At 40.3% G+C, this 57,671-nt stretch carries 45 protein-coding genes and 1 tRNA gene (1 of these 46 running past the window's edge); 20 read left to right on the top strand and 26 right to left on the bottom strand.

The features are described from left to right. Positions 1-921 carry the 3' portion of an NADH:flavin oxidoreductase/NADH oxidase gene (locus RT138_RS18140; RefSeq protein WP_313191785.1) on the top strand. 156 nt of this gene lie to the left of the window's left edge, so the window shows 921 of its 1,077 coding nt (coding positions 157-1,077); its start codon lies beyond the left edge, outside the window; its stop codon occupies positions 919-921. Positions 922-924: 3 nt separating this feature from the next. Here the strand turns inward: RT138_RS18140 and RT138_RS18135 are convergent, their stop codons facing one another. The 3 genes from RT138_RS18135 to RT138_RS18125 form a co-directional block, all read right to left on the bottom strand. Further along, positions 925-1,326 (bottom strand): acyl-CoA thioesterase, encoded by a 402-nt coding sequence (locus tag RT138_RS18135; protein ID WP_185213468.1) that lies wholly within the window; start codon positions 1,324-1,326, stop codon positions 925-927. Between the two features lie 21 nt (positions 1,327-1,347). Then, positions 1,348-3,168, bottom strand: coding sequence for a MutS-related protein (locus RT138_RS18130; protein ID WP_313191784.1), 1,821 nt, complete (start codon positions 3,166-3,168; stop codon positions 1,348-1,350). Between the two features lie 129 nt (positions 3,169-3,297). Beyond that, on the bottom strand, positions 3,298-3,954 hold the full coding sequence (locus RT138_RS18125) for a protein-L-isoaspartate(D-aspartate) O-methyltransferase (RefSeq protein ID WP_093101430.1): 657 nt from the start codon (positions 3,952-3,954) through the stop codon (positions 3,298-3,300). A 178-nt stretch (positions 3,955-4,132) separates the two neighbouring features. Here RT138_RS18125 and RT138_RS18120 point away from each other — a divergent pair, with 178 nt between their 5' ends. The 4 genes from RT138_RS18120 to RT138_RS18105 all read left to right on the top strand — a co-directional run bounded on the left by RT138_RS18120 (position 4,133) and on the right by RT138_RS18105 (position 9,382). Further along, complete coding sequence (locus RT138_RS18120; RefSeq protein WP_313191783.1) at positions 4,133-4,990, top strand: DUF4886 domain-containing protein; 858 nt, start codon at positions 4,133-4,135, stop codon at positions 4,988-4,990. A gap of 95 nt (positions 4,991-5,085) precedes the next feature. Then, the gene (locus RT138_RS18115) at positions 5,086-5,736 is read left to right on the top strand and encodes a DUF6266 family protein (protein WP_313191782.1); all 651 of its coding nucleotides are present in this window, start codon (positions 5,086-5,088) and stop codon (positions 5,734-5,736) included. A 130-nt stretch (positions 5,737-5,866) separates the two neighbouring features. Then, complete coding sequence (locus RT138_RS18110; RefSeq protein WP_313191781.1) at positions 5,867-8,200, top strand: TonB-dependent receptor; 2,334 nt, start codon at positions 5,867-5,869, stop codon at positions 8,198-8,200. Then, positions 8,201-9,382, top strand: coding sequence for a PepSY-associated TM helix domain-containing protein (locus RT138_RS18105; RefSeq protein WP_313191780.1), 1,182 nt, complete (start codon positions 8,201-8,203; stop codon positions 9,380-9,382). Between the two features lie 10 nt (positions 9,383-9,392). Here RT138_RS18105 and priA read toward each other — a convergent pair whose 3' ends face one another. Beyond that, positions 9,393-11,873: a primosomal protein N' gene (gene priA / locus RT138_RS18100; RefSeq protein WP_313191779.1), complete on the bottom strand. Its 2,481-nt coding sequence runs from the start codon at positions 11,871-11,873 to the stop codon at positions 9,393-9,395. Between the two features lie 156 nt (positions 11,874-12,029). Further along, positions 12,030-12,419, bottom strand: coding sequence for a DUF423 domain-containing protein (locus tag RT138_RS18095; protein WP_313191778.1), 390 nt, complete (start codon positions 12,417-12,419; stop codon positions 12,030-12,032). A gap of 132 nt (positions 12,420-12,551) precedes the next feature. On the opposite strand from RT138_RS18095, the gene RT138_RS18090 reads away from it, so the two are divergent. From RT138_RS18090 to RT138_RS18070, 5 genes are all read left to right on the top strand, one after another. Next, positions 12,552-15,200: a hypothetical protein gene (locus tag RT138_RS18090; RefSeq protein ID WP_313191777.1), complete on the top strand. Its 2,649-nt coding sequence runs from the start codon at positions 12,552-12,554 to the stop codon at positions 15,198-15,200. Between the two features lie 116 nt (positions 15,201-15,316). Further along, positions 15,317-16,324: a bifunctional oligoribonuclease/PAP phosphatase NrnA gene (locus RT138_RS18085; protein WP_313191776.1), complete on the top strand. Its 1,008-nt coding sequence runs from the start codon at positions 15,317-15,319 to the stop codon at positions 16,322-16,324. A gap of 24 nt (positions 16,325-16,348) precedes the next feature. Further along, positions 16,349-17,341 (top strand): FKBP-type peptidyl-prolyl cis-trans isomerase, encoded by a 993-nt coding sequence (locus RT138_RS18080; RefSeq protein WP_185213458.1) that lies wholly within the window; start codon positions 16,349-16,351, stop codon positions 17,339-17,341. Positions 17,342-17,450: 109 nt separating this feature from the next. After that, a complete protein-coding gene (locus RT138_RS18075; RefSeq protein ID WP_313191775.1) occupies positions 17,451-18,245 on the top strand; it encodes a TatD family hydrolase in 795 nt (264 codons plus the stop codon). A gap of 3 nt (positions 18,246-18,248) precedes the next feature. Next, positions 18,249-19,271 (top strand): asparaginase, encoded by a 1,023-nt coding sequence (locus RT138_RS18070; protein WP_185217747.1) that lies wholly within the window; start codon positions 18,249-18,251, stop codon positions 19,269-19,271. Here RT138_RS18070 and RT138_RS18065 read toward each other — a convergent pair. From RT138_RS18065 to RT138_RS18015, 11 genes are all read right to left on the bottom strand, one after another. Further along, a complete protein-coding gene (locus tag RT138_RS18065; RefSeq protein WP_313191774.1) occupies positions 19,258-20,559 on the bottom strand; it encodes a folylpolyglutamate synthase/dihydrofolate synthase family protein in 1,302 nt (433 codons plus the stop codon). The two genes, RT138_RS18070 and RT138_RS18065, sit on opposite strands and share 14 nt — an antisense overlap. A 10-nt stretch (positions 20,560-20,569) precedes the next feature. Further along, positions 20,570-21,391 carry an energy transducer TonB gene (locus RT138_RS18060; protein ID WP_185217745.1) on the bottom strand — a complete coding sequence of 274 codons (822 nt, stop codon included), beginning with the start codon at positions 21,389-21,391 and terminating at the stop codon, positions 20,570-20,572. Between the two features lie 58 nt (positions 21,392-21,449). Next, a complete protein-coding gene (locus RT138_RS18055) occupies positions 21,450-21,857 on the bottom strand; it encodes an ExbD/TolR family protein (RefSeq protein WP_185213453.1) in 408 nt (135 codons plus the stop codon). Positions 21,858-21,889: 32 nt separating this feature from the next. Continuing rightward, entirely contained in the window at positions 21,890-22,588 is a 699-nt protein-coding gene (locus tag RT138_RS18050; RefSeq protein ID WP_185213452.1) for a MotA/TolQ/ExbB proton channel family protein, read from the bottom strand. 34 nt (positions 22,589-22,622) lie between these two features. Beyond that, complete coding sequence (locus RT138_RS18045; protein WP_313191773.1) at positions 22,623-23,669, bottom strand: hypothetical protein; 1,047 nt, start codon at positions 23,667-23,669, stop codon at positions 22,623-22,625. A 37-nt stretch (positions 23,670-23,706) separates the two neighbouring features. Beyond that, complete coding sequence (locus RT138_RS18040) at positions 23,707-25,422, bottom strand: TonB-dependent receptor (RefSeq protein ID WP_185213450.1); 1,716 nt, start codon at positions 25,420-25,422, stop codon at positions 23,707-23,709. A gap of 12 nt (positions 25,423-25,434) precedes the next feature. Continuing rightward, positions 25,435-28,464 (bottom strand): tetratricopeptide repeat protein, encoded by a 3,030-nt coding sequence (locus RT138_RS18035; protein ID WP_313191772.1) that lies wholly within the window; start codon positions 28,462-28,464, stop codon positions 25,435-25,437. Between the two features lie 498 nt (positions 28,465-28,962). Next, entirely contained in the window at positions 28,963-29,898 is a 936-nt protein-coding gene (locus RT138_RS18030) for an aspartate carbamoyltransferase catalytic subunit (protein WP_313191771.1), read from the bottom strand. A 21-nt stretch (positions 29,899-29,919) separates the two neighbouring features. Continuing rightward, positions 29,920-30,465 carry a bifunctional pyr operon transcriptional regulator/uracil phosphoribosyltransferase PyrR gene (gene pyrR, locus RT138_RS18025; RefSeq protein ID WP_313191770.1) on the bottom strand — a complete coding sequence of 182 codons (546 nt, stop codon included), beginning with the start codon at positions 30,463-30,465 and terminating at the stop codon, positions 29,920-29,922. A gap of 792 nt (positions 30,466-31,257) precedes the next feature. Beyond that, entirely contained in the window at positions 31,258-32,301 is a 1,044-nt protein-coding gene (locus RT138_RS18020; RefSeq protein WP_313191769.1) for a hypothetical protein, read from the bottom strand. A 431-nt stretch (positions 32,302-32,732) separates the two neighbouring features. Continuing rightward, positions 32,733-35,756, bottom strand: coding sequence for a DUF2723 domain-containing protein (locus tag RT138_RS18015; RefSeq protein ID WP_254529483.1), 3,024 nt, complete (start codon positions 35,754-35,756; stop codon positions 32,733-32,735). Between the two features lie 264 nt (positions 35,757-36,020). Between RT138_RS18015 and RT138_RS18010 the strand changes: the two genes are divergently transcribed. From RT138_RS18010 to RT138_RS17990, 5 genes are all read left to right on the top strand, one after another. Next, positions 36,021-36,091 (top strand) — tRNA-Gln (locus RT138_RS18010). A 468-nt stretch (positions 36,092-36,559) separates the two neighbouring features. Beyond that, a complete protein-coding gene (locus RT138_RS18005; RefSeq protein ID WP_313191768.1) occupies positions 36,560-38,521 on the top strand; it encodes a sensor histidine kinase in 1,962 nt (653 codons plus the stop codon). Continuing rightward, entirely contained in the window at positions 38,514-39,146 is a 633-nt protein-coding gene (locus RT138_RS18000; protein WP_185213443.1) for a response regulator, read from the top strand. Before RT138_RS18005 ends, RT138_RS18000 begins: the two co-directional genes overlap by 8 nt. Positions 39,147-39,346: 200 nt before the next feature. After that, complete coding sequence (locus RT138_RS17995) at positions 39,347-40,303, top strand: ribose-phosphate pyrophosphokinase (protein WP_185213442.1); 957 nt, start codon at positions 39,347-39,349, stop codon at positions 40,301-40,303. Between the two features lie 173 nt (positions 40,304-40,476). Then, a complete protein-coding gene (locus RT138_RS17990; protein WP_185213441.1) occupies positions 40,477-41,073 on the top strand; it encodes a 50S ribosomal protein L25/general stress protein Ctc in 597 nt (198 codons plus the stop codon). An 87-nt stretch (positions 41,074-41,160) separates the two neighbouring features. On the opposite strand, the gene RT138_RS17985 is transcribed toward RT138_RS17990, so the two are convergent. From RT138_RS17985 to RT138_RS17955, 7 genes are all read right to left on the bottom strand, one after another. Continuing rightward, the gene (locus RT138_RS17985) at positions 41,161-41,775 is read right to left on the bottom strand and encodes an SCO family protein (RefSeq protein ID WP_313191767.1); all 615 of its coding nucleotides are present in this window, start codon (positions 41,773-41,775) and stop codon (positions 41,161-41,163) included. Between the two features lie 8 nt (positions 41,776-41,783). Further along, positions 41,784-42,548, bottom strand: a complete 765-nt coding sequence (locus RT138_RS17980; RefSeq protein ID WP_313191766.1) for a formylglycine-generating enzyme family protein — start codon at positions 42,546-42,548, stop codon at positions 41,784-41,786. Between the two features lie 48 nt (positions 42,549-42,596). After that, positions 42,597-44,036 carry a copper-containing nitrite reductase gene (gene nirK, locus RT138_RS17975; protein WP_313191765.1) on the bottom strand — a complete coding sequence of 480 codons (1,440 nt, stop codon included), beginning with the start codon at positions 44,034-44,036 and terminating at the stop codon, positions 42,597-42,599. 272 nt (positions 44,037-44,308) lie between these two features. Next, complete coding sequence (gene ric / locus RT138_RS17970) at positions 44,309-45,031, bottom strand: iron-sulfur cluster repair di-iron protein (RefSeq protein ID WP_313191764.1); 723 nt, start codon at positions 45,029-45,031, stop codon at positions 44,309-44,311. Between the two features lie 4 nt (positions 45,032-45,035). Next, positions 45,036-47,273 carry a nitric-oxide reductase large subunit gene (locus RT138_RS17965; RefSeq protein ID WP_313191763.1) on the bottom strand — a complete coding sequence of 746 codons (2,238 nt, stop codon included), beginning with the start codon at positions 47,271-47,273 and terminating at the stop codon, positions 45,036-45,038. A 66-nt stretch (positions 47,274-47,339) separates the two neighbouring features. Continuing rightward, positions 47,340-47,888, bottom strand: coding sequence for an azurin (locus RT138_RS17960; protein WP_313191762.1), 549 nt, complete (start codon positions 47,886-47,888; stop codon positions 47,340-47,342). Positions 47,889-48,126: 238 nt separating this feature from the next. Then, entirely contained in the window at positions 48,127-49,104 is a 978-nt protein-coding gene (locus RT138_RS17955; protein ID WP_313191761.1) for a hypothetical protein, read from the bottom strand. A gap of 158 nt (positions 49,105-49,262) precedes the next feature. On the opposite strand from RT138_RS17955, the gene pth reads away from it, so the two are divergent. From pth to RT138_RS17940, 3 genes are all read left to right on the top strand, one after another. Next, positions 49,263-49,826, top strand: a complete 564-nt coding sequence (pth, locus tag RT138_RS17950) for an aminoacyl-tRNA hydrolase (RefSeq protein ID WP_094257774.1) — start codon at positions 49,263-49,265, stop codon at positions 49,824-49,826. Between the two features lie 78 nt (positions 49,827-49,904). Next, complete coding sequence (locus tag RT138_RS17945) at positions 49,905-50,087, top strand: hypothetical protein (protein WP_093101669.1); 183 nt, start codon at positions 49,905-49,907, stop codon at positions 50,085-50,087. A 16-nt stretch (positions 50,088-50,103) separates the two neighbouring features. Next, positions 50,104-50,889 (top strand): prohibitin family protein, encoded by a 786-nt coding sequence (locus RT138_RS17940; RefSeq protein ID WP_313191760.1) that lies wholly within the window; start codon positions 50,104-50,106, stop codon positions 50,887-50,889. 72 nt (positions 50,890-50,961) lie between these two features. Here RT138_RS17940 and RT138_RS17935 read toward each other — a convergent pair whose 3' ends face one another. After that, the gene (locus tag RT138_RS17935; protein WP_313191759.1) at positions 50,962-52,899 is read right to left on the bottom strand and encodes a M56 family metallopeptidase; all 1,938 of its coding nucleotides are present in this window, start codon (positions 52,897-52,899) and stop codon (positions 50,962-50,964) included. Between the two features lie 4 nt (positions 52,900-52,903). Next, positions 52,904-53,266, bottom strand: coding sequence for a BlaI/MecI/CopY family transcriptional regulator (locus RT138_RS17930; protein ID WP_313191758.1), 363 nt, complete (start codon positions 53,264-53,266; stop codon positions 52,904-52,906). Between the two features lie 313 nt (positions 53,267-53,579). Between RT138_RS17930 and RT138_RS17925 the strand changes: the two genes are divergently transcribed. Continuing rightward, a complete protein-coding gene (locus RT138_RS17925; RefSeq protein ID WP_093100208.1) occupies positions 53,580-54,869 on the top strand; it encodes a citrate synthase in 1,290 nt (429 codons plus the stop codon). Between the two features lie 135 nt (positions 54,870-55,004). On the opposite strand, the gene RT138_RS17920 is transcribed toward RT138_RS17925, so the two are convergent. Next, entirely contained in the window at positions 55,005-55,451 is a 447-nt protein-coding gene (locus RT138_RS17920; protein WP_185213432.1) for a T9SS type A sorting domain-containing protein, read from the bottom strand. A 208-nt stretch (positions 55,452-55,659) separates the two neighbouring features. Between RT138_RS17920 and RT138_RS17915 the strand changes: the two genes are divergently transcribed. Then, positions 55,660-57,600, top strand: a complete 1,941-nt coding sequence (locus RT138_RS17915) for a KUP/HAK/KT family potassium transporter (RefSeq protein ID WP_313191757.1) — start codon at positions 55,660-55,662, stop codon at positions 57,598-57,600. The last annotated feature ends 71 nt before the right edge of the window (positions 57,601-57,671 follow it).

The raw sequence follows: 57,671 nt of genomic DNA, 5'->3' as shown, positions 1-57,671 counted from the left end.
GGAGCGGTGATCCAAGAGGCTACTGCGGTAAGTCCAGAAGGCAGGATTTCTTACGGCGATCTCGGGATTTGGAAGGAAGAGCATATCAAAAAATACAAACAGATAAGCAATTTTATTAAAAGTCAGGGAAGCCTGGCGGGAATCCAATTGGCACATGCTGGAAGAAAGGCAAGTACTGATCTGCCTTGGGTAAGTAGGAAGCAATTTTCCCCAAATGAGGAACATGGCTGGCAGACTGTTGCTCCCTCTCCAATTGCTTACCATGAAAAAGAACATGCCCCCTTTGGATTAAGCCAGAGCGAAATCCAAGAAATTATTGTCCAATTTAAGGAGGCAGCAGAAAGAGCAGTTGAAGCTGGTTACCAGATCATAGAAATCCATGCCGCACATGGCTATTTGATCCACCAGTTCCTTTCACCACTGGTCAACTGCAGGGAAGATGCCTATGGAGGTAGCTTCGAAAACAGGGTCAGGTTTCTGTTGGAAATCGTAGATGCCATCAAATCAGTTTTGAAAACTGAGCATTCGCTTTGGGTCCGTTTATCGGCAACCGATTGGGCTGATGGCGGTTGGGACATAGAGCAGACCATTAGATTGACCCACCTCTTGAAAAAGAAGGCTGTTGAAGTGGTAGATATTTCTTCAGGAGGAGCTGTATCCTTCCAGAAAATCCCTGTTGAACCAGGCTATCAGGTTCCCTTTTCCGACCAGGTCAAACAAGCCTGTGGGATTAGTACAGGAGCTGTCGGCTTGATCACTAGTGCCAAACAGGCACAGGACATCCTAGATCGAGGTGCTGCAGATCTGATTTTATTGGGCAGGGAATTCTTGAGACATCCCCACCTTGTCTACACTTGGGCCCAAGAATTGGGCGTAGACCTGACCTGGGCACCTCAATATGAAAGGGCAAAAATTGAATAGGAATTATTCTACATCCAAACCTTCCAAGACTGGAATAGGCTTTTTGTCATCACCCAAAGCCACGAAGGTAAAACGACCTTGGATCGCCAGTTCGCGACCATCTTCATACATACCTTCTCTAAAGATTTCTACATACACCTTTAGGCTTGTTCTTCCGACGGTCTCCACACGGGCAACAGCTTCTACAATGCTTGCAGAAGGAATAGCTTTATGGAAATCGATTTTGTCTGTAGATACGGTAACTAGGGATTTTCTACAAAAACGTGTAGCACACATAAAGGAAACCTCATCCATGATCGCCATGGCTTTACCACCGAACAAGGTGTCATGATGATTGGTAAGGGAAGGAAACACAGTCATGGTAATTCGTGTTTCACTTTGATCGATACGTTCTTGAATAGTCATTTTATGAATTGAGCCGCAAAGTTAATCAACTTTTTCGCTTTCTACGACTATTCCGATGCCTTTCAGTAGCATCGAAGCGTTAAAGATGGTACAAGCACCATCCTTTAATTTGTAATCGAACAACATTTCAGAACCATGCACCTGTATATCAAAATGATAATTTTTAAGGTATCCCGGATAATCATTAACGAGTTCAGAAAGCTGAAGGTCATGGGTCGCCAACATTCCACGTCCATGTAGTTCAATCAACTTCTTGATGATTGCTTTTGATCCCAAATATTTATCTACGGAATTGGTTCCCCTTAACATTTCATCGATCAAGAAATAGCTTGACTTAATATCCTTTACACGCTCCAGGATAAATTTCATGCGATCTAATTCGGCCTTAAAGGTAGAGGTGCTCTCGTTCAAGGAGTCCTTGATACGCATGTATGTCACTAGTTGATAGATTGGAAGGGCAAACTTCTTGGCACAGACTACAGCACCGGTATAGGCTAATACCGCATTTATCCCTATTGTCCTTAGGAAAGTACTCTTACCGGCCATATTGGAACCTGTAATGAGCGCTATTTTATGGTCATGGGCATTATAATCATTCGCGATGGATTTATTGGCTGGGATCAAGGGATGATTGATATCTTCAACGAAGAGTTGGTCTTTTTCAAAATCCTCCAAAATATTTGGCTGGGTCCAATCCGCATGGTTGTACGCAAGAATGGATAAAGAGACCAGACTTTCATATTTGGCCACGGCGTCAAAACCGGACAGAATGGAATCTTCATATTGATCTTTCCATTTGCTGATGGCCATGACCTGCTTAAAGTCCCACAGGGCAAGCATATTTAAGATGGCACCAATCAGCATATTATTGCGTACGTCCAATTTATCGATCAACTTACCTAGTTCATTGATGATACTGGAAAGTTTCTTTTGCTGAGATTCTACTTCGATCTTTTTTTGAAGCTCCTGATTTAAGCTAGCTGTATACTTTTTATCTTCCATCAATTTGATGGCATCGGCAAATCCAATCAATGAGACGCCGATTTTATCGATCTTATTGGAGAAATGGCTAACCTTTCCCGCTTGGGCCATCGTCCATAAAAGATGTATGATGCCTAAGCCTAGGAGATAGCCTCCGATATTATGGACAAATACAGAAAATAAGATACCAGCAAAAAAGATCCATGGAACTATGGGAACATACAATCTATAGAAGGCATTGCCAAATTGGAAAGATTTATCGTGGAAATAACTATAGATATAGGATCTTAAGTTGATCTTGGACCCTAGATTGAACAACATTTTGGTTTGGAAAGCCTGCAAATGTTCAGGGTCTGTTTTCAGTTCCTGAACCGCTTCCTGCCTTGCAGCTATCTCCTCTTTGTTGGATGGAGCGTCCATCCACGAATGCAAAACCGCAACTCCATCTTTTGTCGCACAACGGTTGACCAGCTCGAACAAGGAATTAGGGCCGAAGATATCCAGGTCTGAACTATAGGGGTGTTTAGGATCTTCGAATGCTTCCCCATCATCGTACATGTTCTTCTTACGGTCTTGAATATGCAGTTCATTTTCATTGACACTCAAAAAAACCTTCGCTTCCTGCAGTTTTCGATCAACCTTTGCCTGTCTATACACCAAGAATGCAAAGAGAAAGATAACCAATAGAAAAGCACCCAGTACCAGAAAGATATTGTTCAGGGAAAACAGTTGCCAAATACCTATAGCCCCAAGGACCATTAACCCCAAACGGAGAAAGGCATTTTTGTTGATTTGTTTCTCTAATGATTTTATTTCCTCTTTGGTCCTATTGACATTGCTTTGGTAGAAATCTGCACTCATAGGAGCTAAGGTAGGTATTAGATATGAGAATTGAGATGTGAGTATGGAGATAAATCTCAGCTTTTAAAACAAAAAAGACGCCATTACAGGCGTCTCAAATCTCTTATCTCCTATTTCAAATCTTCGGTACTACCACGCCTGATCCCCTACAAGAGGAACGAACCTGAAGGTATCGAGTTCGATTCTTTCAAAGTCGTTTTCACCTACTCTAAGGATGGTGACCATTTTTTGGAATTTCTCGTCACCTACCGGGATAACCAAAAGACCTCCTAAACGAAGTTGTTTCAGCATCTTTTCAGGTACAAAGGGAGCACCGGCAGTGACGATGATTTTGTCATAGGGTGCTTTTTCGGGGATACCTTTGGAACCATCGCCCAAGAAGAAGTTTGGCTTGTAGCCCATATAGGGCAATACCTGAATGGTACGATGGTAAAGGTTTTCCTGACGTTCGATGGTATACACATCAGCTCCCAATTCCATCAGGATACAGGTCTGATAACCAGAGCCCGTACCGATCTCCAAGACTTTATCGCCTTTTTTGATGTGCAGCAATTGGCTTTGATAAGCTACGGTGTAGGGTTGGGAAATGGTCTGGCCATCACCGATTGGAAATGCAATATCCCGGTAAGCTTGGTTCCAGAAGGTTTCATCAAAAAAGAAATGACGAGGGACTTTTGCAATTGCCTGCAACACCTTCTTATCCTCTATCCCACGTTTTTCGAGATGCTTCACCAACTGCTTCCTTGCGCCCTGTTCCCGGTAATTGTCTATAAACTTATAAGCCATATGCCTCAAAATTACCCTTATTTTACCATATTATTAAGGTTAAAATGCAAAACATTCAAGCTCAGAACTGTTCTGAAAAATGAGAAAGAAAATATCCTTAAGCTTTATTTTTTGTACTTTTATACGTCTAGGAAATTAAAAAATAATATTCCTAGCCCTCACCCAAAAAATTGATAAAATGAAAAAACTGACTATTTATCTGTTTATCATATTACTGCAGTTTCAAGTAGTACTTGCTCAGGAGACTTCTCCGAACGATGACGATGTCATGAAGATCCTTGCGATAGGGAATAGCTTCTCCGAGGATGCCCTAGAAAATTACCTTCATGAGTTATCTACTACTGCAGGCAAAAAGATTGTTATTGGGAATTTATATATCGGAGGTGCACCACTGGACCTGCACCTTAAGAATGCCCACAATAACCTGAAAGCATATAGCTATCGTAAAATAAGCTTAGACGGTTCCAAAAAGACTACGGAACAGACCAGTATTGAAGATGCACTGGCAGATGAAAACTGGGATTATGTGAGTTTACAACAGGCTTCACCGCTTTCTGGAAAGTACAATGTCGTTATGCAAACCTTAACCGACCTTTGGACGTATGTATTTGCTCATGTACATCCCGATACCAAACTCGTTTATCATCAAACATGGGCCTATCAACAGGACTCGAAACATGAAGGCTTTACAAACTATGACAATAGTCAGAAAAATATGTACGACAGCATCATGAGCGTCACATCGAGATTGGAAAAAACCGGTGATTATGCCTTTATCGTTCCTGATGGCACTACCATCCAGAATGGAAGGACCAGTTCCATTGGTGACCATTTCACCCGCGATGGTTATCACTTGAACCTAGACTATGGTAGATTTGCTGCTGCACTGACTTGGTATGCTAAACTGTTCAACCTCGATCCCACGAAAACAGACTATAAACCCGAAAAGGTGACTGATCTACAAGCGAAGATTGTAAAGGAAGCTGCTAAAAAGGCTGTGAAGAAGCCCTTTAAAGTATCAAGGATAAAAAAATAGATTAATAACATTGATTTAAAAGAAATTTAATTTCAGATCACCTTGCTTTAAAACCTGCTGTTTCGTAAGTTTAATTTAGAACAAACAGGTGTGATATGGCAACTTTAAAAAATGGAAATCAAATCCCACTTAACGGAAAAGTGGGATTTTTTGTTTACAGCAGTAACAAAAGCCCCATTGCGCCAAATCCATCTCAATTAAGATTGACCAAAGACAGGATCTTTCCTAGGAAAAAATCAGACTCCAAGTTTAATTACCTCAAAGAATATATTGCTGAACTCCTTCCCTACATCCGATTAGGATTTAAAAACTATCATGCAGGATGGACGAGCTATCATGCTGCCATGTCGTATAATTTTAAGCATGCTATAATAGAAAAGGAATCTAGATTTGAGCTGAATTGGGAGAAGTTCAGCATCAGTAAAGGCTTTAAAAACCCAATACAGGACATCAAAATTGAATTGTGTCCTGAAACGGATTCCTTTAGGATTACTTGGGATTACGATAAGATTTTATTCCATGCTCATGGAATGGGAGACTATAGGATCATGATCCTCCTTCAGCCGGAAGTCAATGGCCCCAATAAGATCTACGGCATGGTGAATGGGAACCTTTTAGTAGAAAGACATCAACAACTCTTCTTGAGAAAAAGCAATAAGAATGCGATTTACCATTTGTATGTTGCTTTTCTATCTAATGACGGCAGCTATAATTGTACGGATAGTTTGTACCTGGGGAAGATATAAATTAGGCGGATCACCAAGAGCATATAGCTTAATAACAAAAAAATTTAATATTATTTAATTTGAGCTTTTGTAAATAAGGGCAGATTATATAAATTTGGCGCAATTTAAAATTGTTCTAAATAAAAATAAGATGCACTATCTATACAAATTGTTGACGAAAACTCAACTAATCCTGTTCTTAATTTTACCGTTTACAGTAGTGGCCCAACAACTGGAAATCCAGGTAAACAATGAAACTTCGGGTAGACAAGCCGATGTAAACATCAAGGTAAATGGAAAAACCATTGGAAAAACAGATAATAATGGATCAGTCCTTATCAATTATGAACCGTTCAAACAACCATTAAACCTACAGATCAGCCATTCGGGCTATTTAACCCTATTATATACCGTTTCCCCTGACACTGTAAAACAGCCACTCATCTTTACCCTGCAGGAAAAAAATGATTTAGATGAGATCGTAGTTACTGCAAGTCGCAAACCCGAACATATTTCAACAGTCCCATCCTCCATTTCGATATTAACGAGTAAAGAGATTGAAGCTCAAAGCCAAATCAACACGAATATTTCCAACATTTTGGGAAACAGCATTCCTGGTTTGGGGGTAAGTAGCAATAAGGCAACCAATACTGGCCAAACCTTAAGGGGCAGGTCTGTCTTAGTGCTTATTGATGGAATTCCGCAATCTACTCCGTTAATGAATGGTGCTAGAGATATCAGGTCTATTGACCCTTCAGTAATTGAAAGAGTCGAAGTGATCAAGGGAGCAACCTCCATTTATGGAAATGGTTCTGCTGGAGGTATTATCAACTATATTACAAAAACCAACAAGGATGCAAACAAGGCAATTTCTGGAAGCAGTAATCTAAGAAGCATCATAAACCCTATCCATTCTTCAGAGACAATTGGCTATCGATTTGATCAAACATTATTTGGAAGGGCAGATAAATGGAATTATACAATCAGTGGTACAGCTGAGTATAATGGACTTCAGCGGGATGCTGATGGTATAGCTCTTGGTCAGGTTGATGGACTTTCGAATTCGAATCAGTACAATGCTTTTTTAAAGGTAGGATATGATATTAATGAGAATTCGGGTATTTCAGTTCTGTACAATTTTTTCAATAGTTCGCAACATGCCAAGTACATTAGTCAAACCGGTAAATATGGGCAAACTCCAACTATTGGAATCAAAGGTGAAGATCCTGGAAAACCTACAGGGACTCCATATAACCATAATGCCATGTTAAGTTATTTCAACAATAATTTAATAGGATCTACTTCCATTCAGGCTTCTTTGTATTATAATACTTTTCGCTCAATGAATAGATATATTGAGAAAGGTACTGCTTGGTATGGTCCAGGACAAACCCAAATTAATTCGGAGAAAAAAGGCTTAAGGCTTAATCTAAATACCCCCTTTCAGCTATTCAATGCCAATTCCGATATCACCTACGGATTGGACTTGTTGAATGATGTAACTGACCAAAATTTAACGGATGGACGCATTTATATCCCAGATATGAATATGGTGAACATAGCTCCATATGCTCAATTGCGTGTTGATGTGTTAGAGAACCTGATTTTAAAGGGAGGTGTAAGGTATGAAAATGCTACGGTGAAAATTAAAGATTTCAATACCATTGCAACAGGTCCTAACAACGAAGGTAGTATTGCGGTAACCGGAGGTAAAATACCCTATAAAGGTGCAACATTCAACGCTGGACTTCGATACAATAAATATGAAATTTTCAATCCATTCATTAGCTTCTCCCAAGGTTTTGCGATCAACGAATTAGGTAGAATTGTCAGAAGAGCTACCGACAATGATTTGGACAGTATTAAAACAGATCCTGTCATTACCAACAACTATGAGGTAGGATTTTCTAGCCATTACAGCATTTTCAATTTCTCGGCATCTTATTACTACAGTACCTCAAAGATGGGCGTAGAATTGGTGGATGTTGGTGGATACTTGGTGGCACAGCGCCTACCTGAAAAAGTACAGGGTTTAGAATTCACATTGAATGCCGAGCTTTCCAAGCAATGGACCATTGGCGGTACATTTGCTCACGTGGAAGGAAAAGCAGAAGACTCTGAACAGGTATCTCACTACCTCAATGGTACGAGGATAGCTCCGAACAAAGCTACAGCCTACCTGATCTATACTCCGATGGAGGCATTAAATCTACAATTACATTGGATAAATACGGGTTCTAGAGACCGTTTTGAAAGAAACGATAAAGGACTTTACAAAAACAGCGAAGGTCCGATCAAAGCCATTGATCTTTTCAACTTATCGGCAAGCTATAGGGTCAATAAAAATTGGAGACTTGGACTTGGTGTGGAAAACCTATTGAACAAGGATTATTACCCGGTCATCAGTCAGTATAGGGCCGTAGATGCTGAATATGTAAAAGGAACAGGAACAACCGCATCTTTAAATATTAATTATCGATTTTAAATGGTCAAAAGCTTCATCCTTTGGTTGCATAAATGGTTAGGCCTAACAACTGGAATCGTTGTTGTCATTTTAGGCCTAACTGGTTGTGTATACACGTTCTTTGATGAGCTAAAGTTAGTTTGTTATCCTGATCGATATATTTTAGATCAACATTATCATTCTAGGGAGGCCCTCCCCTTAAGTCAACTTAAGGAAATTGCCAGCAAACAATTAAATGATGGCGAGTCCATTTCTAGGGTTGATCTGTATCCCGAAAAAAACAGGAGTTGGATTTTTCGTGTTCAAGAGATTGATCCCGATGCATTTGGTTATTGGAATTACTTCAAGACCTATAAAAGGATCTTTTTAAATCCATACACGGGAGATTTACTCTTTGTGGAGAATTCGAAAACCGAGTTTTTCCAAGTTATTTTGCAGATGCACATGAACCTGTTGCTGGGCAAAAAATACGGGACATGGGTGGTAGGAATTTCAACCATAATTTTTGTTGTCATCCTAATTTCTGGAATGGTCCTTTGGTGGCCAAAAAGATGGAAAAGAAAAAGTTTGAAACGTAGTTTATGGATAAATTGGAAATCGAAATGGAAAAGGCTAAACTATGATTTGCACAATGTTTTAGGTTTTTATTCTTTTCTAATTTCGTTGGTATTAGCTATCACGGGATTGGTTTTTACCTATCCTTCCTTTAAAAAGGCCTACATTTCTTTTTTCAATTCATTTGATAGCTCTGAAATCAAGACGCTTGAAGGAGAACCTGTAAAAATCCCCAACTATTATCCAGAGGGTGAACAGCTTGACAATGCGCTCCACTTCCTATTGGAAAAGTACTCCAATGCAGGAATGATGTCCATTAGGAGTAGCAAAGCAGAGGACGAAACTTTTGATGTTCAAATCAGGATGACGGAAATGAAGACTGGTGATTTTAGATGGTATTACTTCAACAAAAAAGAAAACAGTATTGAAAAGGTAACTTCTTCCGATAACTTAAAAGCTGGTGACCGAATTGGGACATTAAATTACGACATTCATACAGGCAATATTTCTGGGTTGCCAACAAAAATCCTGGCTTTCCTTATTTCTTTAATCTGCGCAAGTTTACCAATTACAGGATTTGTGGTTTGGCGAAACAAGGTAAAGGGCTTGAAAAAGAAAAAAGAAAAGAAGAAGCAAAAAGCAATTTAATCCAGTCCGATCAATAAGGATCTACATCGATCTGAACGCGAACGCCCTTGTTTTTCTTATCCAATTCAAAATGCAATAATGCCTGTTTGATAAGTTCCTTTACTTTCGAAATGGAAATGTTTTTCCGTTCAATCTTCAAGGTTATAGTTTGAATAAAATTATTCCTTACCCTAGCGACAAGCGGAGGTTCTGGCCCAAGGACACGCTCAGCTAACTGCTGTCTCAGTAGGGACGCTAATCTCTTTGCTGCATCATGCACTAGATCCTGATCGGTATGTTTGACATCAAGCTTGATCAATCTGTAAAAAGGAGGATATTGATAATTCTTCCTTTCCGTAATTTCAGCCATGAACATGGCCATGTAGTCATGGTTTGTGACCTGTTCGAGGATGCGATGGTTTGGGGTATTGGTTTGAATAATCACCCTTCCCTCCGACTGCCTTCTCCCGGCGCGTCCTGAAACCTGTGAGAATAAAGAGAATGCCCTCTCATAAGCCCTAAAATCTGGAAAGTTGATCATTCCATCTGCGTTAATAATCCCAATTAAGCTGACATTACCAAAATCAAGCCCTTTCGTGATCATCTGCGTTCCGATCAACACATCGAACTCTTGATTGTCAAAAGCCGAAATGACCTTATCAAAACCATATTTCCCTTTCGTTGAATCCAGGTCAAGGCGTCCAATCCGCAGATCAGGCAGTTGGATTTCCAATTCCTCTTCCACTCGTTCTGTTCCAAAACCTTTGCTTTGCATATTTGGCAAGCCGCAGGCAGGACAAGTCTGTACCAGTTCTTCTGAAAAGCCACAATAATGGCAATGCATCAGGTTACTGGTTTTATGGTAAGTCAAACTAACATCACAGTTCACACATTTAGCCACATAACCACAGGTGCCACATTGCAAAAATGGCGTATGACCTCTTCTATTTTGAAACAGGATCACCTGCTCTTTGTTTTGAACGGTTTCTTCAATGGCCTTCAATAGCTTCAGACTAAAATAAGAGTACATCTCTTCCTTTCGTCCAGCTTCGGCAATATCTACAATTTCTATTGTCGGCAGTTTGGCTTCACCAAACCTTTCCGTCAATTCAATCAGACCATATTTACCGGCCTTAGCGTTGTAATAGCTCTCCACTGAAGGGGTAGCCGAACCCAATAGAACTTTTGTCTGATGCTGATGAGCCAAGTAAATTGCCGTATCCCGCGCATGGTACCTTGGAGCAGGATCATATTGTTTATAGGAGTTTTCATGTTCTTCATCCACAATAATCAACCCGAGGTTATGGAAAGGTAGGAAGACAGAGGATCTCGCGCCAATGACAATCTTAAACTCACCCTTATTGACTTTATGCCATACTTCTGCTCGCTCATTGTCATTGAATTTTGAATGGTAAACACCTAATTGATCGCCAAAATGCAATTTCAAGCGTTCAGTTATCTGGGCGGTCAGGGCAATCTCCGGTAGCAGGTACAAGGCAGATTTACCCTCTCGAAGTACAGCCTCAATCAATCGGATATAAATTTGGGTCTTTCCAGAAGCCGTAACTCCATGGAGCAAGGCAACATCTTTCTCAGCAAAGGAATTATTGATTTCATCAAAGGCCTGCTCTTGGGCTGGACTGAAGCTGAAGTCTGGGGATAAAAGAACATCCGTACCTTCAAACCTGCTAACTACTTTCTCCTCAACCGTAAAGACACCTTTATCGATCAGGGCGGTTATTGCACCAGCACCTGATCCGGATACTTCCATGATATCCTGTCTGCTGACGTCATTCTTTGTTTTGATAAGTTGGAGGAAGGCAATGATTGCATCCTGTTGCTTGGGAGCTCGGTTTAAGCTATCCAATAATTCCCGTCGACCATCCGGATCATTGAATTCAGAGGCCAATCTCAGAAAAGCTTTGGTTTTTGCCTTATATTTCTGCTTGATTTCTTCAGAGATCAGGATATATCCATGCTCAAATAAGCTCCTCAATAAAGGGAAAACCGTTTTTTGACCTAAGATTTTAATGACGTCGTTTACCGTCAGCTCACCAGCTAGATCCAAAGCTTCAAGGATCATATAACCTTTATCTGAGAGCGAAGAACGATCTAAATTAGGGTCGTCAGATGCGACGATTTTAGTTTCAGAGGCCATTTTTAGGGCTGCCGGCAAAGCAGCTTGCATCACATCACCTACGTAACACATGTAGTATTCTGCAATCCAATCCCACATCTGCAATTGAGTTTCATTGACAATGGGATCATTGTCTACAACATCTAAGATATATTTGGCTTCATATTGATGAGGGGGTTCAGTTGTGATGTTCTTGACCACAGCTGAATAAATTTTGTTCTTACCGAACTGTACGATCACCCGAACTCCTACTGCTACCTTATCATTCAATTCAAAAGGAACTCGATAGGTATAGGATTTAGCAATCGCCAATGGCAAAATAACCTCTACAAAATAAGTAACACGACCAGGAGCCGTTAAATCCAGTTGAGACATAAGCAAAGGTAATAATAGTATTTATTAATAGCATTCAGTATTCGGTGCATGCCAGCCTATTAGTTATTAATTTTTCGATAATAACCCGGCTTTGCTAAACAAAAAGGCACCAATGGTGCCTTTTTTCAATTCTATTTAGAGAATAGTGAATACAGATTAAGCTCTATTTTTCATTGCTGCAATGAACAAGGCAACCCAGCCGACCATAAAGCATAGTCCCCCTAAAGGAGTCACCGGACCAATAACAGAGATATTTTCAATGCCAAGTAGGTTTCTTGTGCTCAAAAGGTATAAAGACCCTGAAAAAAGGAATATACCGACAGTGAACATGATATACGAAACTTTAATGGACTGGCTTTTTGCTCTAGAAAATGTGGATAGGAATAAAAGTGCCAAGGTATGATAGAAATGGTACTGATTGGCAGTACCCCAAGTTTCTAGTTGTTTCTCAGAAATCTTACCTTCAAGACCATGTGCACCGAATGCACCAAGTATTACAGCTAACAAACCGAAAAAAGAAGCAGTTAGGATAATTTGTTTGTTCATAAATAAAGCTAAAATAATCGCTTATGATTTTTCGTTTATAAATGTATAAAATAACTTCTTAAAAAGCACTCCTATTTTTGCAATTTTGTCTATATTGAACACTAAAACAAACAAAAGGAAGACTATTCGTCCATGAGAAATACAATAATTGTTTCAATCCTTCTATTTATTGCGGTGGTGGTTGCGTCGGTATTTTACTTTGGGGATTTAAACAAGGAACAACAAGAATACGTAGGACCAGTACAACATTTACCGGAGGACACCTATTTAATCGCATCATTCCTAAACGATGCTACAACAGACAATATCTTCAAGGATTTTGAGATTTTTGAAGCTATGCTAGGCAAACACGCCATGCATGAACTCAAACAACTAAAACAAAACTTACTTCGTAACAAAGAACTGTCTCCATTGGTTGGAGGAGCTGAAATCTTGATGTCTTTCCATCCGGAAAAAAAAGGAATAAGCACCTTGTTTAGCATCCATAGCATGGATCAAGTCGACCAATCTGTATTGGATCAGACTTTCCTTACCCTGAGCAAAAAATATAAACTAAGTACTGCCGATACAGCCGGATTACGCATCTATGAATTCAAGAACATCGAAAAGGACACGACTTTCCAGGATGACAAAAAGCTGGACTCCGTTTTTTATGTGACTTATCAGGAAAATACCTTCTTCTCCAGTTTCAACAAGGGACTTTTGGTCAAAGTAAATGACAAGAAAGTAGAAAAACTTAAAAAAGAGCAGGTTACATTCTTTAATGAACATAACAATAGGAATGCTCCATTTACCATTTATGTTCCCCAACAAAACATCGCATCCTTCATTTCAGTATTCAAGGAAAATCGCCCCGGTGATTTCTTAAGACAATTTGTAAATCTAAAGGGAGAAACCGTTTGGAACATCAATTTCAAACAAGATGCCCTGATGCTGACAGGTGAAAGTCAGTTGCTGGATAAGGATAGCGAGTATATTGGGCTATTTGCAAACCAAAGCAAAACCAACCAACGCTTATACAATTATTTCCCTTCAAATACCATGATGTACGTGGAGTACTCTTTCAGTGATTCCAAATCGTGGTTTGAAGACCTAGCGATCTGGCAATCCAAACAGGACAACTTCCAACAATTACAGGGACAAGCCAAGGAAATCAACAACAATCGGGAAGGTCTTTTAGCAGACTTCCAGTCTACCTTGGCGGGCAACTTTGCAGTTGCTGAACAGAGTAATTCTGATTATTTAGGTTTCATCACCATTCAGGACAGCAGCAAACTGAATGAGATCATCGATAATATTGCGGAAAACGTAAGTGAAAGCACGTATAGATTTAGATTCGCCAATATTCCTTATCGCTACTTTGGGGAAGGACTTAAAGCTTTCTCAAGACCATATTTCGTACGCATCAATGATATGTTAGTCATGGCAAATCAATTATCTACGGTGCAGGAATATGTACGAAAATGGAAAAACAAGGATTTGTTGATTGCGAGTCTAGGTTTTAAGAATTATGAACAGATACAGGGCAACGAAGCCAATGTTACCTTCTTTATCAATACCAAAAACGGCGGTAACTTCATCAATAATATCTTGAAATCTGAATATAGCCGAAAGTTCAGGGACGATGATGAATATGGATTCCAGGATTTTTATTCTTGGTCTTTACAATTGTCAGGAAATACGGGGAATTTCATCAGCAGGTTCTACGCCATCTATAAAAGTAAAAACCGATTGGGAGTGACTCCTGAATGGACTTATGATATGGGCAGTAGGTTGATCAATGGCCCTTATGTTTTTGAACATTCCGATACTTCCCAATTCATTCTCGTACAGGAACAAGATCATACAGTGCATGCCATCCATCCTTCTGGAACCAAACTATGGTCCTCCGTGTTTTCGGGTAGAATTGTTGGCAAGGCAAAACAATTGGCTGACCGGAGTCTATTATTGGTTACCGACAGAAGAAGGTTATATCGATTCGATACCAGTGGAAAAACATTACAGGGCTTCTCCACCAGTGTTTCTTCTGAACCTACTGGAAGCCCAACCATCGCGGAGTTCAGTGGTCAACAGATCATTTTGATCCCTGCAAAGGACAGAATAATGGCATATGACATGGATGGTGGACCGGTCAGCGGTTGGGACAATGCAAGAATAGAAGGTGACCTTTTAGGACCAATCCACTTTATCGACCAACAGGCCGTGGTTGCCAGCAGTTTCGGAAGAATTTATTTCTTTGACCAAACTGGCAATAAAACGAAGGAAATTGACATCCCAGGGGATGTTACTTTTGTAGGTTCGATGGGAATAGTGAACAAGGAAAATAATTACGAGTTCTATTGCACCGATAATGAGGGCAAATTACATCAAATAAAGGCAGACGGGACAAGCAAGGTCGTGATGAATGGGGAATGGAAAAAAGGCTATGACGCCTATTTTGAAAATATCAATGGTACCACCGCCCCAGAATTGATCGTAATAGACGGCTCCTACCTACAAGTTTTAGAACTTGGGGACAGCCCAAGACAACTTTACGACTATACGTTCACCCAAAATATAGATGCTGAACCTAATTTCTTCCCGGTTTCCAGCAGTATGTTTCAACTTGGGATTGCAGATCAGGAGAATTTAGTCTATCTATTTGCTGAAAATGGTTCATTGGCGGATGGCTTCCCTGTGGAAGGATTACCTCTGTTCTATTACGGCAAAATCAATTACAATTCAGGCAATTATTTATTAACGACAAAGCGAGATTACAAAATCTACGCCTTCCGACATTAACAGACTAATTTTCAATTGATTTAGATTGGCGATAATTTAAATAAAGAAAGATATTAAGCCGTAAAAATTTTTAATTGCAAACTTTTTTTCATTAGGTTTGCATTCACAAAAAACGTATGCTACAAGGAGAAGAATATTTAGAAGAGCTTTCCAGACCTAAAAAGATAATAATTACCACTCATCATAAACCCGATGGAGATGCTTTAGGCTCATCATTAGGACTATATCATTGGCTTAAAGGAAAAGGCCATGAGGTGAATGTTGTGCTTTCATCTGATTTTCCAGACTTTTTAAGCTGGATGCCTGGCTTTTCAGACCTAATATACTTTCCTGATCAACCTGAGGAATCCCAAAAACTATTTGATGAAGCAGAAATAATCTTCTGCTTAGATTATAGTGCCCTTTCGAGGACCAATATTCTGGAACCCATTATCCGTGAGGCCAAAGGCCAGAAATGGATGATTGACCATCATTTAGATCCAGAAGATTTCGCAACGGTTGAGTATTGGGACTCCAGTGCAGCGGCAACGGCACAGTTGGTTTACACCTTTATTGCGGATGTCTACCACGACAAAGAATCCATCACTGCTGAAATTGCATCATGTTTATATGCAGGGATCATGACTGATACCGGATCTTTCCGTTTCAGGTCTACCACCTCTGCGGTTCACCATATCATTGCCAACCTGATCGATGCAGGGGCAAAGAATTGGGAAATTCATGAGAATATATACAATAGTTCCACAGAAAACCGTTTAAAGTTCTTAGGCTATAGCCTTTTGAACTGTTTGGAGGTAATTCCAGAATACAATACGGCATTGTTTTCATTGACCAAAGATGATCTTATGAAATTCAATGTCAGCACCGGAGATACCGAAGGTTTGGTGAACTATGCCTTATCGATAAAAGGGATTAGATTAGCCGGTTTATTTATTGATAGAACTGAATTAATTAAATTATCTTTGCGTTCGATTGGCGATATCCCTTGCAATGAGATCTGCAGGAAATATTTCAATGGTGGGGGGCATTTGAATGCCGCTGGTGGCAATTCAACAGAGCAATTGGAAGATGTGGTAGCAAAATTCAAATCTATCCTTCCGGAGTACTCAAGTTATTTAAAATAGAATATAAGCGTTATAAATAAAAAAATGAAAAAATCGATTTTAGTATTAACAGCATTAGCTGGTCTTTTTCTAGCTTCATCATGCCAAAGTTTCAAAAAAGGTGAAGGTGGTCTAGAATATAAATTCTTCGAAGACAAAGGTGGTGAAAAAGCTGTAGGTGGAGACGTTCTAGCCATGGATATTGTTGTTAAAACAGACCGTGACTCTTTATTGGCAAGTACGTATGATGTAGGATTGCCACAGATCGCTCCTGTAATCCCTGATTCATTGGTTCAAGGCGGATACGCTGGTGACAACAACACGATCTTGAAAATGTTAGGTGAAGGTGATAGTGCAACATTCAAATTGGACTTAGATACAATGGCTGCTAAAACAGGCCAACCAAAACCTGACTTCGCAGATAAATACATTCAATTTACTATCAAGGTTAAGAAACTTTTCAAAAAAGGAAGCTTAACAGATTCAGCTTTATTCGAACAAGTAAACAAATACTACTTGGCTGAAATGGAAGGTTTGAAAAAATCTGAAGAAGGAAAAATTGCTAAATACGTTGAGAAAAACAAATTGCAACCAAAGAAAACTGCAACTGGTCTTCAATACGTGATCAAAACTGAAGGTACTGGCGCAAACCCAGTTGTTGGTGATACAGTAGTGATCAACTATACAGGTGGTTTGACAAACGACAAGATCTTCGATACTAGCAACCCTGAGGTAGCTAAAGAAAAAGGTATCTTCCACCCAATGAAACAATACGAGCCATTGCGCGTTCGTGTTGGTCATACTCCTGTTATCCCAGGATGGACTGAAGGTCTTCAATTATTGAAAAAAGGTGGCAAAGCTACGTTGATTATCCCATCTTCATTAGGATATGGCGAGCGTCAGCAAAGTAACTTGATCCCTCCTTATGCTCCATTGGTATTTGACGTAGAAGTATTGGATATTATCCCTGGTCCAAAAGGTGATACTCCGCAAGTTATAGCTCCAACGGGTGCTCCAGTAGAAACTCCAGTTAACTAATAAGGAGTTCTTTTACAAAATTTATAAAAAAACGCAGTTTTCATTATGAGAACTGCGTTTTTTTATTCCATAGAACCAGATTAACTAACAATATATTAACTTTGGCAGCATGGAAGAGCAAATTGATCTGAAAAATCAGACTTTAACCGACACGCATACTCATATCTATTATCAAGCTGGAACCCCTAAACTGAAAGAACAGCTTGACCGTTGTTTTAAGAATGGTATCAGCAGACTGTTTCTTCCGAATGTTGATGTGGAGTCCATCGACAAGGTTTTCCAAACCGTTGAAGCCTATCCTGAAAACTGTTTCCCTATGCTTGGTTTACATCCTTGCGATGTAAAAGATGACTATCAACAGCAATTGGATCAGATCTACGCAAAGATTCAAGAGTCAAAGATTTATGCCATTGGTGAAATAGGGATCGACCTGTATTGGGATCAATCCACCCTTGAAATCCAGAAAGATGCTTTCAGAAAACAGATCCAATGGGCTAAGGACCTTGGACTGCCTATATCCATCCATTGCAGGGAGGCTTTTGATGAAGTCTTTGAGGTACTGGATGAAATGGCCGATGAGAAGTTATTTGGTATTTTCCATTGCTTTACCGGCAGCTTAGAACAGGCTCACCGCGCCATTGCCCTAGGATTCAAACTAGGAATTGGCGGCGTGGTTACCTTTAAGAAAGCAGGCTTGGATGCCGTGGTGAAAGAAATCGACTTACAACATATTGTACTGGAAACAGATGCACCGTATCTGGCTCCCGTACCTTTCAGAGGAAAAGAAAACGAAAGCAGTTATCTGCTTTATGTAGCGCAAAAGGTTGCAGACTTACATGAGATGGGAATTGAGAAGATCGCGGAAATAACTACCAACAATTCTAAACAAGTATTTAAGATTTAATTGATGTACAATATTTTTATCATTTATACCGGTGGCACCATTGGTATGGTAAAAGATCCAGAAACCGGAACTTTTATTCCTTTCGATTTTGAACTGATTGAAAAGAACCTACCTGACCTAAGTCGCCTGAACTATAAACTGACTGTGCACTCTTTTGAGCCTATCATCGACTCTTCCAATATGCGTCCAAGCATCTGGTTGGAGATGGCCAAGATCATCAAGGACAATTACGAGCTTTATGATGGTTTTGTAATCCTACATGGCTCCGATACCATGGCCTACTCAGCATCCATGCTGAGCTTCCTATTGGAAGGCCTACAGAAGCCTGTTATTTTTTCCGGTTCCCAATTACCCATTGGCGAAATCCGTACGGATGCCCGCGAGAACCTGATGACAGCATTGGAGATTGCTTCTGCCAAGAGAGATGGCAAATCCATCATCCAGGAAGTATGTATCCTTTTTGACAATAAACTTTTCAGGGGTAATAGATCCTTTAAATACAATTCCGACAAATTCGAAGCCTTCCGTTCACCTAACTTTCCCGTACTGGCCGAAGCAGGGATCCATATCCGGTACAATGATGAGGTACTGGCCAATAATGCCGGGCAGGACTTTATCTGCCATTACCATATCGACAACCGCGTTGGTGTTCTCAAGCTTTTCCCTGGCATCAGTCCCGAAACCATTAAGGCGGTATTGAATTCAGATGTAAGAAGCATTGTGATGGAAACCTTTGGTAGCGGAAATACCATGACCGATACCTGGTTCCTGGAACTGCTTCAAGAAGCCATAAAATCTGGAAAGAATATCCTAGATATTTCGCAGTGTAAGGTAGGTTCTGTAGAATTAGGCCGTTACGAGACTTCTCAGGGCTTAAAATGCATTGGAGTGCTCAATGGGTATGACATGACCTTTGAAACTGCTGTAACCAAGCTTATGTACCTTCAAGGTGAATTGGACAGCCAAGAGGACGTCGCACATTGGGTACAGCAGAGTCTGCGCGGTGAATTGACTAAAAATGATTAGTCAAAACTTCTGCAACGACAAAAGTACTTCCACCGATAAATATGAGGTCACCCTCTTGATAGTTCTTTAGGGTAGCTTCATAAGCTGCATCAATAGAAGCATATTCTTCCCCTTTTAGGCCAAATGATTGTGCAAGTTCAGCCAATTCCGCTGCTTTCATTGCACGCGGCATCTGGGGTGCAGTAAAATAATAGGTCGCCTGTTTTGGCAATAAAGGTAAAATATGCGAAAGATCCTTATCTTTCATTGCTCCAATGACAAAGTGAAGGTTATTGAAATTTAAGGTGCTCAGATTACGGACCACAGCCTTTATCCCATCTTCATTATGCCCCGTATCACAGATTATCCAAGGATCAGTTGACAAGGTCTGCCATCTTCCCCTCAAACCTGTTGATTCTTGCACCTCACTAAGTCCTTTCCTGATATCTTCTTCACCTAACTCATAACCCAACTCCCTCAATTGATCAATTGCCTTTAGCACCCCAAGGATATTCTTCTTTTGATATGAACCGGAAAGGTCCAATTGCCAAGTGATACATTCTTCTGTCTCTTTGTTTTCAACCGTGATATCCAGGCCTGATTGCTTCTTCTCAACCTGATGTACCTCATAATAGTCTTCAGCAAAAAAGATCGGGCTATCCCCTTCCTTGGCTTTGTTAATGAAGACATGCTCAATCTCACCCTGCTTTTCAGAAACAACCACCGGTACATTTGGCTTGATAATGCCCGCTTTCTCCCCTGCTATCTGCTCCAATGTATCGCCAAGGATGTTCATATGGTCCATGCCGATATTCGTGATCACACATAGCTCAGGCATGATGATATTGGTACTATCCAATCTTCCCCCTAGCCCTACTTCGATCACCGCAATATCAACTTGCTCTTTTGCAAAATAATCAAATGCCATGGCAACCGTCACCTCAAAGAAAGAAGGCTTAAGGTCTTCTATCAGCTCCCGATGTTCATTGACAAAATCAACAACAAGCTGCTCAGGGATCATCTCACCATCAATCCTGATCCTCTCCCTAAAATCCACAAGATGGGGAGAAGTGTACAGACCTGTTTTCAAATTAGACGCTGCCAATACAGAAGCAAGCATATGCGAAGTGGAACCTTTACCATTGGTTCCGGCAATATGGATTGATTTAAACTTTTGATGGGGATTGCCAAGAGCCTGGCAAAGCAAAAGAGTTTTGTCTACATCGGGATTGATGGCACTGGCGCCATCACGAGTAAACATAGGTAATCGAGCAAATAAATACTCGATTACCTCTGCAAATGTTTTCATATAATTAGAATTATCTTACTCTAAATCTGAAGGTAATTAGCCCCGTTTGGGTCTGAGGCGCATTAGGCAGTGCATTCAATCGTGCTTGTTCAACCGCACGGATACACTTTTCAATTAATCTGTAGTCAGCTATGGTAGTACCTTTCGCCTGTCTGGCACGCACGATATTACCACTTTTGTCCACGGTAAATTCAATCTTGACAATACCGGTTTGCTGGCCATTGTCATCTATCTTCGGTGGAACCGTAAAACGTCTGTTTTCCAGTGATAACATCGCATCACCAAATCCCGAACCACCTTCGCCATAGTTACTAGCTAATGGGTCCCCAAGTTTAGAACCTTGGTTTCCTGGAGTAGAACCAGTACCATCACCTGTACCTTGCGCATTATTTTTCTTGCCTTTGTACAAAGCATTAGGGTTCACTGCTGGTGTTGCGTTCTTTTTCTCCGCTGTAGCCTGCTCTGCATTTGCCTTCACAGGTTTCTCCGCTTTAGGAACTGCTGGTGCTTCCTCAACATCCTGTGTTGCCACCGCTTTATCAGCAATCTGCTGAGAAGGCGTAGGGATAGGTGTTGAATTCGGGTCTATCTTGTCCGGTTTCACATTGTTGGCATTCTCATCCATTGATGGTTCATCCACGCTCATGTAATCATCTCCCATACCTTCTGGAGACGTACCATAGTTTACGATGATACCACCCATACCGTATTCAGGAAGATTTTGACCAAATACAATAAAGAAACCAATAACGGCCAATCCAGCCATTACCAGTGATGAAATACCTAAAGCCTTTGGAAGATTATTATCTTCTCGATATTGATTGTAGTACATTTTCCTTGATCTCTTCTAATTCGACCTTCTACAGCCCAAAACGTTTAATAATAAATTATTAATCTTTCTTAGGCTCTGTTGCCAATACCATTTTGACCTTCAATCTGTTGGCAATATCCATTACCGAAATTACATTCTGGATAGGCACTGTACTGTCTGCATAAAGCATAACGGTCAATTCCTCACCAGTAGCAATATTGGATTGGATATAAGATTCCAGGTTCTCCAATGGAATAGCTTGTTTGTCCACATGGTAAACCAGATCGCTCGTGATCGAGATCGTCATGGTCTTCTTAGCCACCGACTGCTCCCCAGCACTGGACTTTGGCAAAAGCAATTTTACCACCTGTGGGTTAGATACTGCCGAAGCCAACAGGAAGAACAACATCAAGAAGAACATGATGTCATTCAGGGCAGCTGTATGTACTTCTGCAGCGGGTTTATTTCTTCTATTACGTAAATTCATTTTTAGCCTTTCAATAATGGACCAGGTCTAGCTTACATGCTAGGCTCATCCAATAAATCGATAAATTCAATTGCATCAGTCTCAATGCGCAAGATCAAGCGCTCTACCATCATGTTCAGGATATGGTAACCGATATAAGCCAAGATACCAATGGTCAGACCTGAAGCCGATGCGATCATCTTAACATAAAGACCTCCAGATACCGAACCAATATCGATACCACCGGCCATCTCCACATCACGGAATATCTGGATTACCCCAAAGATCGTTCCTACGAAACCTAACATGGGAGCAATACCGGCAATGATACCCAAGATATTGATGTTTTTCTCCAAACGAGATACTTCCAACTTTCCTTGGTTTTCAATCGCCCCTTCAATATCCTTGATCGGACGACCTACACGTGTCAAACCTTTCTGCAACATTCTTGATAATGCCGAGTTGTTGGAACGACAAGCAGCCATAGCAGCATCGATTTTTCCAGACAATACACTGCTCTTCACGGAAGCTAATAATCCACCTTCGGATTTACTGGCTTTGCGAATAGTGATGTATCGTTCAAAAAAGATGACCAATCCCAAGAAAAATAACAATAAGATTGGAATCATAATCCACCCACCCTTCATCAGAAGTTCAAGCAGGTTAAGGTTGTCTGTTGTAGCTAATGCTACCGGTTGTTGTTGTACTTGATTCAAGGTATCAACGATTGCAGGGTTTTGTACTAATGACATAGTTTATTAACGTATTTTGTGCTGTTTGATTGATTTACTTGTTTATTTTTTGATGCCAAGCATCCGCAACATAATGTTTCCTTACATATTTCAGGGCAGAATCCGCCTGTTCTTTTGTTTCATAAGAATCCCAGATCACTTTCTTCTTGTTATGTGCAAGATTGCTCGGTATTACCCGTACAGATTCTATTCCCGCCTTGTTAAATGACTCCGCCTGTTCATAGGCCTGAGCCAAAGTAGCATGCGTTCCAATAACGATCTGATAAGTGTGATTTGCAGGGATCAAAGGATTGTACACCTTCTTACCTGTATTGGTATTTGCTGTACTGTCTACCGGTGTAGCCGTCACCGTACTGCTTGTGTCCACAGGTTTTGCAACAGAGCTGTCAGGTTCTACGATACCGGCATTCAAAACGCTATCTTCCTTCTCCTCGATTTTGCCTGAGTTGTTTGTATGGTTGATGTAAAACAGACCAGCAATGACAACAATAGCCAAGACCGCAGCCCAAATATACCATTTTGATTTACCAGTGGCCTGAGGTTCCTCATATACCTCTGGTACGACATCCTGTTCTGCCACAGCGACTACCGGCTCTTCAACGACTTCTTCCTTCTCTTCCTCTTTTGGCAATTCCGTTTCAGGCTCAGGGCTCGTAGGTTCAACTACTTCCACCTGTTCAGGGACCGGACTCGCTGCACCTTCGATCGGCTGCAATTGGAATCCGCTCAGATCCTCAGCCTTAAACACCAGAGATGAGCCATGCTTGATCAATTGCCCCAAATGGTTCAATGTCACCGATCCATTCTCTTTTATGGTTTCCAGCAGATTTAATACGGCATCATGCACGTCAGCCTCTGCCGATTGTCTAGAGGTTTGTTTCGACTGTTGGATGTAATCTATAAAATCAACACCATCAGTAGATTTCCCGTCAAATTCCAAATATGTCACTGGAGGCAAATACACTCCGCGGCGATCATCATATACAGAAGGCGTGTGAATGCGTTTGAAAACTCCCAAACCCTTCACATACACCTCGTTTCTATGCTTTAATAGCTGATGAATGTATCTTCCTAAATCCATTTATTCCTTTGCTGCTGCAAATTTAAAGTTTGTTAGATTAAAACGAAAAATTTAGACCACCTAAAATATTGAAACCTAATTTAGGGTAGTATAAATAACGTTGGTATTCTGTATTCAACATATTATTTGCCTTTACAAAAACACCTAGGTATTTCGTTGCTTTATATTCTGCTCCAGCGCTCAGATCAAAGAACGATGGAATGGTTTCCTTTTTATATGGGTTACCATCAGGCACGCCATTTAAGTAAGTGAACTCTTGAGCATAAGCGTTTCCGTGGAACAATGCCTCTGCATCAATGAACAATTTCTCAGAAATATTGAATCTCGCATTTGCCGCTAAACGCATTTTCGGCATATGCCAAGCCTCCTCCTGCTCAACCATGGTATATTGATCGATATTCAGGCGACCACCCAAGTTCACCAATGAAGATAACCTCACATTGATCTCTCCTTCGATTCCCACATGCTTAACCGCATCGTCTCCATTCCCATCATAAACCAGATCAAAGTTGAACGGAGTTTCCATATTGTTCACGAACATGGCCATGCTTTCTACTTTTCTGTAGAAACCTTTTACCTTATATCCAAATGTCGCACCGGCATTACCCTTGATACCACCATAGATATTCATACGCTCCACTGTATTTTGGATATTGGCATTTGGACCTAGATATGGGTTGATGCGTGTAAAATCACGGAACGACCCTTTTTCTACATTTCCTGTAACCCCTCCAAAGATGTAGAAGTACTCAGGCGCCAATGCAAAATCAACTTCTGCTTCTGGGAATACGTTGAACCTAGAGTTATCGCCAAATTCTGAGACGATATTTGCTCCCAAGGTAATGTTGTAGTTATCTCCCTTGAAACGGATATACGGATTGATCGAAGCAATCGAGTTATTTAATTTTCCGGTAGAGGTATTTACTCCCTTCAGACCGTTATAGTCTAATGCCACATTCGCACCTGCGTTAAATGCGCGGTAGCGTTTGTTCAAGTAACCTGATAACGCAACGGAATTTTCTCCAGCCTCAAACTTATCCTTGTAGGTATAGGCATCCGCTTTTACCGAGTAGCTTAATGCATCCTCATTCGCAGGATCATAATTGCTGGTCAATTCTCCACTGAAGTAAATATCATTGAATCGCTGTGCCTCGCGGGTCGGATTGATGGTAGATCCATCTTGGTTAGTTGGAATACCATAAAAACGGGTTCCATAACCATTGTAACCAATTAATCCATCCAAAGTAAACTTAGGTAAGATACGGCGACCAAAAATACCGATCTCCTGTCTCGAGAATTTCTGGTCTTCCAAATTTCCTTTTTGGCTAAGGTGTTTTGCGAATCCACCAAAACGGATGTCTTCGTAATCTTCCACTGCAAAGTAAGCTTCACCCAAGATGGTATTGAAGTTACCCGCACCAAATTTCACATAATTACTCTTATGGTCCATGATCCTAGAAAATGGAGTTTCCATGATCTGTAATTCACTAAGGCCCGTATTGATGTCTAATTTCTTGTCAGGAACATTGCCATAGTTTAACTTAGGCATGTATTCTCTTTTGTTTGACATGTCAGGACTACGACGGATTTTTACTGCATCAGCAAGAATAGGTCTATAATCACGAACGATATCAAATGAATCCAATGTTACGGGACGGTCGGTGGTATCTCTTTTTTGAGCATAAGCCCCTACACCCATCCCCAACATTAAGGTTAATATAGCAGATTGTTTAAAAACAGTATTCAACTTCATCTTTTCCTATTCTTATTTAATTTTTTCCAATAATTGTTTCGCTTCATTCAAGATACCATCTTCAGTGTTCTCATAATTGTCGATTACACTTTCCAATGTTGATTTAGCTTGGAATTTATCGCCCTTGCCCTCATAAGCCTGAGCCATTACAATAAATCCTTTCGCTACCCAATAGTCATATGAAGAGAAGGAATCAGATATATCCAGTGCAGATTTGATTGCACCATCGTAATTTTTATTTTTCAATTGTTGTTCCGCAACCAAGAATCTCGCTTCAGCTCCTGTCTCTGTTTTAGATTTCAAGGCAGCCAAGTTCAATTCTTTCATACCCTCAGAACCTTTTGAAGTAGATAGATATGCTTTTGCAGCATAGAGATGTGCTTTTGCAATATCCTCTTCTGAAGATTTCTCGTACTTCTTGATGATATTCGCATAAGTCAAGGTCTCTGCATAATCACCCATGTTGTAGTAACTTACCAATAGGTTGTTTACTGCCCATCCGTAGTTCTCCTTGTATTCTGAAGTCAACTCCAATTTCTTCAACACCTGTACAGCTTCATTATAAGCTTTATTTCTCAAGTGCAGTTTAGAAACCGAGATCAAGGTACGCTCTGTATAGGCCGAGGTCCAATCATTCATGATGATATTGAAATCATGCATTGCCTCGGTATCCTTGCCTAGGTTCGCGTTACTTTCTGCACGGATAAAACGAGCATGTTTCTCTTGAATTGGTTTAGGGAATTTATCAAAGTATGCATTCACTGCTTCTACAGCTGCTTGCCAGTTACCACGGTCAAACAAGGTACGCGCGATAGAGAAAGTATGTGAATCTTGTTCAGCTGTACTTAGGTCACCGATATTAGTGCTAGTAGCATAACGGATATACCCAGAAGCATCCCCTTTATCCAAATAGATGTTCTCGATTGATGCCAACGCTTGCTTAGCCTCATCCGTTGTAGGGTATTGGTTTACCACACGTTGGAAAGTGGCTAATGCCGCATCGTTATCATCCTTGTTGTATTGTACCAGACCGATCGTTGTCAATGCTCTAGGAACGTATGAACTTCTTGGGTATTGCTCAACCATTTTTTGCAAACCATCAATCGCACGATCATGATCACCCATTAAGAAATAGGTATAAGGGATTTCAAATGCCACATCATCTGCATAGTTCGATTTTGGATATTTCGCCATAACCGAATTCAAGGTTGAAATCTTACCATTATTATCTCCCTGAAGACCTAAAAGGATACCTTTTTGGAACAAGGCATAGTCCTGACTCTGCGCTCCAGAAGCGATCAAACGGTCGTAATAGTTTGCTGCCTTGCTGTAGTTTTTGATAGCTAGGTACGAGTCCGCTGCACGAGCCATCGCATCGTTTCTGGTATTCAGGTCGATGCCATCCTTTCCGCCACCGGCTAGGAAACGCTCGAAGTAATTTGCCGCCGTACTGTAATTGTCTGCTCTGAAGGCAGCATAGGCTAAAGCATAATTAGCATAATTGTATACCTCTGTTTTTCTAGCTGCCGGCAATTGCAAAAATTTATTGAATGCAGCTACAGATTCTTTATACTTACGGACCTCATACATCGCTTCCGCTTTCCAATAGGTCGCCAATGCATAGATCTCTTCATCATAGCGATTAGCTTCAGAACGCATGAACATAGAAATGGCATTTTCAAATGCACGCTCATTGTAGTATTCTAACCCGCGGTAGTAAGTTACTTTTTGGTATGCAGCATTTGCATCTTTACCTCTATTAGGCAGGTCTTCCAAAACATCCACCGCAGCACGGTAGTTTTTGGTGCTTAATAAAACCTCTGCCAATAAAGTCTTTGCCTCTTCTTGGCGCTTTGACCTTGGGTAAGTCTGCATGTATTCATTGATCGCATCCAAGGCTACTTGGTGAAACTCTAGATCGTAGGACAGTTTTGCATAGTTGAACAAACCTTCTTCTTTCAATTGCGGATCAAAATCTAATTTTGAAGCTCTGAAGAATGCGTTCCGTGCGCTTTGCTTATTGCCTGTTTTCAAGAATGCATCCCCTAAAGTGATCATGGCACTTTGGAAATAGGCATCCGGTTCTTCCAATTTCTCCAATTCAGAGATAGCTTTTTCGTACTCTCCTAATTTATAGTTGATATAACCGATTTGGTAGCTATCTTGATTGTTTTGGGTTTTGCCTTGATCCTGTGCTTGGAACCTATCGTAAAAATCTTTCGATTTCTCCAAGTCACCTTTGATGAAATAGGTTGCTGCGATGATACGCAACATCTCCGTCTCACTCTCCTGCTTGGTGGTTTCCAGCTTAGGCAATGCATAACTCAATACATCATCATAGCGCTTATCCAAGAAGTATAAGGCCGTGATGTAATATGGATAACTGTTCTCATAAGTTTTTGATCCTTCCAGACGTTCAAACTCATTCAGTGCAGTTTTATATTCTTGGTTTAAATAGCTTAGGTAAGCCGAGTAATAGATGGAAGCCTCTTGGTACTGTCCTCTTAGATCTTTCAGTTCGTTGAAAACAGGTCTAGCAGCCTCATAGTCTCCCGTCATAAATTTTGCATAGGCCAATTTGAAACGGTATTCGGTGTTTTCTGCTCCAGCTAAATTCTTGCTGTCAATCTTTTCAAACCATTCTATGGCTTTTGGATAGTCTTTTTGAGCATAATAGGACTTTCCGATCTGGAAATAGGCTGCTTTGGAATTAGCACTTGCTGGATAATCTTTTATGTATTTTAAGAAGCGGCTCTCAGCATCTGTTTCTCCCAACTCTAAGGCACAAACAGCTTGATAATATCGAACATTCTCTTTGAGTAAGCTTAATTCCTTCGTTTCGTCCAACTGAAGTGATGATTTCGTCCTGATCTCCTCAAACTTATCAAATTGTTTTGCAGCAGAACTGAACTTCCCTCTTTCATACAACTCCAGCCCATCCTTGTAGGCTTTATTCACCTCTTGCCATGCAGAATGTTGCGCCAATACCGGTGTACTCAATAAGCTCATCGCCACACCTAACTGGTAAATTTTTTTATACATATGATTGAATACTCCTTAAAATGAATGCGTCAGTATTTTTATTGAAAATCGAGCTGTAACACCTTGACAAGATGGTACAAGCCTTCAACCTACGAAATTAATGGATAACTTCAATGTTTTCCTCAAAAGTTGTTAACAACTGTGGATAACCTGAGCTATTTAACTTTATTTAACATTAGGTTGGGAAGTGAGATTTGAGATGCGAGATATGAGACATTTTATTACGTGATAATTGTTAATACTATAGGTTTCATTCCTCAACTACAGTGACACGTTCCGAAAATCTTTACGCTAAATAAAGACGTGTTCTTCTTATTAATTATTGACTTCCTAAGTTCAAAAGTTGTTCCAACATCAATAATTTTCAAATAAAGTTTTGAACAAAACATTCACAGAAAAAAGAAGCTTGAAATCAGATGATTTCAAGCTTCTTTTCTATTTTTTAACTATAATGGTTAGATTTCTATCTCATATCTCAAATCTAACTTCTCATATCTCTTAACCCCTCTTCCCTGCCAACAAATACAGAACGGCCATTCTCACGGCTACTCCGTTTTCTACTTGGTCTAGGATGATGGAATGGCTGCTATCCGCTACATCCGAGGTAATTTCCACCCCACGGTTAATTGGTCCAGGGTGCATGATGACGATTTCCTTATCCAATGAATCTAGGATCTGTTTGTTCAAACCGTACAACATGGAATATTCGCGCAATGAAGGGAAGTAAGCAATATCCTGACGCTCCAACTGGATCCGCAACATATTAGCTACATCACACCAGTTCAAAGCCTTCATAAGGTCATGCTCTACCTTCACGCCCAGGGAGGTAATATATTTGGGAATCAAGGTAGTTGGTCCACAGACCATCACCTCAGCTCCTTGTTTCTGTAAACATAAAATATTGGACAATGCTACCCTAGAATGAAGGATATCTCCAATAATGGCGATTTTCTTTCCTGCAACCTCACCTAACCGCTCACGGATAGAAAATGAATCCAATAAAGCTTGGGTAGGATGTTCATGGGCACCGTCTCCAGCGTTCACGATCTGGGCATCCACATGTTTGCTCAAGAAAACACCGGCACCTGCATAAGGATGGCGCATCACGATCATATCCACTTTCATCGCCAAGATATTGTTCACCGTATCGATCAGCGTTTCACCCTTACTTACTGAAGAAGAGGATGCTGCAAAATTGACGATATCGGCAGACAGGCGCTTTTCAGCTAATTCAAAAGAAAGACGCGTACGGGTTGAGTTCTCAAAGAACACATTGGCAATGGTAATATCACGTAAAGAAGGTACTTTTTTGATTGGACGGTTCAGTACTTCCTTGAAATTTGCAGCCGTATCCAAGATCAATTGGATATCGTTGCTATTTAAATCCTTGATACCTAATAAATGGCGGGTACTAAGTTGTTCAGATGTTGACATTTGTTAAACAATAAAATCTTTCTATTTCTTTTCGGTGATCAACACAATACTATCGTTATCATCCACCTCTTTCCAGCTTACAATTACTTTTTGCGAATCAATCGAGTCGACCTGTATACCTATATAGTCCGGTTGGATAGGAATCTGTCTCGAAAAACGACGGTCTACCAAGACCATTAATTCAATTCTGTTCGCCCTACCAAATGCTTGGATCGCATCCATCGCAGAACGGATAGTCCTTCCGGTCCAAAGTACATCATCAACCAAGATGACATCCTTGCCCTCTATTATAAAATCAATTACCGTACTGTTCGCAGCTAATGGACTGGCGCCTTTCATCCTGAAATCATCACGATAGAAAGTAATATCCAAAATACCCAATGGCACTTGAACTCCGGTCATTTCTTTGATTTCCTGTACTAATCTTTCAGCTAAATAGGTACCTCGAGGTTGAATTCCAATGATTACAGCGTTGGAGAAATCTCCATGGTTTTCAATTAATTGTTGAGACAATCGCTTGAGCGTAATCTGAAACTTCGGTCCATCTAATAATATCGATTGTTTCATCTATGGATTTATTTAGGCAAACTTAAGGCATTTTTTCCAAAAATCGTAATCTAAGCCACATTGGATTGGAAAAAATAAGGCAGCATAAGATGGTTTAGTGAATGCAGGATGCAAAGGATGTTTTGAACCAGGATGGAAAGGATCAGAGGATGGACCAAGATTTGGATTTGAACCAGGATGCCCTTCGGCAAAGCTCAGGGTACGGGATGAGAGGATGGACCAAGATCATAAATAACATTGGCACCCAAAACAATTTTTAAACCCATTACTCTATTGGCGTATCGAATACGCCCTCCGCTAATGTCCTGTCATCGTTAACCAAAGGTTAACGAACTGTACGCCAATGCAGGCTTTAAACTCATCAAGAGATTAGCCCTATACTTTTAAACCAGGATCTCATCAACAAGCTGCCAATGAACATGTTAGTTAGAACTGTGTTTGTAGTCTTTCACGCCCATATTTATTTATCAGAAGGATATTTTTATCCGCCATACATCCCCAGCGGGGATGAATTATTTTAGCAATGGTTTTAAACAATATAGGGTTAATGCAAAAACGATGTTCGATTAATCGAACATCGTTTTTGCGCGACCTCCAGGCTAACGTGCCATGTTTGCTAAAATAATGGAACCCCGATAGGGTTCTATATTTAAATTAAAAGAGCTAATTTATTTTCATTGCCAACATGCTGACATCACCTTCCAATAAATTTAGCCCAAATTTTTAATTCTCTCTACAAAAAAGGATGGCCATCTTTTCAGACGGCCATCTTTATTTTATACACTCATAACTTTATCTATCGCTCATACCAAAATATCTTGACACAAATGAATCATTAATCTTTTGATTCGGGTAATTTTTGGACAAGTACTCTATAGATTCTTTAGGCAATAAAGTAATCCTAATATCTACCTTCATTTCTACGTCTAAATAGCTCATTAATTGACTCTTCGAATACGTCCCTGGAATAGAAACCATCCTGTCAGACCCAATAAATAATTGGCCTGAACTACTATAATATCTGATCATTGATGGAGCAATCATCAACATGTAATCGCGAGCACCTACTTTATATTGTTTAATGATTTCCTTCTTATTACTTGGATCCAAAACAAACCATTCACCTCCATTTATCCTTGCCTCATATGTTACAATCCCATTGCTATAATATTGTTGAATATCACCTACATTAATATAGACATCCGCTGTAGTAGAAGAATATGTAGAATAACCAGGTATCCAAGTTGTAGAATAATCAGAGCATGCATCACAATTTCTTGAATAATCAAAGTACTCTTTAATTAAGACCCTTTTCTGTAGAGTTGAAGATCCCTTTAAAGAAATTGGCGATCCCCAACCATTATTAGTTTTTGGTCCATAAAAATCCATTTTTGAAAGATCGATATAGAAATCTCCTAGATTACCGGAATAAAAACTTGGAACAACTTTTCCACTTAAGATAGTATTACCGTTTGTCCCATTTTGACCGTTTACACCATCTGTCCCATTTTGTCCATTTTGACCGTTCTGACCATTAAGACCATCTTTTCCATTTAATTCTATCGCTGTTCCCCAATTCCCCGATTTTTTAGGACCAAAAAGCTTTTTAGAATTTAAATTCAGGTAAAAATCACCGTCTTTCCCAATTGCGCTGGTTGGATCAGTCGTTCCACTTAAAATGGTACTTCCGTTTTCACCTTTAATCCCTTGGGATCCTGCAGCACCCGGAAGGCCTTGTTCACCCTGAGCACCTTGAGGACCTGGAGCACCTTCTTTTTCACAGGCAGAAAAACTTAATAATAGAGCAATGCAGATCGCATTAAATACTAGTTTCATATGATTAATAATTATGTTTGATTTGCCGCAAAAGTAGCCATACAAACATATTTAAGCATACGGTTTACCGTAATTCAATAAATAATAAATTGTTATCGGAGGTGCTTTTTTGGGGAGGGATAAGGCCAATTTGGCCCTTGATCCATCCTCTCATCCATCCCATCCTGATTCATTCCATGATCTTGGTCCATCCTCTCATCCCGTACCCTGAGCCCTGCCGAAGGGCATCCTGGTTCAAATCCAAATCTTGGTCCATCCTCTTATACCTTCCATCATGGTTCAAATGCCTAACGGGCGAATGCAATTCGCCCCTACCAAGCGTATTAAACTGCGGAAAATAACATGGCCCGCCTGATAGCGGATAAATCCCCCATCCCCACAAAAAAAAGGGTTGCCGTTCGGCAACCCTTTTTCCTTTCAAAGCAAAAATCTTATTGACTTGCTGCTTCGTATAACGGTCTATAAGTTTCAAAGATCTGATTAACTTCTTTCAAGAGATCTTGTTGTTTGGCATCCGTCAATACTCTTTGGTAATTCTGGATTGCTGCCAAGCCGAAACGCATATTTCTAAATTCAAGGTTAGGCTTAGTTTCAGCGATGTTCATGTAGTAAGCCATATTTTCGCGAAGAAATTTCAGGTTTCTTTTCACGATTTCATTTGCTTTCTCGGCTTCACCTGATTTGTACATAGCATCAATCAAAGAGGTATAAGAGAACACTTCCGACATCAAGTAAGGACGCTTAGGCAAATTCTCATAAGCATTGTTCACCAATTTCTTAGCCTCGGTATTCTTGCCCATTGACAATAGGTTTTGAGCCGTTTCGCCAAAGATATTACCAGCATACATGCTGATATAGCGGTATGAATCTGGATCTAGGTATTTGGAATGAGCGATATTACCCCAAGTGAATTTGTTGATGATATTATTGTAAGTTCCCTCCACATCGGTAATCGGTCCTGAAACTTCACCTTCAGCAGCTAATGCAACTGGCATCAGGCGCATGGCAAAACCTTCTGAAACCAAGAACTTCTCTAGACCGATCATATTCTCTTCTGGAGTAGTTGAAGTAAAATAGATAGGACGCTTCCATCCGTTGTTTGCCAATAGAGCCATGATCGAAAGGTCAGCTCTACTTACGATACCTCCACTGTAATTCCACTGCATGGTATCGACGATCGCATCTTCCCACTCCTTAGGTACTACTTTGTTAGCGATTACAGCTTGCTTATCAATCTTCAACTGCATATTCTTCGTTGGAAGGATATTTGCCCAATCTCCACTTTGCAACTGAACCTTATATTGTTGTTCATCGGAAAGCATGATTTGCAATAGATCCTCAACATCTACATAGCCAGGGATATTCATATCACTGAAGTAGATTACATCACGAACACCATCCTTGATTTTCTCAGGATCGATGTTCAATGGCAATGCATCTGCATCATTTACCTTGTGCATCATCTGTTTCATGTACCAATCTGCACTTAATAAACTTAAGTTCACGACACGCACATCCGTACGGAAACCTTCAACCTCTTGAACATACCATAATGGATAGGTATCGTTGTCACCATAACTGAACAGGATGGCATTCGGCGCACATGATTCCAGATAATTCTTTGCCATATCACGGGCCAAGAATTTCTCCGAACGGTCATGGTCATCCCAGTTTTGGCTAGCCAATAGAACCGGTCCGCAGAGTAGGGAAACGGCAGTTGCCCCAATGGCCGCATTTTTGGCATTCACTTTCTTCGATAATAAGTCTGCAATCCAGATGACACCCATACCAACCCAGATACAGAACGCATAGAAGGAACCTGCATAGGCATAATCCCGTTCCCGTGGCTGCAAAGGAGTTTGGTTGAGGTACAATACGATGGCAAGACCTGTAAAGAAGAACAATAAGGTCACTACAGAAGCATCACGTTGCTGTTTCTTGAACTGCCACATTGCTCCTAAGATTCCCAAAATCAATGGTAGGAAGAAATATGTATTTCTACCTGCATTTTCCAATTCTGAAGTTGGAAGGGCATATTGACCCCCCAATCTTGCATTATCTATCGGCTTGATACCCGAAATCCAGTTACCTTCGGTAAATGAACCCTGCCCTTGTTGGTCATTTTGACGACCTACGAAGTTCCACATAAAGTAGCGGCTGTACATCTGTCCAATCTGATAACCAAAGAAGAACTTTAAGTTATCGACCATCGTAGGTACTTCATCCGGACCTAAGTTCAAGAACTCTCTATAATAGGATTCATGTTTATCGGAATATATACGTGGAAACAAGGTACTGTGGCTCCATGTATAATCGAATTTTTTCTTCGCTACGACATATTTATTTCCATCCTTACGGTAGATATTTCCTGTCTCAAATACATCAGTAGGTTTAGCATCAAAGTACCTTCCTTTTAACAGAGGCTCATCGCCGTATTGTTCACGGTTTAGGTAACTTAAGAAGGTAAACACGTTGTCAGGATCAGAGTTGTTCAAGGTTGGGTTCGCCTTTGCCCTTACCATGATCATGGTAAATGAACTATATCCAAAGATTACGAATGCCAAACTCAACAAGGAAATATTCAAGATAGGTTTTACGTTTTTCCAGGAATACCAGATACCGAAAAGCAACAGACCAGCAACCAATAAAGTGAAGAAAGTAGCACCTGTACCAAATCCAAGACCTAGACTGTTTACGAAAAACAGGTCAGAAAAAGCTGCAAATTTGATCAGAAATTGAATTACTCCCCATAAAACCACGGCTAATACAATAACCCCAATGATCAAGGCTTTGGCAATACCGCCTCCAGTAACTTTGGATGTTCTTCTGAAATAGATCACCAATGCTATCGCTGGAATAACCAATAAGTTCAATAAGTGAACGCCAATAGATAGTCCCATCACATAAGCAATTAGGATCAACCAACGGTCTGCGCCTGGCTCATCAGCTTTAGCTTCCCATTTTAGTATGGCCCAGAACACGACTGCAGTACACAATGAAGACATGGCATAAACCTCAGACTCAACTGCTGAAAACCAGAATGTATCCGAGAAAGTATAAGCCAATGCTCCTACAACCCCTGCTCCCATGATCTTGATCAGATTACCTTCTGAGATTTCCTCTTTAGCGCTCAAACTAACATAAGCTTTCTTGGCAAGTGCAGTAATGGTCCAGAACAAAAAGGTAATGGTCAAACCACTACAAACTGCCGACCCCACATTCATCCAATATGCAATTCGGGAATTGTCACCCATGGCAAGATTGGAGAATAAGTTTTGGATCATCAAAAATAAGGGTGCCCCCGGCTGATGCACAATTTGTAATTTGTACGCCGAAGCAATAAATTCACCTGTATCCCACCAGCTTGTTGTCTTTTCAAGCGTCAAAATGTAAGTCAGTGTAGCAATAATACCCACTACCCATCCTAACAGGTTATTGATTTTTTTATAGTTCATACTAAAATATAGAAGGGTTTTCTAAAAATTATGCTTCGAAAATAAGGAATACAAATTATAATTAGACAAATAGTTTCTAATTTCTAGCAGTAAAAACCCATAATCTTAGCTACCGATAGTCTAATGAAAGATAAAGTGAAAAAATATCGGCTTGAAAATCAGTATATTTAATAATTAACGCACTTTTTTATTTGCAGAATAGAAAACTCGACGTATATTTGCATCGTCAAAAGGGAACAACCTGATGACAAAACCACAAAAGTTTGCCCAATAGTATAATGGTAGTACGACGGTTTTTGGTGCCGTTTGTCTTGGTTCGAATCCAGGTTGGGCAACTCAAAAAAAGGCTTGAAACAATGTTTCAAGCCTTTTTTGGTTTTATGGAAAACCGAAATACCAAAATCTTTAAAACTTTGATAATCAGCTATTTGATTCATGTGGCTAAAAATTAGGATTTCAGAAGTTACTACACAATCCAAAACCAGCAGCCATTCGAATCTTATTCTGCAAAACAGAAGTTTCAGTCTTGCTTTTATCCCAGTCTTATTCGAGACATATTCGGGAATTAACCGAAAATCCTAAGCCGAGACGTCCACTACTGATTAGGTCATTTTGCGAAATTTCGGAATATGTCTCGAATAAGGCTAAAGAAAAACCCAAAATCTCTGCTTAAAACAATCTAGGAACAGGCTAATTAAACCCATGCAGAAATGCTATATTCGAATATTATGGAACTCCACCCTCCTATTATTAGGTATTTTTTAATGCGAGTTATTTAAGCATATTTGACTTTTGCTACTCACATGAAAAAAAGCTTCTACCTTTTTCTTTTTCTTCATATCAGCATTGGGGTATTTGGACAGCAATCCTTAAAGCCACACCCGATTGTGGATAGCTTAATCCATGTACAAAAAACAGGGAAAACAGACAGCATCAAAGCGCGAGCAAACTTTCTGCTTTCTGATTATTATTATAAAGATACAACACTCTCCAAAGCCTACCTAGAATCGGGAAGAAAGTTAATACAGAACAACAATTTACTGATCGGTCTTTACCACCATTATTATGCAGGCATTTATTTTTACCTAGATTCTGAAATTGCCATTCGGGAATATCAATCCGCTATTGAATTCTTTGAAAAAGTACATAGCAAGGAAAGTCTTGCCTTTCAGGCGAAATCATGGCATAATATCGGGGTACAATACCAATTCCTTGGAGAACCTAAAAGGTTTATAGAAATCTTGATCGACCATAGCATCCCCCTTTCCCAAAAGGCACAGGATCATGGTCAGACTGCACTCTATTTAGGCGAGATTGGGATGATGCTCATGAATAACCAGGATTACCAGACTGCTTCCCAATATTTTCATAAAGGATTAAAGACCATGGAGGCTCATCCGCCCGTAGATCAGGCAGATCATTTGGAAATACTCGTCAATACCGCTCGGAATTTTCTATTCCTAAAAAAACTGGATTCCGCAAAAATATTTATTGACAGAGCGGAACAGGTCGCTATGGAAATCAGGGACAACAGCCTTTACTATGATTTCATTGCCGTCAAGTCCAATCATCTCAATGAATCAAATCAGTTCTTAGCTGCAAAAAAAATATTATTACCCGCTATTGAATCGGCAAAGAGGGATAATGTATCCGATTCGCATACCTATAAAATCAATGCACTTTACTTCCAGCTGTACAAGGCCTATTTTGGTAGCAACAATTTCCTACAAGCCAAGGACGCTCTTTACAAAGGCATGAAATACGAGCCCTATAAATCGGCAATCAACACGGTTATTCGATATTCCAAACTGGCCGAGGTTTATGAGAAGCTTCATGATTACCCATCGGCCTATAGATACGCGCGTCAGGCATTTCAGATCAGGGACTCCGTCTATAATGAGGATTCCAGGAAGGAAATCAACGCCATGGAAAAAAGATTGCAATTGTCGCAAAAGGAAAGACAGATCAACCAACTCAAATCTGACAACGAGCAGATCAGTTTAATCCACAAAAATCAACAGTTAATTCACAGTCTAATAGCAGTAGGGAGCTTTATTCTCCTTTTGCTGGTTCTTTTCTTGATCTATGTTTTCCAAAACAATAGACGGACGAGCAAAATAAAGCTCAATATGTTGGAGCAACAGAATAAAATCGAGGTAGCACAGGCAGTCATGCATGCCGAGGAGAATGAAAGGCACAGGATAGCCCGAGAATTGCATGATGGATTGGGCGGAACCTTATCAGCCATCAAGTATAAATTATCGATGGATTCCGAGAGCAACACGCCGGCATTGATGAAGGAAATCAACAAGCAATTAGAAAACTCGATATCAGATCTCAGGGGTATTTCCAGGAACCTGATGCCGGGTACTTTAATACAGTCTGGATTGGATATAGCACTCAAGGATCTTTGTGCATCCTTAGCCACGGAACACCTACAGGTGGAATATCATTCCTTTACAATCCAGGACAGCCTTTCAAAAGATAAACAACTAAATATCTATAGGATAATCCAAGAATTGCTGACCAATAGCATCCGACATGCTGAGGCTAGTAAGATCTTGGTTCAGTGCAGCCAGGCAGAAAATAAATTTTTCATAATGCTTGAGGATAATGGCAAAGGATTTGACAAAGAAATCTTGAAAAACAACATGGGGATGGGAATAAACAATATCAGAAGAAGGATTGATCTGATGCAGGGAATTTTTGAATTGGATTCCACGATTTCCGAAGGGACAACGGTTAATATTGAATTAAATGTCTGAAGGAAGGAAAAAACTAGCATTAGTCGACGATCATCCTATCGTAATTGAGGGACTTAAATCAGTTCTGTCCAAATGGAACAGGCAATATGATTTAATCTGTTTCTCTAATGGCCTTTCTATTTTAGATTATTTGCATGATCATCATATCGATATTGTCCTATTGGACATTTCTCTGCCAGACATCAATGGCCTAGAAGTCTGCAAAAAAATAAAGATAGAAAGTCCGAGGACAAAAGTCATTGGGTTGAGTAATCAAGCTGAGTACAGCGTAATCTCCATGATGCTTGAAAACGGGGCTTCGGGTTTTCTACTCAAGGAGGTTCCGTCGCAAGAAATTATGGAAGGATTGGACCAAGTGGTAAGAGGTGAAACTGCTTTGAGTGCGGAGGTCAAGAACATCCTGTCGAGCCAGTCGAAGCAGACCCAGAGTTTGCCTTCGCTTACGAAGCGGGAAAAGCAATTGATTCAATTGCTGGCTCAGGGAAAAACGACTAGCAAAATTGCTTCTGAACTATCCTTGAGCAAATTTACAGTAGATACTTACCGTAAGAATCTGCTGCAAAAGTTCAATGTCAAAAACAGCAGTGAACTATTGGTGTTACTCATAGAGAACAAGATGATATAATTCGTTGATAACAAATGCATCAAAATTTAAAAAAGAGCGAAAAGGATGTAAGGATATTGTAGGCAAACCCTATTCATATTTTATATTCTGAAACATTTATCTAACTTTGCGGCTACATAAAGTTAATAGGCTCAAAAGAAGCTTTAAAATGCTGCAGAAATCGAAATATCAATATAAAAACCCCAATAAATCATTTCACCATGCCTTTGCAATTTAACACCGTAAAATTATTTGCTGGTTCAGGAACTTTAGAACTAGCAGGCAAGATTTCAAAATCTTACGGAAAACCCCTAGGAGACATGACTTTGTCGAAGTTTTCTGACGGCGAAATTCAACCATTCTACAACGAATCTGTTCGAGGTAGTGATGTGTTTTTAATCCAATCTACCAATCAACCCACAGACAATCTATTAGAGTTATTGTTGATGATCGATGCAGCTAAGCGTGCTTCAGCGCATTACATCACGGTAGTTGTTCCCTATTTTGGGTATGCACGTCAGGATCGTAAGGACAAACCACGTGTTGCAATAGGAGCAAAAATGATCGCAAACCTAATCACTGCTGCTGGTGCACACCGCATCATGACCATGGACTTGCATGCTGCTCAGATTCAAGGATTCTTCGATATCCCTGTTGATCACTTAGATGGTGCCATTATCTTCGTTCCATATATCAAATCGTTGAAATTGGAAAACTTGATGATCGCTTCTCCAGACATGGGTGGATCTTACAGAGCTCGTACTTTTGCTAAATTCTTCAATGCAGAGGTTGTTATCTGTGACAAACGCAGAAAACGTGCTAATGAAATTGAATCGATGTCCATCATCGGTGATGTTACAGGACAGGATGTGGTATTGATCGATGATATCTGTGACACTGCAGGGACGCTTTCAAAAGCTGCTGCCCTAATCATGGAAAATGGTGCAAGATCTGTTCGCGCAGTATGTACACATGCTGTATTATCAGGTAAAGCATATGAAACCATTGAAAACTCCGTATTATCAGAAATGATTGTTACCGATACGATCCAACTGAATCCGGAGAAGGCTGCTCAAAGTACAAAAATCAAGGTTCTTTCTACCGCGGATCTATTTGCAAATGCTATCAAGAATGTAAATGAACATGGTTCTATTTCGGATTTATTCGACGTTAAATAAACCATTATTCTCATAGAACAAGGGAAAGGATGCTTCAAAAAGGCATCCTTTCTTCTTTATGGAGATGTAGCCCTCAGATTAACAGCAATTTATTTTCGCATTAGGGCCAAAAAATCTTTCAGCAATTCAATTTAATGATTATCTTTGCACCTCAAATTTTAATATATTAAAACATGAAATCAATTGCTATTAGCGGTTCTGCAAGACAGAACGTAGGGAAAAGAGATGCTAAGGAATTGCGTTACGAGGGAAAAATCCCTGCAGTTCTTTACGGTGGTAAAGAACAAACACATTTCTCGGTATCCGCAGCTGATTTGAAACCAGTTCTTTACACTCCAGAAGTTATCTTCGTAGAATTGGAAATCGGTGGCAAAAAATCAAAAGCTATCGTTCAAGAAGCTCAATTCCATCCATTAACTGACGAAGTTACTCACGTAGACTTCTTACAATTATTTGATGACAAAGAAGTTTCTGTGAACATTCCAATCAAATTGGTAGGTACTTCTCCAGGTGTTAAAATGGGTGGTAAATTAGTTCAAAAATTACGTAACCTTCGCGTTAAAGCTCTTCCTAACAACTTACCTCAAGAAATCGAGGTTCCTATGGAAGGTCTTGAAGTTGGTAAATCTTACCGCGTAGGCCAAGTAGCTTTAACTGATGCTAAAGTATTAAACAACGCTGACGATACGATCGTTTCCGTTACTATGTCACGTGCTCTTCGTCAAGCTGAGCAAGAAGCTGCGAAAGCTGCTAAAGGTGGTAAAAAATAATTTACTGGCACAGTATAAAAAAATTGAAGGCATCGAAATATCGATGCCTTCTTTGTTCAAACTAAATATATAAGAGTTAAATGTTTCCTAGATCTTGGATGCTTCTTTTTCAATAGAATCTATGGTTGGAGCATAGTCGACCCCTAAACCTTCCTGTTGGTAGACCAATTCGCCCTGAGCATTGAATAAGCTGATGATATTGGAATGCGAGAAATCAATTGGCGATATCTGTTTATAATTCACCGCCAAGGTTGCTGCAAACTCCCGGGTATCTTCCTCATTGGACCTCAGGAATATCCATTGCTCCCCATCCATTTCATTTTCAATGGCAAATTGCTTGAGCCTTTCCGGCGTATCGACCTTAGGATCAATACTGACCAATAAGAATTTAATCTTGTCCTTGTTCTTGGACTTCACCGTTTTTTCAATATGGCGCATATCGGCGACCAATCTTGGGCATGCAGCCTTACAGGATGTATAGATCATGACCGCGACCACGACATTTCCCTTTAGATCTTTTAGTTCCATTTCTTGCCCATTCTGGTTGGTCCAATGCGAGGGGAGGTTATAAACGGAGAGATCAGAAAGTGAATCAGTCAGGGTAGGCTGTTTGAGCTCTACCTGGGTGCTCGTTTCAGCATTTTGGCAAGCTTGAGCCAATAACCCGAACGCAAACAAGGCCATTAATAAATTCTTCATCATATCATTATCTATTTTACATCTCTTGCGCAGCGAAAACCAAGGTTTCTACCGCTATAGGAAGCTTTCATGCTTCCCCGAAAAGCATAGCGCATAAAGGCAGCGTAGTTCATGAGGTCGGAGGCATTTACGGAAGCTCCTCCGCAGAACAGGTTCCCATCCTCCCCTTTATCCTTCCTGGACTCACCGGTCAAGAAGATACTGTTAAAATCGGAAGTCCATTCCCAGACCAATCCATGCATATCATATACACCCCAATAGTTTTTAAAGGTACTCCCTACTTCATTATCATAGGTCCTAGCCGTCTCATACCAACTTAGGATATATTGATTATAGGATTTTTTGGTCCTTGCATCCATGGTTTTGGCATCCGACATCGCTGCATACTCCCATTCATCCATGGTCGGCAAACGCATTCCTTTACTTTCACAGAACTTTTTGGCGGCATACCAGGACACATTGGTCACTGGAGACTTAGCCTTTGCCGGTGCATAATCAAAATCAGACTTCCAATAAGCCAAATAGCTTTTATCAGCAAACAATTTTTTGATCTGCGATTTGCTATAGCTTTTATTTGTCTTCAAAAATTCCAGGTATTCCTGATTGGTGACCGGGAAAACATCCAGATAGAAAGCTTTCACTGCAACGGGTCGCTTATCTGCCGTACCATATAATGGCACATAGCTACCCTTTTTGATCAGGACCATATCTTGTGCTTGGGCGGCCTGAAAACTGAGCAGGCCCAACAGTAGATATCTAAAAATTTTCCACATCATCAATTCTCCTAGAGTCTGGGTAAGCTATAATACAACTCCCAAACGATATTATTTTGCGCGACGATCCCTCACATTAATAGGAGTTACGAAAGTCTTATTATTGTCCCAATTGTTATATACATAGTTCAACACATCGGCAACTTCTTGATCAGACAAAGCCTGTCCGGGCATAACGGAGTTATATTTCTCGCCATTTACGGTTATCTCACCCTTCAATCCGAACAAGACCGCATCGATTGCTTTTTCTTTATTGTTGTTCAAGAAATCAGACTTTGCCAATGGAGGGAATACACCCTTGATCCCTTGCCCCTCACTCTGGTGACAAGCCAAACAGGTTCTGCCAAAGATTGCCTTTCCATCGGCGATGGATTGATTTGGTGTTTTGGCAATAACGGATGTTTTCTTAGCCTTTTTAGGCATATGTTGAATGGTACCTCCTTCTGGCAGATAGATTCCTTCCATGATTTTACCTGAATAGATCTGGTGGTTTTCTTCACCTTCCACTTTCAGCATACCCAAGGCACCTTTGTTGAAGGCACGGAATATGGAGTGATCCACCAAAACCAGGGTACCTGGTACTTCGACCTTAAATTCTACCATGGCGGCACCTCCTGCGGGAATAAGGGTTGTTTGTACATTTTCGTTGATCAGATCCCCGCCTTCCACATGCACCCTATCAAAAATTTCACCGATAACATGGAAGGAGGAAACTAAGTTAGGACCACCATTTCCAACGAAGAGACGGATCGTTTCACCAACTTTTGCCTGTAGTGCATTTTCATTGACCAATGCATTCACATTACCGTTGAAAACTACATAATCAGCTTCTTCTTTGATTGCTTTATTCATATCAAATGCCTGCAAGCCTTGCTCCCCATAGGAACCTTCTGTGTAGAAATCGCCTTGCATCACATAGAATTCCTTATCCACTGGAGGCAATCCACCTTCTGGTTCGACAAGGATCAAACCGTACATTCCATTGGCAATGTGCATACCTACAGGTGCTGTAGCACAGTGATAGACATAAAGACCAGGGTTCAAGCACTTAAAGGAGAATGAAACCTCATGCCCAGGGGCCACCAATGAGGATTCAGCACCACCACCGGGACCTGTTACGGCATGTAGGTCAATATTGTGAGGCAGTTTGTTGTCGGGGTGGTTCTTAAGCAAAAAGTCAACCTCATCCCCTACTCTGGCGCGGATAAACTGGCCAGGAACGGACCCTCCAAAAGTCCAGTAGGTATATTTAACACCATCGACCATCTCACCTTCTAATTCCAATATTTCAAGGCTTACTTTTAGTTTTGCCGCATCTCGTTTTCCGACAGGTTTTGGCACTAAGGGTGGCGAAGTCAGCTCCGCTACGATTTCCCCTTTTACGGGAATCTTGGTCGTATCAACCTGTTTATTTTCTGCAGAATGCTTGCAGGCAGTAAATGCCATGGCAACTCCTAATAGTATACTAAATAAAGTGAATTTGTTTTTCATGTTCCAGCATTATTGTTAATTAATCTTCCTCTTTCTTACTAATTAAAAATACCGCAAAATTGAGTGTTTTTAAATGACACTAACCATACAAAAAAGTGGTCTTCATTACATTTTCATGACAAAAATCCTGACGAAAATCATGCAGCAAAAAAGCTGGCTGAAAACGGAAAAAAGAGGCTTTGGGAGAGCCTCTTTTTTCAATAAAAAATTTATTCAACGGTGTTTAAGGATTTTTGCTGGCGCAAAAATTGAGTCAAAATTTATGGAGAATCTTATTTCGTATTTTCCTCTAATCGGATAGATTTGGGAAATAGGATATTGTTTTCTAGGTGTATATGTTTATGTAGATCTTGTTCAAAGTCGTGAAGCATATCAAAGGCTACGCGATAGGTATTGCAGGCATCTTCTGGCGCAGTATAATTGTCTGTCAATTCAGCAATTTTTGCAAAGCGGCCACCTTCAGTCTCGTGTTCATGGATCATCATGCTGATCGGGTTCTGAACCGAGCCGAATCCTGGCTGAACATAGGCTGCTGGATTTGATTTGGTTTCCTCTAATTTTTCAATGTATGGGAACAGAATCTTTTCTTCTTTTTCCAAGTGATGACCTAGGTCCACTGCACTTTCTTCGAACAATTTATTGATTTCATAGAGCTCTGGATGCCTTTCACCATGTACACGAGCCACTTTATTTAAGTAAGCCAAAAGAACCGGTGTTTTTTCGCGCACATATCTATGATGCGTTTTTACGATATAGGATACCAATAAATCCGAAGGCCATGAATTGAAATCTATTTGCTCGCCTGTCGATTCATTCAATACATTGTTTAGGTCATCCAATAAGCTATCCTTATTGATCCCTTTTTTATCGGCAACTGTTCCAATGGCAACTTGGCCACCACAACAGAAGTCCATTCCATACTTGGTAAATACAGCAGCTGTTTTAAAATTCTTTGCCACTACATTTCCGATTTTTTCATTTATTAAGTTTTCCATGATTTTATTGTTTATTATTTTTAAGTGTTAAATCAAATACAAACCAAGCACATGCAAATACCCCGATAGCAAAAACGATGTCCCCAGGGGTTCGCATCCATTTCAGGAATACCATTCCCGGTTCCTGCATCAACTCGGCCGAACGGGCATACCACATACCCTGCCCAATACTTTCAATGGCTTGCCAGATTCCTACAGGCAGTAAACTGAGGAGCGCCATTCCCAACAATCCAATATTTAAGCTCCAGAAACCAACCTTGATCAGTTTATCATTCCATTTGACATCGCGATAAAGACTTCGAAGAACAAAAAGCATCAACCCAATACCAAGCATTCCATACACGCCGAATAAAGCGGTGTGACCATGTAAAGGCGTGGTATTTAAGCCTTGCACAAAATAAAGTGCAATTGGTGGATTGATGATAAATCCAAAGACTCCTGCTCCCAGAAAGTTCCAGAACGCAACGGAAATCAAGAAATAGATTGGCCATTTGTAATCTTCCAACCATTTGGTGGCTTTTGAAATCTTATAGTTATGATAGGCTTCAAACCCAATGATGGTCAACGGAACCACTTCCAAGGCACTGAAGGTGGCACCCAAGGCCATAACTGCAGTTGGCGTTCCTGAGAAATATAAATGGTGGAAAGTTCCGAGGATACCGCCCGACAAGAATATGATGGTGGAGAACAACACGCTGGAAGTTGCACTCTTAGGCTTCAATAACCCTAAGCGAACGAACAGAAATGCCATAACCACGGTTGCAAATACTTCGAAGAAACCTTCTACCCATAGATGCACTACCCACCAGCGCCAATATTCCGCGATGGCTAAATTTGTCTGTCTGCCCCACATCAGACCCGCTCCATAGAACAGTGCAATGGCCGAACAGGAAATAAGGAACATCACGATCAGGTTCTTTTCTTCGCCACCCTTTTTCAAGATCGGCAGCAATGGTCTCACCATTAAGGCTAACCAGACGAAGAGCCCAACGAAAAGGAAAATCTGCCAGAACCTTCCTAGGTCCACATATTCATACCCTTGATGGCCAAACCAGAAGTTTTGGACCAAGTCCAGTTTCTGCATGACACCGTACCATTGCCCAACCATGGAACCAACCACGATGATCAATAGCGCGATAAAAAGAAAGTTCACGCCGAAGACCTGGAATTTAGGGTCCTTTCCGGAAACTGCTGGTGCAATGTAAAGCCCTGTAGCCAACCATGCGGTTGCAATCCAGAAGATGGCCAATTGGGTATGCCAGGTACGGGTAACTGAATATGGAAGGAATTGATCGATCGGAATTCCGTACAGTCCATCCCCTTCTACGCCATAGTGTGCTGTGACGATCCCTAAACCGACCTGTACCAGCATCAAGAGACTGACTACCCAGAAGTATTTCTTTACCAACTTCATGGATGGTGTTACTCCCTGTCTCAACAAAGGATCTTCAGCTGGATAGAGCAGTTCATCTTCTGCTCCGGCTCTAACTTGCCATAAAACCAATGCACCCACACAAAAGATCAATAAAATGATACTTACTCCTGACCATGCTAATAAGTCCATGGTCATTTCATTGCCCACTAATTTCTCGTTAGGCCAGTTATGGGTATATGAAACCTTAGAACCGGGCCTTTCAGTCACGGTTGCCCAAGTAGCCCAGAAGAAAAAGGCATTTATCTTATGCATCCTTGCTTCATCCTTAATGGAATTCACGGGAATGGCATAATCCTTTCTCAATTGGTCAAATTTGGGATCATTGGTAAATAACCCTTTGTAATATGCTGAAAGTGCCTTGATGGCAGAAACCCGATCAGCATCGATGCTAATGGTATTGCTAGCAGCATCGAAGGTATTCTTCCTGATTTTAGATTTTAAGCGGGTTGCCAACATGGCCTGTTGATCTTCGCCTATTTTATCATATGGTTTAGAAAATTCATTATTTGCATAGATGTCCAATATATGTAAGGCTTCGCGGTGCAACCAATCTGCAGTCCAGTCTGGAGCGACATAAGCACCATGTCCCCAAATGGATCCTACTTCTTGACCACCTATACTTTGCCAAATGTTCTGGCCATCTTTAATATCTTGTTCCGTAAAAATAGTTTCTCCAGATTCATCGACGATTTTTTCTGGAATTGGCGGGGAAACTTGGTAGATCTCATAACCGTAGTATAGCAGTACAGAAAATGACAATACTACCACGAGGATAAAGGCCCACCATAATTTTTTCTCTCTTTTCATTCGTTAAAGGCTTTAGCATGATAAGATGGCCCCATTGCTGGGGACCATCCAAAAAATTGTTTCAAACTATTCGGCTATGATCTTTCCTTTCATTACCGCCAGGTGACCAGGGAATGAACAGATGAAATCATAGGTTCCTGGGCTTTCTAGGGTAAAGTCGATTTTGCTCTCTTCGCCGCCACCAATTAATTTGGTATGCGCTAGAACATCCGTTGTTGCAGGGACATAGTCTGTAGCTTGTGCCTTTATTGCCTCTTCTCCGAACTTAATGGGATCAGTACCTAGTTTCAAAACAACCAAGTTATGTCCCATCACTTCTTTTTTCATGGTACCAACGTGCTTTAAAGTAAGACTGATTGGCTCTCCGGCTTTGACATGTAATTCATTTACATTGAACTGCATTTGATCGTTGCTTTCTACCACAATGGTATTTGAAGTTGCGGAAGCAGCCGATTCAGGCTCAGCTGCAGGAGCAGGAGTTTCGGTTGCTGTTGCTTCGGTAGCATGTGAACTGTGATCGGTAGCATCAGATTTTGGTTGTTCTGAATTGCCACATGAAGCTAAAAATAAGCATGAGCATAATGCAAGAGTTCCAATGTTAAAGGTAGTTTTCATATAATGTGTTTTGTATTTAAGACAAAATTGTCTTTTTTATCCCTTGAAAAAAATTCCATCGGTCACATTTTTCAGTGATGCTAGTAATATTTTACTTTTATTCAACATTAAGGCGAGGATGGAAGGTCATTTACGAGCAGCGCTTAAGGGAGATTGGGCAATAAAAAAACCTTCAGGAATCACGCTGAAGGTTTGATTAGAAAGAAGTATTTATATTTTACTGAATTTCAAGGATTAATTAAGGATTTATCCTGAGCAAATCTTGAATATTTCTACCTGCTGCCTGCATTTGAACGGCAGAACTCTCCGGGATATATTTGATAAGGAGATCAAAGGAAGCATTCTCACGAAATTTATTGAATTCAACTGGATTGGCTTGGCCAGACGCAAGGATTTCATTCCCTTCCCATAATACCTGCAAAAAATTGTTTTTAGTATCGGTATTAAAACCTACTTTATAAGGGGAAATCCGGTATTTTAAATTGATAGTGGGACTACCATAATTTACATATTCCCCATTTTTCACGAGTTCATTCCATTGATAACGGAAGTAATTTGAATAGAAGACGCCATTATCAAGGATGGGATCATTGTATCTCCAATATATAAAGCTGATTCCTTTATTGATGTTGACACTTCCCAAATTAATTTCATTATTTAAATAAGAGAAATTGGGTTTGGTCACATCATAATCCTCCCCTTCTTTTGCAGGAAGGGAGAACTTCACATTTTTAATCAGGAAAACATGTACGCCTGAATTTTGAGTACTGGCTAAGGGATATGAGGCACCCCAGTTATCAAGGTTCTTTGGTCCGTGGATAGTTAGTGTCGATAGATTAAAATAGAGGTCCCCAACTTTACCTATGTTCATGGTTGGAGCTACATTTCCACTCAACAAACTCAATCCGTCTTTTCCATTTTCTCCAGGTTCCCCCTGTGCCCCTTTTAATGAGGTGGGGTTGCCCCATGAATTTGCTGTTTTTGGTCCATAGATATTGGTAAGTGCCAAGTCTATATAATAATCACCAGGATTTCCCAGATTGGCTGCTGGAGGGGTAGTTCCGCTAAGGACCTTTGTTCCATCCAATCCTTTGGTTCCCACTTCGCCTTGTTCACCTTTATCACCTTTATCACCTTTTGGTCCTTGCTCTCCATCTTTAGAGCAGCCTAACATTATGGTGAAAACCACAATGAAGAAAAGTATTCTGTTTTTCATGTTATTAATAGTTAGATATATACAAATATAATAATTAGGATAATTAATTAATATTGGGATATTATATTTCATCACACACGTTTTAATCATGCGTTTCACATTTAGTCCTGCCACTATTCTTTTTCATTCTGTTATAATTAAATCCTATTTTTGCAGGCATGAATTATCTGATAGTAGGATTAGGAAATATTGGAAGGGAGTATGCTGATACTCGTCATAATATAGGTTTTATGGTTGCAGACGAACTGGCAAATCAGGCCGGTACGACTTGGTCGACCTTGAAACATGCTTATTATACCGAATACAAGCAAAGAGGTCACAACGTTTTTGTGATCAAACCTACGACCTTTATGAACCTGAGCGGAAAAGCCGTAAACTATTGGATGCAAGAGCTGAAAGTACCGATCCAGAATGTCTTGGTTATCGTGGATGACTTGGCCATTCCTTTTGGATCATTGCGCATCAAACCTAAGGGATCTGCAGCTGGACACAATGGCCTGAAATCCATTGAAGGTTCGGTGGGCGGACAACATTATGCACGGTTAAGATTCGGTATAGGAGATAATTATCCCAAAGGAAGGCAGGTTGATTATGTATTGGGCCCTTTTGATAAGGAAGAACAAAGGGAATTACCCGCGCTGATCGAACATTCCGTCAAAATGGTGAACAGCTTTATCAATATCGGAATTGAGCTGACCATGACTAACTTGAACACAAAATAAATCCTGGACTCTTCCAGATTCCCTAAAGACTTAGGCATTTTTTTCGTATATTATTAGCATATTTACGCGACATCATATATGGATAGAATACGACCTTTTATTACCATTCCGATTATCTTGGTTTTCTTTATTTGGGGATCGACGCAGGCATTTCATTTATTGAGTGCGGCATCTGATTGGGATGTTTTTGTGGGTGTATGTTTGGCTCTCTTGCTGATTGCCATTCTCTATAAGTTCATTATGTATATCTTAAAAAAATAGACCAACCAATTTATTTATGAAAAGAAATCTTATTGCTTTGGGGGCAACCCTTATTATCGCTTTGCTTGTTTGGATCATTTGCACGGAAAGAATTGACGCCGGATATGAAGGTATCAAGGTCAAACTCTATGGTTCTGAAAAAGGTGTTCAGGATGTCAGCCTTGTTACCGGAAGGGTTTGGTACAATCCAGTCACTGAATCGATCTATGAGTTCCCAACCTATGTACAGACAGTCAACTACGAGAACTTTACGGTAAATGCCAAGGATGGTTCGGTCTTTACGGTTGACCCTACCCTATCCCTGCGCGTATTGACAGGCAGTTCACCGAAGATCTTTACCAAGTATAGAAGACCAGTGGACGAAATATTAAACATGACTTTGGTGAATCACATCAAGGATGTGTATAGAATCGAATTCAACAAATATTCCACGGATTCCATCATCAGCAATCGTGAGAAATTTGAAAATGGCGTACAGGATAAAATGGTGAAGTTTTTGGAAGGCGAAGGCTTTATCTTGGAGCAACTGACTTCAGGTATACAGTACCCTGAATCGATCACCCAAGCTATCAATGCCAAAAATGCCGCCATACAGAAGGCACAGCAGGCTGAAAACGAGCTGAAGGTCGTGGAGGCTGATGCCAGAAAAATGATCGTCCAGGCAGAAGCTGAAGCCAAGGCCAATCAATTGAGGCAGCAGACCTTGTCGCCATTGCTGATTCAACAGCAGTTTATTGAAAAATGGGACGGTTCGACTCCACTTTATGGCAACAGCCCAGTGATCTTTAAGGAATTGAAATAATAAAAAGGCAGCCCTAGGGTTGCCTTTCTTGCCTGATTTGATTTAGTAAATAATAATATTTAATAAAAGTCTTTAGTTGGATTTTGTCCCAATGATCAGCACTCCCTTTTCACCTCTTTTCCCATACAAGGCTTTGCCTCCTTGTGGATCCAACTGATTCAAATATTCTATTTGATTATTATCCAACTTGTCAATAGCTTTCTTATTGGCGATCTTTCCATCGATCACAACAAGCTTATCCTTTAGTCCATCTTTGGATAATGTTCCTCTAACCATGGCAGCTCCAGGTTTGCTATTTTGGGTATGTCCAGGATTACTTATGATTACTTGTGTTATCTCAGAGTCTGGATCGCCTTTTACAGTCATTCTCGCAGGTTCAGAACCTGGTTCTCCTTTTACAGTTATTCTTGCAGGTTCAGAGGAAGGTTGGCCTTTAACGGTGATCCGAGGTTCTGAAACAGGTTTCCCAGAGAAAGTTGTTGATTGGAGATTGTTTTTCCTTGCAAATTCTTTTGTTGTGAACTTGATGGTTGGTTTCCCACCATTGGAATCCTTTATAACATGAACATTCTCCAATTCATTTGGGTTCAGTTTTTTATACTCCTCGTGATCGGACTCTTTTTCATCAATGATAATTTTCGTGTCCTTTGGGATTTCTTGGAGCTGGACTTTTGTAATGACCTTTACAGGCACGGAGTCTGTATCATTATTATTATTCGCCCTCATACCTATAAATTCACCACTAAGCTCTTTGGGGCCTTGAGGACCTTTCCCATCGTCTTCTTTCTTGGTTTCGATAACAATTACTCCGTTTTTGGCCTCTTCACCATAACTTTTTGCATCAGCACCTATTAGAACCTTCGAACTTTTAATGGATTTAGGATTAATCGCGTCTATATTGAAGTTTATAGGTAATTTTTCACCATCAAGTATCACTAAAGGACGCTTACTCGGAGTTATATCAACAAAACGGATAGTTCCTCCAGACCTAGGCTTGCCTTGAATATAGTCTGCAAATGCCCTGGTATTTATAATTTTGATGGAATCAAGGTAGGTCGTATCTTTTCGAGGATGCTGAATCATGACCTTTTTGATCTGTTGATTGAGGTCAGTTTCATTCAAAGTGACCACGACACGTTCAATTTTTGCTTCTGCCTGGTTTACCGTAAAGGTAATACCGGCAATGATCAGGACAGGCAACAGGAACACATACTTTCCAAGTTGCAGTTGGGATGATCGTTTTTTGTTCATCATCATAATGCGCTTTTTTAAGGTTTTAAAATTAAACTGATTGCTGATGCCGACCGAAGCACCTTGCTTGGTGACATTCAGCAACGAGTATTGATAGGTCTGTCGGTCCACACCCTTATCCAGAACTTGTTGATCAGTCAAGAATTCTAGATTTTGACGTACGGCTTTGCGCATATACCATACGAAGGGATTATACCAACAGCACAACAATACTATTTCAAACAACAGAACATCGATGCTGTGATGGCCTTTCACATGTACCTGTTCGTGCTTGAAAATATCATATAGCTCCAGATCCTGGTGCTGCTCTTTGTGCAGATAGATTTTATTGAAGAAGGAAAACGGTGTGATCGGGAAAATGACATTCCTAAAGATATAATCTCGCCATTGGGACGGATTAGAATGCCAATGGATACGCAATAAGCTCCCGAGCTGTATCAGCAGTCTGGTCAACAGGACCAGCCCTCCTAGGGCTACCAGATAGACCAAAAGGTCGCTGAGAAAAAATCCTGCTCCTTCTTTGCTTTCCTCTATTAAAGGAAAATATTCCATGATTATTCCTTGCGGGATTGTAATGCGCTTGGCAAACCAAGCTTTGATGTCCAAGAACGGATAAACAAAGGAATAGATGCTTCCGAAGATAAAATAAACCCTATTGAGACGGTAGAAGGTTAGGTTCTTCAAAAGGACCTGGTACCCTAAATAGATTAAGGCCAGCAGCAGGTTTACTTGGATGATATAGGTCAGTAGAGCTTCCATGTGCTTAGGATTTATTGTTCTTGATCATGTCCATGATTTCTTCCAATTCCTTTTGGCTCAGCTTCTCTTCTTTCACAAAGAAGGAAACCATTTCTTTATAGGAATTCTTGAAATAATCTCCTACAAAGGAATTCATGAATTTTGCTTTGTATTCCTCTGCATTTAATATAGGTTCATATCGCTTTGCATTGGCATATTTAACTGCCTTTACAAAGCCTTTCTTTTCTAGATTGCGGATAGTGGAAGCCAAAGTCGTGTAAGGCATCTCTTTGTCTTTCAAATTATCCAAAATCTCACGGACAAATCCTCCGTTTAATTGCCAGATTGACAACATGGCTTCTTCTTCTTGGGCGGTCAGTTTTTCCATTGCTCTACGTATTTATCACTAAATTACGAACTTTTCGTAGACTTCCAAATAATTTAACATATTTTATCTGTTTGGCTCGCTGGAAATGAACGGATTAGGCTGCCCATTTGGCTAAAAAAGGATAATTAGGGCTATGCGAACAAAGATTTGTCCAGATTGGACAAGTAATCTAATTAATACACATAAATTGTCTTAAAATGACTGTTTTGTGTCATAATTATTCATATTATACATCTGAAAATAGAAATCAATTTTATACATTTGTAAGAATACGATAAAAGTATAAAACACAAATAATACAAGAAATTTGATTATGTCTGAAACTGCATCTATTAACTTAAATGGGTCTACATATGAAATGCCTGTTATCACAGGAACAGAAAATGAGAAAGCCCTAGATATTTCAAAATTAAGAGATTCTTCTGGATACATTACATTAGATCCAGGATTCAAAAACACAGGTTCTACAAAGAGCGCCATCACTTTCTTAGATGGAGAAAAAGGTATCCTAAGATATAGAGGATACGCGATTGAAGATTTAGCAGAAAAATCAACTTTCTTGGAAGTAGCTTATCTATTGATTTATGGCGAGCTACCGACAAAAGACGTATTAGAGAAATTCCGTTCCGATATCAGGGCACAGATGATGATCCACGAGGACATGAAAAACTTCTTCGCAGGTTTCCCATCGAAGTCTCACCCAATGGGTCAATTATCTTGTTTAGTAGGTGCATTGTCATCTTTCTATCCAGAGTCCCTAAACCCTAACCAAACGGAAGAGGAAGAAAATAAAACGATCATCAACCTATTGGCGAAGATGCCTACGATCGTTTCTTGGATCCAAAAGAAATCATTAGGTCATCCAGTTGTTTACCCTAAGAATAACTTCGGTTATATCGAGAACTTCCTGAACATGATCTTTGGTGAAGTGAACCAAGACAAAACATTCGATCCTTTGGTAATCGATGCGATGCATAAATTATTGATCTTACATGCAGACCACGAACAGAACTGTTCTACATCAACGGTAAGAATGGTTGGATCATCCAATGCGAACATGTACGCTTCTATCTCTGCGGGTATCAATGCCCTATGGGGTCCATTGCACGGCGGTGCCAACCAAGCAGTGATTGAAATGCTTGAGGCAATCAAAGAAGATGGCGGTGATGCCGATAAATATTTAGCAAAAGCGAAAGACAAGAACGATCCTTTCCGTTTGATGGGATTCGGTCACCGTGTGTACAAAAACTTCGACCCACGTGCGAAGATCATTAAGAAAGCTTGTGACGATGTATTGGAAAAATTAGGCGTTCAAGATCCTGTATTGGATATCGCGAAGCGTCTTGAAGAAGCTGCCCTGAATGACCAATACTTCATTGACCGTAAATTATATCCAAACGTTGACTTCTATTCTGGTATCATCTACCGTGCATTAGGATTTAACTCAGATATGTTCACTGTATTGTTTGCCTTAGGTCGCCTACCAGGATGGATTGCGCAATGGAAAGAAATGCGTGACAACAAAGAACCTATCGGACGTCCAAGACAAGTATACATTGGCGAGAACCTTCGTCCATATGTAGAGATCTCAGACAGAAAATAAGAAGAAGAAATTCATAATAAAAAGCCCAACCATCGAAAGACGGTTGGGCTTTTATATTGAATGTCAATAATTTTCTACAGCAATGAAAAAAGGCTCCAGAATTGGAGCCTTTAATATTTTATTAAAATCTTTGGATTATTGTCTGATTGAAATACGCTTAACGATTGTTTCTGAGCCTCCAGATACTCTTACGAAGTAAAAACCTTCGGAAAGTTTCTGTTGGGTATCAAAACTTAAGTTCTGCATCCCTGCATCTAAACTACCATTGTGTAGACTTAAGACTTCATTGCCAAGGGCATCCATTACTTTTATCGTAATATTATTTACCTTTGCGAGCTTGAAAGTTACAGAGATTTGTTCTGAGATAGGGTTGTAGAAGACTTTAACATTATTGATAAGCTTGTCATTGTCTTCTTCTTTCGCCTTAATCATATCAAATGAAGAAGGTTCAAGTGTTGAAAAGCTGGAATAATGAGGGGTTGAAACTTCTGAATTAGAAGCCTGCGCAGTGCCTCCTAAGCCGACTAATAGGCATAGGGAACAGATAGCAAGGTGTGATATTTTTCTAAATTCTAATTTCATGTTTCAATATGGATACTCGATAAAGGTTATGGTTTAATCAAATGTAAACAATAATTCGAGAATTCCTAATACAAAAGTAATTAATTTTAGCTTTTTTTCTGGAGTTTTTTAGGGCCTTTAACAATTTTTAACAAGAAAATACGTTGTCGCATTAAAAGTTGTAATTTCGCCTCTAATTTTAGATAAGATATCAAACATAATTAAATATATGTCAGGAGATCATAAACAAAACCTTCAGCGCCTAAGCTGGACAGGTTTATTAATCAGTCTAGGTATCATTTTCGGTGATATCGGTACTTCTCCCCTCTACGTTTTCAAAGCAATTTTTAACAAAGGTGAAATTCAAGAAATCATGATCTATGGTGGTCTTTCTTGTATTTTTTGGACGCTTACCTTGCAGACCACCGTTAAATATGTCATCATTACCCTGAATGCGGACAACAAGGGTGAAGGCGGGATTTTATCCCTTTATTCCTTGGTCCGAAAAAGAGCAAAATGGTTGATCATTCCGGCCATCATCGGGGGTAGTACCCTCCTGGCAGATGGGATGATCACGCCTGCGATCACGATCTCTTCAGCTGTTGAAGGATTAGCCATCAAAACCCCAGGTTTTCCAACCATTCCAGTCGTTGTCCTCATCATTTCCCTGCTTTTTATCATCCAGCGTTTCGGAACGAATATCGTAGGTCGGGTCTTTGGACCATTAATGTTCATTTGGTTCACCACCATTGGGGTTTTAGGATTTTCATACTTAGGGCATAATCCAGAAATCTGGAAAGCCATCAATCCGTATTACGCCTATCAATTATTGGCCAACTATCCCAATGCTTGGTTCATTATAGGTGCAATTTTCCTATGTACCACGGGAGCTGAAGCGCTTTACTCAGATATGGGACATTGTGGAAAATCAAACATCCGCATCAGTTGGATCTATGTGAAACTGATGTTGATATTCAACTATTTCGGTCAAGGAGCTTGGCTATTGGAGCATGTTGGAACCCAGATCGGTGAGGTCAATCCATTCTATGCGATTATGCCAGATTGGTTCATTATATGGGGAGTAACCATTGCGACCATTGCGGCGGTAATTGCCAGTCAAGCCATGATCTCGGGTTCATTCACCTTGATCGCGGAAGCTGTACGACTAAATATTTGGCCTAAGGTGGCTATCCGATATCCAAGTGACCATAAGGGGCAGATCTATGTTCCTTCGGTTAACCTGATCCTATATCTGGGCTGTATGCTGATCATCCTGATCTTCAGGGAATCCAGCAATATGGAGGCGGCCTATGGTCTTGCCATTAACCTGACCTTTATCATGACGACCATCCTGATGACTGTCTTCATGATCAGAAAACGCATTAACCCAATCCTGATTGGCTTATTCGCATCGGTCTACACCGTCATTGAACTAGCATTCTTAGTGGGTAATATCAGTAAAATCGCACATGGTGGTTGGTTGACCCTATTACTTGCATTAACCTTGTTTGTAGTGATGTACAGCTGGTTTGGCGCGAGGAAGATCAAGAATAGATTTGTCAAGTTCGTTAATATCAAAGACTACTACCCTATTCTCTCTGAACTTAGTGAGGATAAAACGGTTCCTCAGTTTTCTTCTCACCTGGTTTATCTGACCAGTGCCAACAATTTAACGGAGGTAGAAGCCAAGATCACCTACTCCATCATCAACAAGAAGCCCAAACGTGCCGATGTGTATTGGTTGGTTCACGTAGATGTAATGGACAATCCGCATACAAGGGAATATAAAGTCACCCAATTGATCCCGGGTAAGCTTATCCGTATAGACTTCCACTTGGGCTTCCGTGAGGAGCAGAAGATAAGCTTATTGTTCCGCAAGGTAGTGGAAGATATGGTAAACAAGGGTGAGATTGATATCACAAGCAATTACGAAACCTTGAAGAAACATAATATTCCAGGGGATTTCAATTTCGTGGTATTGGAAAAAGTGATTTCTAAGACCCACTTCCTGAAATGGAATGAGAAAATCATCCTTGAGATTTATAAGATCCTGAAAAAATTCAGTCTTTCCGAAGAGAAAGGTTTTGGCCTCGACAGTAGCTTCGTAACATTGGAGCGGGTGCCACTGACCATTCCAAACACAGAAGAAGTGAAACTTACTAGATTATAAAAAAAGGCTGCCAATCATTGAAGTGAACCCCAAAAGTTAGACAAAAACTTTTGGGGTTCATTATTTATGGC

This window comes from Sphingobacterium sp., assembly GCF_032065005.1.
Classification (GTDB): Bacteria; Bacteroidota; Bacteroidia; order Sphingobacteriales; family Sphingobacteriaceae; genus Sphingobacterium.
Note: the sequence above shows the minus strand (reverse complement) of the source record. Positions and strands in the feature narration are given on the sequence as shown.

Bases quoted from the DNA above. Each gene is read 5' to 3' on its own strand.
- RT138_RS17995 (WP_185213442.1), top strand. From the start codon at position 39,347: ATGCCTTTGCAATTTAACACCGTAAAATTATTTGCTGGTTCAGGAACT.
- RT138_RS18120 (WP_313191783.1), top strand. From the start codon at position 4,133: ATGAAAAAACTGACTATTTATCTGTTTATCATATTACTGCAGTTTCAA.
- RT138_RS17940 (WP_313191760.1), top strand. From the start codon at position 50,104: ATGAAAAGAAATCTTATTGCTTTGGGGGCAACCCTTATTATCGCTTTG.
- RT138_RS18050 (WP_185213452.1), bottom strand. From the start codon at position 22,588: ATGTCATTAGTACAAAACCCTGCAATCGTTGATACCTTGAATCAAGTA.
- RT138_RS18070 (WP_185217747.1), top strand. From the start codon at position 18,249: ATGTACAATATTTTTATCATTTATACCGGTGGCACCATTGGTATGGTA.
- RT138_RS18020 (WP_313191769.1), bottom strand. From the start codon at position 32,301: ATGAAACTAGTATTTAATGCGATCTGCATTGCTCTATTATTAAGTTTT.
- RT138_RS18110 (WP_313191781.1), top strand. From the start codon at position 5,867: ATGCACTATCTATACAAATTGTTGACGAAAACTCAACTAATCCTGTTC.
- priA (WP_313191779.1), bottom strand. From the start codon at position 11,873: ATGTCTCAACTGGATTTAACGGCTCCTGGTCGTGTTACTTATTTTGTA.
- ric (WP_313191764.1), bottom strand. From the start codon at position 45,031: ATGGAAAACTTAATAAATGAAAAAATCGGAAATGTAGTGGCAAAGAAT.
- RT138_RS18135 (WP_185213468.1), bottom strand. From the start codon at position 1,326: ATGACTATTCAAGAACGTATCGATCAAAGTGAAACACGAATTACCATG.
- RT138_RS18085 (WP_313191776.1), top strand. From the start codon at position 15,317: ATGCTACAAGGAGAAGAATATTTAGAAGAGCTTTCCAGACCTAAAAAG.
- pth (WP_094257774.1), top strand. From the start codon at position 49,263: ATGAATTATCTGATAGTAGGATTAGGAAATATTGGAAGGGAGTATGCT.
- RT138_RS17920 (WP_185213432.1), bottom strand. From the start codon at position 55,451: ATGAAATTAGAATTTAGAAAAATATCACACCTTGCTATCTGTTCCCTA.
- RT138_RS17915 (WP_313191757.1), top strand. From the start codon at position 55,660: ATGTCAGGAGATCATAAACAAAACCTTCAGCGCCTAAGCTGGACAGGT.
- RT138_RS18105 (WP_313191780.1), top strand. From the start codon at position 8,201: ATGGTCAAAAGCTTCATCCTTTGGTTGCATAAATGGTTAGGCCTAACA.
- RT138_RS17985 (WP_313191767.1), bottom strand. From the start codon at position 41,775: ATGATGAAGAATTTATTAATGGCCTTGTTTGCGTTCGGGTTATTGGCT.
- RT138_RS18115 (WP_313191782.1), top strand. From the start codon at position 5,086: ATGGCAACTTTAAAAAATGGAAATCAAATCCCACTTAACGGAAAAGTG.
- RT138_RS18015 (WP_254529483.1), bottom strand. From the start codon at position 35,756: ATGAACTATAAAAAAATCAATAACCTGTTAGGATGGGTAGTGGGTATT.
- RT138_RS17925 (WP_093100208.1), top strand. From the start codon at position 53,580: ATGTCTGAAACTGCATCTATTAACTTAAATGGGTCTACATATGAAATG.
- RT138_RS18000 (WP_185213443.1), top strand. From the start codon at position 38,514: ATGTCTGAAGGAAGGAAAAAACTAGCATTAGTCGACGATCATCCTATC.
- RT138_RS18065 (WP_313191774.1), bottom strand. From the start codon at position 20,559: ATGAAAACATTTGCAGAGGTAATCGAGTATTTATTTGCTCGATTACCT.
- pyrR (WP_313191770.1), bottom strand. From the start codon at position 30,465: ATGAAACAATCGATATTATTAGATGGACCGAAGTTTCAGATTACGCTC.
- RT138_RS18060 (WP_185217745.1), bottom strand. From the start codon at position 21,391: ATGTACTACAATCAATATCGAGAAGATAATAATCTTCCAAAGGCTTTA.
- RT138_RS17935 (WP_313191759.1), bottom strand. From the start codon at position 52,899: ATGGAAGCTCTACTGACCTATATCATCCAAGTAAACCTGCTGCTGGCC.
- RT138_RS17945 (WP_093101669.1), top strand. From the start codon at position 49,905: ATGGATAGAATACGACCTTTTATTACCATTCCGATTATCTTGGTTTTC.
- RT138_RS17930 (WP_313191758.1), bottom strand. From the start codon at position 53,266: ATGGAAAAACTGACCGCCCAAGAAGAAGAAGCCATGTTGTCAATCTGG.
- RT138_RS17955 (WP_313191761.1), bottom strand. From the start codon at position 49,104: ATGAAAAACAGAATACTTTTCTTCATTGTGGTTTTCACCATAATGTTA.
- RT138_RS18095 (WP_313191778.1), bottom strand. From the start codon at position 12,419: ATGAACAAACAAATTATCCTAACTGCTTCTTTTTTCGGTTTGTTAGCT.
- RT138_RS18035 (WP_313191772.1), bottom strand. From the start codon at position 28,464: ATGTATAAAAAAATTTACCAGTTAGGTGTGGCGATGAGCTTATTGAGT.
- RT138_RS17965 (WP_313191763.1), bottom strand. From the start codon at position 47,273: ATGAAAAGAGAGAAAAAATTATGGTGGGCCTTTATCCTCGTGGTAGTA.
- RT138_RS17990 (WP_185213441.1), top strand. From the start codon at position 40,477: ATGAAATCAATTGCTATTAGCGGTTCTGCAAGACAGAACGTAGGGAAA.
- RT138_RS17980 (WP_313191766.1), bottom strand. From the start codon at position 42,548: ATGATGTGGAAAATTTTTAGATATCTACTGTTGGGCCTGCTCAGTTTT.
- RT138_RS18080 (WP_185213458.1), top strand. From the start codon at position 16,349: ATGAAAAAATCGATTTTAGTATTAACAGCATTAGCTGGTCTTTTTCTA.
- RT138_RS18055 (WP_185213453.1), bottom strand. From the start codon at position 21,857: ATGAATTTACGTAATAGAAGAAATAAACCCGCTGCAGAAGTACATACA.
- RT138_RS18090 (WP_313191777.1), top strand. From the start codon at position 12,552: ATGAGAAATACAATAATTGTTTCAATCCTTCTATTTATTGCGGTGGTG.
- RT138_RS18040 (WP_185213450.1), bottom strand. From the start codon at position 25,422: ATGAAGTTGAATACTGTTTTTAAACAATCTGCTATATTAACCTTAATG.
- RT138_RS18030 (WP_313191771.1), bottom strand. From the start codon at position 29,898: ATGTCAACATCTGAACAACTTAGTACCCGCCATTTATTAGGTATCAAG.
- RT138_RS18005 (WP_313191768.1), top strand. From the start codon at position 36,560: ATGAAAAAAAGCTTCTACCTTTTTCTTTTTCTTCATATCAGCATTGGG.
- RT138_RS17960 (WP_313191762.1), bottom strand. From the start codon at position 47,888: ATGAAAACTACCTTTAACATTGGAACTCTTGCATTATGCTCATGCTTA.
- RT138_RS18075 (WP_313191775.1), top strand. From the start codon at position 17,451: ATGGAAGAGCAAATTGATCTGAAAAATCAGACTTTAACCGACACGCAT.
- RT138_RS18125 (WP_093101430.1), bottom strand. From the start codon at position 3,954: ATGGCTTATAAGTTTATAGACAATTACCGGGAACAGGGCGCAAGGAAG.
- RT138_RS18045 (WP_313191773.1), bottom strand. From the start codon at position 23,669: ATGGATTTAGGAAGATACATTCATCAGCTATTAAAGCATAGAAACGAG.
- RT138_RS18130 (WP_313191784.1), bottom strand. From the start codon at position 3,168: ATGAGTGCAGATTTCTACCAAAGCAATGTCAATAGGACCAAAGAGGAA.
- nirK (WP_313191765.1), bottom strand. From the start codon at position 44,036: ATGAAAAACAAATTCACTTTATTTAGTATACTATTAGGAGTTGCCATG.